We start from the raw sequence: 57,671 nt of genomic DNA, 5'->3' as shown, positions 1-57,671 counted from the left end.
AAAATTAGCCACTTTAAGAACCGTTTTCAAAAAAGATGGAACGGTAACCGCAGGTAATGCATCAGGATTAAATGACGGTGCGGCAGCAATGTTAGTTGTTTCAGAAGATGCATTGAAAAAATACAATCTCACGCCAAAAGCTAGAATAGTAGCTTCAGCCGTAGTGGGTGTAGAACCAAAAATAATGGGTATTGGTCCTGTGTACGCCACTAGAAAAGTTTTGGCAAAAGCAGGCTTGGAATTAAAGGACATGGATGTACTGGAATTCAACGAAGCCTTTTCCGCTCAAGCGCTAGCCTGTACACGAGAGTTAGGTTTAGCAGATGACGACCCAAGAATAAACCCTAACGGCGGGGCGATTGCCATTGGTCATCCTTTAGGAATGTCTGGTACACGAATACTTCAAGCGGCAACGAACGAATTAGTTCGCTCCGGAGGAAAATATGGTTTGGCTACCATGTGTGTGGGTGTTGGTATGGGCTATGCTACTATTATTGAGAATGTTAATCAATACTAGTTTAGACTTTAAAAAATCTTCATTTAAGCCACAAACAATAAAATAGGTAAATCAAAGAAATCAATATCATGAAATATAAAATATCTAATACGACCATAATTCCCGTAATTTTTTCTCTGATTTTGGCAGGTTGTGGCGAAAAATTTACATCCATTGAAAAAGATGGATTTGTCGAAGTGGTAAATCAAGATGGAAGCACTCTAGGATACACTCCTGAATCTGGTGTGAAGTTATTGACCGTAGACCGCTTTGCTTTCAAAGATTTAAATAAAAATGGAACTTTGGACGCCTATGAAGATTGGCGTTTACCAGTGGTTGAACGTGCTAAAGATTTGGCTAGTAAAATGAGTCTTGAAGATATCGCTGGTTTGATGTTGTATAGTTCACACCAATCATTGCCCGGTGCGAGCCGTGGTTGGGGCGCATCAAGTTATGATGGAAAATCTTTTGCAGAAAGTAAGGCCAAAGCTAGTGACCTCTCTGACGAACAAAAGAAATTCTTGACTGACGACCATTTGAGACATGTATTGATTACCTCCGTAGAGAGCCCAGCTGTTGCCGCCCAATGGAACAATAATGCCCAAACTTTTGCAGAAGGCCTAGATTTTGGCATTCCGGTCAATACGAGTTCAGACCCAAGACATGGTAGCGATTCCTATGCAGAATTTAATGCCGGTGCCGGTGGTGACATCTCTATGTGGCCAGGTACTTTAGGTATTGCAGCTTCTTTTGACCCTGCCTTGATGAAACAATTCGGCGAAATCGCCTCTAAGGAATATAGAGCGTTAGGTATTTCAACCGCCTTATCTCCTCAAATAGATTTGGCTACGGAACCTCGCTGGAGCCGTTTTGACGGTACCATGGGTGAAGACCCCGACTTGGCAGCTGATTTAGCCAAAGCCTACGTTGATGGTTTTCAATCTACCGACGGGGGTGATTGGGGCATGCAGAGCGTGAACGCTATGGTAAAACATTGGCCTGGTGGTGGTCCGGAAGAAGGAGGTCGTGATGGCCACTTTGGATATGGCGCATATGCCGTATATCCTGGAAAAAATATAGAAGACCATATGAAGCCCTTTACCGAAGGTGCTTTTAAGTTGGACGGACCGACAAAAATGGCCTCAGCCGTAATGCCGTATTACACCATTTCCACAGGTGAAGGAGAAAATGTCGCCAATGGTTACAACAAATACCTCATTACCGAAGTTTTGCGCGGTGAGTACGGTTATGAGGGTGTATTATGTACAGATTGGGGCATTACCAGAGATATGACCTCTGTGTCCAAATTTGAAGGCAAACCTTATGGCGTAGAAGGCCTTTCCGTAGCAGAACGTCATTATAAGGCCATTGATGCGGGAATGGATCAATTTGGAGGGAACAATGATATGGCTCCGGTTTTGGAAGCCTATAAAATCGGGGTTGCCGAATTGGGCGAAGATGCTATGCGTACCCGTTTTGAAAAATCGGCGGTTCGATTGCTGACCAATATTTTCAGGGTGGGTCTTTTTGAGAATCCCTATTTGGATGTTGCAAAAACAAAGGAGATTGTAGGCAAAAGTGAATTTATGAAAGCCGGTTTCGATGCACAATTAAAATCGATCGTAATGCTAAAGAACAGCAATCAGAGTCTCCCGATGAAAATCAAACAAAAGGTGTATGTTCCACAACGTTACATTGCACCATCAACCAACTGGTGGGGCATTACCACAGAACCAAAAACTATAGATGCCTTTAATATGGAAGTCGTTGCGAAGTATTTCGATGTCGTGGAAACACCAGAAGAAGCAGATTTTGCCCTTGTAGGTATCACGAGTCCTGATGGTGGCGTTGGTTATGATGAGGCTGATTTGGAAAAAGGAGGTAACGGTTACGTGCCGATCAACCTACAATATGGCCCTTACACTGCAGATACCGCTAGAGAAGTAAGTCTGGCCGGTGGTAGTCCGCTAGAAGATTTCACCAACCGAAGCTACAAGGGAAAATCGGTGAAGACGATTAATAATAGCGATATGGAATTGGTAAACGACACTAAGAACAAGATGGGTGAAAAGCCGGTAATCGTTTCCGTAAAAGTGAGCAAACCCATGGTGTTTTCCGAAATTGAAGGTAGTGCTGCTGCCATTCTTGTGCACATGGGCGTTCAAGACCAGGCACTAATGGAAATTATTACCGGAGCGGTAGAGCCTTCTGCTTTGCTACCCTTTCAAATGCCTATAGATATGTTGACCGTTGAAGAACAATTTGAAGATATACCTAGAGACATGAAACCCTATATCGATACGGATGGCAATACGTATGATTTCGCTTTCGGGTTGAATTGGAACGGGAAAATCGAAGACGAAAGAGTCAAAACCTATAAATAGGCATTAACGGGGAAGTTTTTGTTGATACCCTTTATCAGAAAGACACGACTAAGGCAAAGAGTTGAAATTGGTCCATACCTATAATTTTCAATATACCGGTTAATGGGATAGTGCCGTCAACCAATTTTTAACATACTTACCGAATCTATTCTTTGGCTCTCAAGCTCTGGTTATCGCTCGAAATCTCGAATGGCCCGGACTAGAAATTTTCTATGCGTACCTGAACTGTTGAAATGATACGAGCCATTACCATCACTGAATCTTAAAAGCCGAGCTTGGTAATCATCGAATGGAGTTGCGCTCCAATACAATTCATTGGAAAATTTACCCCTGTTATCGGATCCCTGGCCAATAGTATTGTACATAAGTCGTAATTCTTCTAAAGTGGGCAATCGCCATCCCTCACCTAATTGCTCGTGAATAGTCATGGCATTATTCCATGTCATAGGACCTACGTCGACCATAGCAGCTATTTTTCCTGTTTTATTCGATGGGTCAATGGCAAAAATAATACCGTCATTGTAAACATCTCCAACACCTAATTTAAGAATAGCTGCTGCCCTCAAGGAATTCGTTTTAATTTGGTCATCCGTACCTGCATCGGTATCGGAATCAGAATTGGAATTTACCTGTACTTCCTCAATTTCCGATGGTGGAATCGATTGTTTTTCGGACTCTCCTGTAAATACGTAAATCAATATTCCAAAAATAACAAGCCCTACGATTAAAAATTCAGAACGAACTCCTCTTATCTTATGCGTGCTTATTCTATTTCGTATATTCTTTTTCGCTTCTTTAAATAATGGCACGATCATCGAAGTGATCTTAACTTGGTAATTTTGTGCCTCCGCTCTAGTTCTTTGAATAACTTTTTTAAGCGCTTCAACTACTGCCAGTCCTTTCTTCTCCCCTGCTAGTTTAGATTTTACAGCATTTAAAAATTGCTTGGTTGCTTCAGTGCTTTTGACTTGATAATTTCGTAAAACCAAGCTACTTCTCTTCAAGGTTTTTTTCAGTTCCAGAACTAATTCATCCAGTCTTTTCTCTTCTCTTATAACCTTAGCTTTCGTTTCTTCAGTACCACGCCTTTCTTTTTGCTCCCCGTTTTTTGGCTCAATTGCTTCAACGCCTTTAAACTGATAGTTATATCTTGCTAGGCCACCGGCTTTCTTGACCATTTGCTGTGGAGCGACGAATTCACGCTGACGCTTTTCCCGCTCCGTTTCCCTTTGCGATTTTGCTATTACGGCCAATCTTTTCTCCTCTAATGCCTTTAAAACTTTTACCTCTTCATCGCCTCGCCTTTCTTCTTGAACCACTCTTTTGGCATCGATCCTCTCTTCGGTAACAAATTGATAGTTGTATCTTGCTAGAGAATTGTTATTCGCAACTTTTCTTCTTGCTGTAACTATTTCACTCAGGCTTGTCTCCTGTTCGGTCTCTCTTAACGGGTTGGTAGTTTCAGCGCGTCTGTTCTCCTCCACCGCAATTTGGGTACTGGCTACAGTATTACCCCATGATTCTTCTTGAACCATTCTTTTAGCCTGAACCTCTTTTTCAATTCTTTTTTGAATTTCCGCTTTCTGCCTTAGCCTTTTTTCCCTTCTGATCAACTCTTTGGCCTCAGCCTCTTCCTCAAGTCTTTTACTTTCTTCGTCTCTCTTTTTGGCCTCAGCTTCTATTTTATCCTCCCTCTCACTGTCAACTTTAGGGTCAACTTCTCTTTCTGGAAAAAAATCAATTACAATTTGCTCATCCTTTTTTGCCTTCATCAGCTTCTTCCCTTCCCTATTTTCTGATACTTCGAGAACGTTCTTTTTAGTCGATGAAGAAAGTAAACCCCGAACATAATAGGCAACTTGCATGCAAACTTTGTCCGCTGGGCTCCAATCGCCTACGGAATCTTTATCCTTACGGAAGACCTGTAGTTCTTTAAAATTAAAGTCATCAGAGGTAAATTCGATGTCCCACGGGCACTCATCTAAAAGTATTGGTATAACAATGGCGCTGCCCTCTTTATAACGGTCTATAATCCCTTTAAATTCGTCGTGCTCGATAAATTCGGAATTCATAAACGTATTGCTCAGAAAAATCAAAAATACATCTGCACGGTGCAATCGTGATCCATTTTGTGAATTCCATGGCTGCCCACTATCAATGGCATCTTCACTCCAAATAGTTATATTGAATTCCTTTGTCAGAGGTTGAAAATGAGGCAGAAGATACCGCAGCACATCTTTATCTTGGCCGGCATAAATTGCAAGAATATTTTTCGTTGAACTCATTATAAAAAAAATGTAATCGTAAGTAAAATCTTGTGGTAAATTACGGTTAAAGACTACTTAAGATTATTAATTTGACAAACTCTCTTTTTCCGCTGAAACATAAAGAATATAATCATTAAAAGTGTCATTAATAATGAAAAAGTTTTCATTTTAAAAAAGTTATACAATTGAAGCGTAAACAAGCAATTTATGAGGGTTTTAGCCAAGGGATTTTTTTACCTTCTTTACTTCTAATAATATGCTTTCATGTGCATCTTTTTCTTGAGGTCAATCTTCCGTCATTATTTGCTTATTTCAATAAGATTACTGAGTATTAATTGGTAGATACCTGCCAATTACAAATGGGAATGACCACCTTAAAAACAGGAAGTGTATGGAATACCATGCCCGCGCACGTACATGACCGTAGAATGGAAATCTATTTCTACCTAGATGTACCAGAAGAGCAGGCGGTTTGTCATTTTATGGGTCAGCCACAAGAAACCCGCCATATTTGGATGCACAACCACCAAGCTGTAATATCACCGCCATGGTCGATTCACTGTGGTTCAGGAACTTCGAACTACTCATTTATTTGGGGCATGGCCGGTGAAAACCTAGATTACGGCGATATGGATGTTGCCCAAATAACCGATTTGAAATAATAGGTTTTTTTAATACAGAGTATTTTAAAAACATCCGGACACAAAGAAATAAAAGGCGTCCAATTTTAATTCCCCCCTACCCTTTATCTGGGGATGGGGGTACCTATGGCACCTGGGAAAAGATTTGTTTAATGCACCATAAAACGTCAATTCCCTAAATGGTTAACTCGATATTTTTTAGCTTGGTTCTGATAATCGTCAGTACGTTACTTCATATAATTATAAGATATAACGTTGTAGGTCGTGACCATTTCATGCCGTATCATAAAATTTTATAAAAATAAGATTTTTCTTACTTATTTTTAAACTAAAACTTATATTTGAGCGTTTTTTAAAATCAGTTGGTAGAAACGAATTTTTACAATGAAAACTAAGGGGGAAGTTTTAGTTAAATTGAGGGAGTTACAGAACGATTACTATAGTCGTAAGAACGCTGTAGAGGCGTACTCCGTAATTATGGACTTTCGTCGCGAACACGTTCTTAATACCACAGTAGCCTGTGAAAAAATAGACTATCATCTTGATAGGTTAAAGGCATGTGTTTCTCTTGAAGATGATAAACTTTTTACAGAGCAATTCGCACATTCCCTTATCAAAATCATGTTGTGCCTCAAGAAAAATTCTTTTAAAGAAGCATCTTAATTTTATCCGGGCTATTTCACTATTCGAACACCTATCACTATTATCGTATATCAAATATTTATTTAAGACCTGAAGGGTTTGCTATTAATTCTTCGGCAGCACCGATAAGATAATTTTTTAGCGCAATTCGATTAGGTTAAATATATAGTTCTTTGAATTAACCCTTATGATTCTGTTGAGTTACCTTAACTATACTTTAAACTTAAACAGTACATATCATGGAAACGAAAAACAGAAAATTAGTTGATCAATTACAAGAGATTCTTGAAAAGAACAGAGATGCGGAGAAAGGGTATAAGAAAGCTGCTGAAAATGCAAAGAGTACAAATTTAAAGGCTTTTTTTACACGAAAATCAGAAGAGCGAAGAAGCTTTAATGGGGCGTTAAAGAATGAGCTCATAGCTACCTATGATCAAATCAATGACAATGGTAGCTTTCAAGGCACAATTCATAGAGCTTGGATGGATGTTAAAAACCTCTTTTCAGCCGATAGTGACGAATCAATGTTAGAAGAATGTATCAGAGGTGATAAAGCTGCTATCGAAGAGTATGATGAAGTGTTGAAAGATGAGGCTTTACCTTTAAGGGTTTCGACTATTATCAGAGATCAGATGATGAAAATTAGAACAGACCTGAACAAAGTAAAATCTTTAGAAGATCTTAAAGATTAATTTTTCGAGGAATTCTAAATATTTGTGAAAGCATCTCAAATAATTGAAAAGACGACCCCAAATGGGGTCGTCTTTTCAATATATTCATTTACAAAAATACACCTGAAGTTGAGGGCATTGCAATTATACATACATGCCATTCTATCTTCAAAAAGGTTTTGAGTTGGACTAAGTGGTTTCTCTGAGGTTAGCCGAATCATACTTAATTAATCATATGTCAGAAAATTATTTAGACCATATTATAGAGAAGTTCAAATTAATAGTTGTTATTTGATTTCAATACAAAATCGAGTTATGCATTTTGCAATAATTATACTTGCGTCCGTTGTGGGGACAATATTAATGACTGCATTTAGTCAACTGTTAGCGGTCTTGACCGGTCATAAATTTAACGAAGCTCATTTGTTGAATGCACTTTTCGACAATTCACTCGGTAGTAACTTAGATATTTCTAAAAATGATATACGTGGTTGGAGCATACATCTATTAATTGGTCTTATCATGGTATTGGGCTTGTGGGCTTTCTACCATTTTGATATTTGTGGCGAAAATTTACTTATAGGGGCTATTTTAGGTTTTTTCGCTGGCATAATCGGTGTTATAGGTTGGTCTGTATTATTTTATCTTCATAATAATCCGCCTAAAATCAACCTTACTTATTTCTATATACAACTAATTTTTGCCCATGTAGTTTTTGGCATAACTGTATTCACCATATTCCGGCTTTTTTATTGAGAATCAAATTCCATTTCGAGCTCACCAATAGTTTATGTAGTCTACAATACGTTCAATCGAATCTGTCGTCTTTATAGACCAAAATATATTTCAAGTAGCGCTTTACGAGAATTGAGGTTTATACTGTTCCAATAAAGAGCATTTTTCGTGTCCAGTGTAGCAATTTGCCTAGAAACCAATCCGAAAGTTAAAAGCAAAAAATAGGAAAATGTCGTTTCATCTCAGACTAATTTTCAATCATACTTCAAAAACCCAATAATTGTATTCCACATAAAACAAGAATAGATGTTTGGCATCTCTTACTGTGCGAAAGGTCGATTTGTATCAATAATTAAATTGTATTTTTAAGTTCTTTTGATGAAGCAATAATTCTCTAGTAATACCTAAAACAGAACCCGATATGACCTCTACGGAAGCACGCCTGAAAGAACGGGTAAAAGAACTGACCTGTCTTTATGAGGTAACTTCAATTATAGTTAATGCGGATTATGACAAGCTCGAAGAATCGCTGGAAGCTATCGTACTCTGCCTGAAAAAAGCATGGCAGTTCAATGAAGATACTGAGGTGATTTTAGTATATGAAAGTTTTCGTATAAAAACGGATAACTATCGGCCCAGCAAAATATGCTTGTACTCGAACATACAAGTTTTTGACCAAAAAACAGGATTTATTAAAGTAAGTTACCCGGCTGAAAAATACACACTTTCCGACTTTCTGATTGAAGAGCAAGCCTTGTTGGACAATATTAGTTTGGTGATAGGTAATCTTTTTGAACGTAAACATATTAGAGAGCGAGAGGCCGCTATTAAAAGGCAAATGGAGCGAGCCGATCGGCTGCATATTCTCGGGGAGATTACGGCGGGCATCGCTCACGAACTCAATACTCCCTTAGCAAATATTTTGGGGTTTGCCGAACTATTGAAAGACTCCCTTACTGATAAAACAGCGATAAGAGATCTTGAGAAGATTATGGAAAATGCAATTTTCAGTCGAGAAATTGTAAAGAAACTCATGTTCTTCGCTTGTGAAATGCCGCAAGAAATGAATGAAATCGCCATAAACCCCCTAATTGAAAACGTTCTCAATTTATTAAAGCCTTCATTTCGAACTAAAAATATTCAGTTGAAAAAATCTTTTAGCCATGAAACTATCGCGATTAAAGCTGATACGGTACAACTGACCCAAGTGCTTTTCAATTTGATCATGAATGCCATTTACTATTCCCCCATTGGCGGTAAAATAGAACTGAATATTCAACAGAGCCCTAAAAATGTTCAGTTGACTATTTCTGATGAGGGTGAAGGAATTTCAAAAGAAAATGAAGATAAGGTCTTTGAACCCTTCTTTACCACAAAACCTCTTGGTGATGGCTCAGGACTAGGCTTAAGCGTTGTACATGGAATTATAAACAGTCACCAAGGTAAAATACGACACGAACCTAACAAGCCGACCGGTACCATTTTTACGGTTGATTTCCCAAAACTATAAATATGCTGAGAAAAGAAAACATTCTACTGGTCGATGATGACATTAGTATATTAGAATTATTGCAAAGGCATCTGCAATCGATGAACTTTCATTCTTACAAAGCTGTTTCGGTAAAAGAAGCGGTACGAATATTAAGAGATACCCCAATCGACCTACTGATAACCGATATTCAAATGCCAGAAGTCAATGGCATGCAGCTTTTACAATTCGCAAATGAAAATTACCCTGACATACCTAAACTTGTAGTTACCGGTTATCCATCCGTTTCCGGAACTTTAGAAGGTATAAAAACGGGTGCCATTGATTATTTGACAAAACCCTTTACTAAACAAGAACTTAAAGAAAGTATCGACAAGGCATTGGCCCATGGTGAGGCCAAAAGACGTTCAAAAAAATTAAGTCCCAATATTGACGATAATCGATATGATGGCATGATTGGGGCATCCGAGGCTTTTCTAAAAGTCACCGAACTCATAGAAAGAGTAAAAAACAATAAGGCAACCGTACTCATTGAAGGTGAAACCGGAACCGGAAAAGAGCTGGTAGCCAGAGCTATTCATTATTCGGGAAAATATGCACGTTCTCCTTTTGTAGCTGTCAACTGTGGAGCCATACCTGAAAACCTTCAAGAATCTGAACTTTTCGGATATTTAAAAGGTGCCTTTACAGGAGCAAATGAGAATCGAACCGGTTTTTTTCAAGCCGCTGATGGAGGTACTCTTTTTTTAGACGAAATCGGTTCGGCTTCCTTGGCCGTGCAAACCAAATTACTGAGAGCCCTTCAAGAAAAGGAAATTGTAAAGGTGGGGTCACGTAAGGCGGAGAAAGTCGACATTAGAATAATTGCCGCCACCAATTCCGATTTAACCGAAGAAATACGTAAAAAAAGGTTTCGAGAAGATCTCTTCTATAGGCTGACAGTTGTGGAAATTAGCGTTCCCCCATTGAGAGAGCGTAAAAGTGACATCAATTTATTGGTCTCAAAGTTTCTTCAAAAATATGGGCATGAATATAAAGACCGCCCCCTAACAATAGCCCCTGATGCGCTAGATGTCTTGACCCGTTACAATTGGCCCGGAAATATTCGAGAATTAGAAAATGTGGTGCAGAGAGCAATTATTATGTCCGATAGAAAGGTGGATATAGAACACTTGCCAAATCGATTAAAATTTCAAATCGAGTTTGAAGATGATGCTTTTGCCTCCCTAAAAAAAATGGAACAAAAATACATTGAGCGTGTACTACAATATACCAGAGGTAACAAAACTAAAGCTGCCGAAATTCTTGAAATTGACAGGAAAACTTTGCGAAGTAAATTAAAATAGGTTTTGATGATAAATTACCCACCGAGTAAATATTACCCGGTGTGTTATTATTAAAACACAGCTAAATAAAATTTTAATTAACTGATATTAAATATATTACAACAAACACTTGATTACTTTCTTTAAATAGGCATGCTGATTGTATAGATAGGGTATCTATTAAAATAATAGGACTTTAATCTTAAAACACACAATTATGACAAAGTATGTAATAGCCTTATTGTTTTCAGGCGTAATGTTCGCTCAAGAGGAAGTAAAAGTAGGTGACGTTTTTGAAATCGGTCAACCCGAAACTAGAACCTACAAACATATCGAATTTCCAAGAGCCAATTTTATTATCAAAAGAGGTGGCATTGCCAACTATAAGAATCTCAAAGGGCAGAAGGTAGTAGTAACATCAGTTGAAGATAAAAATGATGGTACTGTTCAAATCAAATTAAAGCGTGAGAATGGAAATCGCTTCTTCGGAAGCCATGCCGTTGTGGCTGCCAACTTCGAAAAAGCACTGGACAACGGGGAGCTAGTGGCGAATTAGATATAGTTGGTTAGTTCATTTCAGCTGTTCGGTTAGGTATTTGTAATGTCTGCCTACCGAACAGCTTTTTATCTTTTAGCCAAAATTATAAACCGATAACTTTCATATTATTTCTATTTCTCGCATCCACCGAATCTGAATATAAAATTTAACTTTATATCTTTACTGTAGTCCGCTTTTAACGCAGCTTCAAAATCAGATTTCAGTGTATAGAGGCTTCCTCCTACTATTCTTATTATCCTCCCTTTCCGTTTGGAGTCAAAACTCCTATTCACGAACATTAAAACTTATGGGCAGCCGTTTTGATATAACGGTCGTAGCTAGCGATTCGGTTTCCGGTCATGAGTATATTGACATGGCCGTAACGGAAATTTCAAGAATTGAAAACCTAATTTCTTCTTGGAATTACAAATCACAAACCTCTTCGATAAATAAAAATGCGGGCGTGTCACCTGTTCAAGTCGACCCTGAGCTTTTCGGCCTTATTAAAAGATGTAACCAAATTTCAAACTTGACCGATGGTGCTTTTGACATCAGTTACGCTTCTATGGACAAGATTTGGAAGTTTGATGGAAGCATGCAACAAATGCCCGATCCATCTCTAATAAAAGCCTCCGTAGAAAAAGTCGGATACCACAATATTGTTCTAGACTCAGCAACCAGTTCAATCTTTCTAAAATTGGAGGGGATGAAAATTGGTTTTGGTGCCATCGGCAAAGGTTATGCGGCCGATAAAGCAAAGGCTTTACTCATGTCTAAGGGCGTAAGTGCCGGTATAATAAATGCCTCTGGCGACATGAATTCTTGGGGCGTACAGCCTAATGGCCAACCTTGGCAAGTCGCTATTACCAACCCGTTGAACAAAAACAAGACTTTCGCCCTATTACCGTTAAACAATAATGCCGTCGTAACTTCAGGGAACTACGAGAAGTACCTCATCTTGAACGGTAAGCGTTATTGCCATATTATTGATCCTAGAACTGGCTACCCCTCTTTCGGAATCTCAAGTGTAACCATTTTCGCCCCTAGCGGCGAATTGGCCGATGCGCTTGCAACGGCAGTCTTTGTTATGGGGAAAGATGTCGGAATTGACAGAATCAACCAAATACCAAAAGTGGAATGCATAATAATTGACGAAAAGGGACAAATTTCTACATCGAAACACATTGAAATAGAAAATTTATGATAAATCGATTTTTATTAATTCTGGCCGTAGGCTACTCTTTGATGAGCTGCGTAACCGTTAAAGAATATCAAAAAGTGAACATAAATGATCCAGATATGTCGCTAACGCAAAAAAAACTAGACCGAAATGTTAATACTATGTATTCGTACCGAGAGGCGGCCGTGGGCGCAAACGGAGGAAAAACCGGAGGAGGCTGCGGTTGCAATTGATCACGACTAAAACGATATCCCCTGATTATGAAAAAAACTACTGTTTTATGGGTGCCTACACTGTTGTTCATGGTCTTGACCACCTATGCACAAGACACAAATCAAGATTACAAACAACGTGTACTGGAAAGTTCAGAAATCGATTTTCTTTCTAGTTACTATTCACAAGAGGGTGATAATGCCGCCGTCACAGGTGGCCGGGGCACCGAAGAATTAACTGATGCCACGGCTACGGTAATTGTTTCAATTCCCCTGAACGATGACGATATTTTGACCGTTGATGCAGGAATATCGGCGTACACGTCTGCCTCTTCGAGTAATGTAAACCCTTTTGATAGCAACACCGACGGAAACCCCTTTATCGCTACCACGGGAGCTTCAAGATCCGATACTTGGGTTAACTTTACAGGAACCTATACCCACAATTCAGACGATAGAAATAATATATGGTCTGCCCGCCTATCGGTTTCAAATGAATACGATTATTTCTCTTTTGGTTTTGGGGGAAGTTATGCGAAGCTTTTTAATGAAAAAAACACTGAGTTAAACTTGAACGCAAATGTTTATTTAGATAAATGGAAAATTATTTACCCCATCGAACTGAGGCCCTTTACCAAAAATGGTAACGGTGAGTTCAGAAGTAGCGAAATTACCGGAAATACGGCCTATGCCCCTAATTTCACCGAACTTGATAATAGCAACAGAAACTCTTATTCCGTTGGTTTGGGACTATCACAAATTCTGCATAAAAATCTTCAAGGCCTTATTTCTGTAGATGTTATTCAACAGCAGGGACTATTGTCCACTCCCTTTCAGCGGGTCTATTTTCAAGATATTTCAGATGCTTTCGTTGAAAATTTTCAGTTGGCCGATGACGTTGAACGATTACCAGATAGTCGATTCAAAATCGCCTTAGGTGGCCGCCTAAATTATTTTCTGAGTTCCACCATTTCGGTACGCTCTTATTATCGCTATTATGTTGATGATTGGGGAATATCTTCCCATACGGCCAGTGTTGAGATACCCATAAAACTATCCGATAAATTTACACTTTACCCCTCTTATCGCTACTATAGGCAAACCGACTCTGATTATTTCGCCGGCCATGAACAACATTTTTCATCTTCAATTTTTTACACTTCTGATTATGACCTTTCCCGATACAAGGCCAATCAATATGGGCTGGGAATTTCTTACACTGATATTTTTACCAAACTCCGGGTGTCAAAAATCGGATTAAAAAGTATCGACTTTAAATTTTACAACTATGACCGTGACACCACGTTCAGTTCGATAATCGCAACCGGAGGGCTTAAGTTCATTGTGGAATAAGGGTTTACTATAGGTCTTGAACACCTTTCCAAGTCCTCCTAATTACCTTTTTCACTGTACCCTGTACGGAAAGAGCTCCTTGATAACCAGGGGCAGGTTCAAAAGAAGTCATAGACCATTGTTCTTTTTCGTCTGAATCCCAGTCTGTAGAAAGTAAGTGAGCATTTTTATCCAATGAAACAGAAAAAGAGGATAAAGGAAACGAGAGCCCACTACCCTTAGCTTTTATGAAAGATTCCTTTCTCGTCCATAATCGGTAAAAGGCAATGAATAGTTGATTTTTCGAAACATTATGAAGCTGTTCGATTTCTGAAGGCGAAAAGAAATTATCGGCAATTTCGAGCACATCGAAATCATTCTTTATCCGTTCGATGTCAACTCCACATGTATAATACTTAACGAAGGCTAAAGCTACGTACTGACCTGAATGTGAGACATTAAACTTAAAATCTGGGTAATCTATAAGATATGGCTTATCGAATTCTTCGTAAGCAATTTTTATCTTTTCTGGCTCACAGCCTAAATACTGACCAGATAATATTCTCAGCGAACTTCTGGCAAGAACATTTAGTATCCTATCTTTTTCGAATTTGAACCGCTGTGATCTTAAAAGTTCTTGTGTCGAAAGATAATTATTATAAAAATCTAAGTCTTTTTCAAATTCCTCTACATCAAAATACCAAATATGCACCTCGTTTTCGGGAAGTTTCATTGGAAAAAGTTATAGTTTCTTTTCAAACTTGGCCATAATACTATCAACATTCTTTGCGGTTTCATTTACGGTAGACTGCAAAAACAAACTATTATGATGCCCCTTAGTCTGGTGCACCTCTACTCCACTATCAGATAAATTTTGCCAAGAATCGACAATGCTATCATTGAATTCAATATTCTTTTTTGATGTCAATAATAGATTTATGGTACTCTTTACAGGCTGCCAGTTGTAAGATCGATAAACTTTGATGTGATTATGATGCAGAAGCTGAACCTTTTTCTTGCTACCGGAAGCTCCCAAATTTTTAAGCTTCTCTTTGATTGGTGTAACAACTTTACCTCTAAGTAAACCCGAAACCGTCTTAATCGGACTCGATTTAAATCTATCTAGAAAAGCCGCTGCCCTAACTGGGGTTCTTGAAGCGGCGAACAAACTTAAATAATCGGCCATGGTATCTGCTATAATTAAATTCGCAGATTCCGACTCTTTCTCCAAAAGCCTCACGACTTCAAGGCCAATAGCCGTGTTATAACAATAAGAGATAAAATGATATGGTCCTTTAGGGTAAACCTCCTTGATTTCGGAAATAAAATCTTCAGCCATCTGAGTAACACTTTCATGTAATACAAGATTACCTTCATGCGGTGAGGCCTGTAGCGCGTATACCGGCCTATTCTCTTGTAAATACTTTGCGAAAAGATTATAAAAGAAAAAATGGGTACCCCCGCTATGAAGACAAAATATGGGAGGCTTGTTTCCTTTTGTGCGTATCGCAACCAAGTGCTTAAAACTAGAATTAGCCATAACATCCTGAGACCTGTCAGTTTCTGACGTTACAAAACGGGCGAGTTCTGAGATATTCTGATATTCAAATAGCTGTTTTGGGGTCAAGGGCATACCAGAAGCCCTAGCCTTCGCAATCACCTGTATACTTAAAATGGAGTCACCTCCTATTTCAAAGAAATTATCTGTTGTACTAATCTCATCGATACCAAGAATATCTTTCCAAATTGTAAGCAGTTCATTTTCAACTTCGTTCTTTGGAAGTTGTATGTCTTTAGAATCTCGTTTTTCTTCTTCACTAAAATAGTTTCCATTTTGAAGGGCCCGCTTATCAATTTTTCCATTGGGAAGCCTAGGAAAACTGTCTACCTTGATCATATGTGAGGGAACCATATATTCGGGCATTTTTTTGCGTAATGATTGCTTTAGCGCAACTATATCAACAGTATTATAGGCAGTGATATAAGCAATCAACCTTTTTGAGTCGCTTGGCTTTGCCGCTTCCGATTTTTCAGCAATTCGCTGCTCAGCTTTGTACATGAGTAGTTTACGCTCCTCTTCAGAAAGCCTTCGGATTCGATTTTCTATATTATTTTCGACTAACATTTTTCTTCTCTCTTCTATACGGCCTTTAAACGTATTTAAGCTTCAACATTTAGTTTTTCAACACTTGCCAATAACTCGTTCAATTCTTTCTTTGTAAGTGATTTTTTTAAAAAATTTGAAAACGCCTCTGGATCATTATAATCAACTGTATTTTTCACTTTTTCAGAAGCTTTAACTTCCTCCACAAAGGCAACCACTCCGGTTATACCATTATTTAAAGATATTGCCTTCTCCACCTCTTCCAATTCTATTCTATACCCCCTAAGTTTGATTTGTTGGTCTACCCTGCCCAAAAACTCTATACAACCATCTGAACGATACCTTCCTAGATCACCTGTTTTATAAAGTTTCGAACTACCATTGGTTTCAAAGGGATTATCGATAAAAGCTTCTTTAGAAAGTTCTGGTCGGTTGATATAGCCTTTGGCCAATCCCGGGCCTGAGACATATATTTCACCGACAGCACCAAACGGAACGAGATTCAAATTCTTATCTACCAAATAGATTGCTGCACTTGCCACAGGTTTCCCAATAGGTATCACTGTCGAAATAGTATCTGACTTTACTTCAAAGGCCGTGCACCAAACAGTGGCCTCTGTAGGGCCATACTCATTATATAATTTGGTATTAATCTCTGCAGTAATCGTGAAATGTCTATTGCACATGCTTGCATTGCAGGCTTCACCAGCCACTATGACCGTATTTAAACTTGCAATTTTGCTAGGTGTAGCATGTTGTAATACCAAGTCGTATAACGTGGGCAACATCAAGGTGTGGGTCACCCCGTTTGTTTCGATAATATTCTCAATTTGAGAAATATCTTGCTCGATTCGATTTTCAGTGACGATAAGATTTCCTCCGGTGCATAAGGTCCAAAATATTCCTGCTTTAGAACTATCGAACGAAATGGAAGACATCAATAAAAATGCTTCTGGATTTTCAGGGTAAAAACTTAACCTACCCGCCGTAGAGTTTATAATATTATCATGTGAAATTGGCACGCCCTTAGGTTGACCACTACTGCCCGAGGTATAGATAACATAGGCCAAATCATCTCTTGATACTTCTGGAAGATCAACATCGGATATTTTCGAATCTTCACCTAAAAGTTCATCTAAATAAATCAATATCTTTTCTTGCCCTTCGAAGACCGGACTAAGGGAAGAATCTGAAACCAAACAATTACATTGTGCATCTTCAAGTACAAAATTCAAACGCTCTAAAGGATAATTGGGGTCTATAGGCAGGTAAGCACAGCCTGCTTTTAAAATACCCAAAAGACCTACAATCATATCTATCGAGCGATCAAGGCAGAGACCAATTATTTCATTTTTCCTAGATGTTGAGTTAAATATTATTTGAGCGATTTTATCGGCCCTATGATTCAGTTCTTCATAGGTTATCGATTCATTTTTATAGGTTACCGCAATTTTTGATGGAAACCTTTTGCCTATATCATCTATGATACGATGAACGGCCCGATAAGAAGAAAATATGTTCTCACCACCGTAGGTAGTATCATAAAAAATCGACTTTTCAATATCGGTCAACATGGGCAGTTCTTTAACCGTACTATTCGAATCGTTTAGAACACCTCTTAAAAGCAATTCGTAATGTTCAAGCATTCTAACGATTGTCGTTTCAAAGTAGAGATCCGAATCATACTCAAATGTCAAGGACAATTGGCCATCTTTCTCAGAAACCGACAATGTCAAATCAAACTTGGCCACCTTGGTATCAAATTCCGTTTCATCAGATATAAGAACCTCATCACCAAAGGTGGGAACTTCTTCTTGTGGATGGTATAGAAACATAATCTGAAAAAAAGGGTTTATGCTCAAAGACCGGTCGACTTTTAATTCTTTGACCAAAACATCAAAAGGCACATTTTTATGCGCAAAGGCCTCTAAAGTATTTTTTTTAATATGCTGAACAAGCTGTTTTATAGATAGTGAACTATCAATATGATTGCGCAGAACTATGGTGTCGATAAAAAACCCAAAGATATTTTCTAAAGATTTTGTACTTCTGTTCGATATCGGTGTGCCAATTAAAATATCATCTTGCCCCGTGTAACGTTTTAACAGAATATAGTACACCGATAATAAAAAAATGAAGGGCGTAGTTTCCATTTTTTTTGCCAGCCCAAGTACATCAGAAGATAATTCAGAAGAAAGTTTTCTAGTAATCTGGCCCCCGTTAAAAAGAGGACTTGCCTTTCTCTTTTGGTCCGTCTGCATATCTAGAACAGGTAGCTCACCAGAAAGTGTATTTTTCCAATAGGCGAGTTCATCTGACTTGATCGATTGCTTACTCTGCCAATAAGCATAATCTCGATATTGAGTTTCGGCATTAGAGACCTGCAACTCATTGCCTTTTGAAAGCGTTTTATAGTGAGAAGCCAAATGTTGCTTTAGAATACCTATTGACCATTCATCAACAATAATATGGTGCATGGTAAAGAATAGAACATATTTATCAGCATTTGTTCTAATCAATGAAATTTTTAAAAGCCCTGGTGACGACAAATCGAAAACAGTACGTGATTGCTTCGTCAATAATTGATCGAGCTTCGACTGTGCAGACTCTTCTTCGAAACCTGACAAATCAGTGTCCTGTATTTCAGGCAGCTTATGTGAAATTCGAAGAACCGGATTACCATTTACCATTGGATAGAAAGACCGCAGAATTTCGTGATCTTGAAAAATTCTGTTCAATGACGCTTTAAGGTATTCTACATTCAGGTTTCCTTCAAAACAGATTAGCTCAGAATAGTTGTAAAAAGGATTATCAGGATATAATTGCTGTAAAAACCATATTCGTTGCTGACCTCTCGATAAGGGTATATCAACATCTTCAGGTGCTTTTGGAATAACAGAAATTAAGTTCTTATCCTTATCTCTATTCTTCCACCTGTTTAAAAGGGAACTATTTCCTGCTTTATTTTCCAAAAGGATATCTGGTTAAAACTTAATTTACAACAAACCAATGAACCTCGCAATTGGGTAGAGGTTACGATTCACAATTTCATCTAACGGCAAATCGATATCGAAGGCTCTTTCTATAAACCAATAGATTGAAATAAATATCAATAATGCCGATAACCCGACCAGTAATTTCGGATACAACTTACGATTTCGAATCAAATACAAAATCGGAAATATCAGAGCTATAATTACTACTTGACCTATTTCAACCCCTACGTTAAAACCCACCAAAGACAACGATAGATACTCCCCTTTAAAGCCTAACTCGCCTAATACGCTAGCGAATCCGAAGCCATGAAACAATCCGAATACAAAGGCTATAATCCAATCTTTTCCTTTAAAGATGGGTCTAATGTTGTGAAAAGCGGCCAAGCCAACCGAAAATGCGATAATAGACTCAACTACTCTCGACGGCAAGTTAATTATGTTCAAAGACGCCAAGCTTAACGTAATGGTATGGGCCAAAGTAAAGAAAGTCACTATTTTCAAAATATACATAAAGGCCGGTTTGAACTTCTGCACGGGCTCCCAACCTAGAATACTAAAACCTGTATCGGCCACCTCTGCACCATCACCTCTGATTTTGGTTGTTTTTCTTCGAACAACCGATGGTAAAATCAAGGCTAGCAAGAATAGAATGTGATCCATACCGATCCAGATATGCCAAATTCCTTGCTTCACCATAGCTACAAAACCTTTCCATAATGAAGTTTCAGTAAGTGATATAGTACCTTTAGGTTCGTCTTTACTTAAATATAGAGCAACTATCGATTCATTGTTTATTAAACCGGCTTTCCAATTATACTCCATTGCAATTAAACAGCGGTGAGATGGATCTTCTTGAGTAAAGGCAGTGTATTCGACAATTAGATTATCGGGTAGGTTTTCAGACGGTTCTAGCTTAAAGTGAAAATTAATGAAGTCTCCAAACCCAGTATTTAGTTTGGTTATTTCACCGGTAAATACAATTTGAAAATTTCCGTTTTCGGAAGAAAATTCAGCATTCTCCAATAAATAGGCTTGAATTCGATTTTGATGGGGCCGTACTTCATCTATCGACGGATTCAATCCATAATCTAACCCAAAAACACTTATCAATTCATTGGCGTTGACCTCAAATCTACCTTCTATCCCAGTTTCCTCATATATTCTAAGGTATATTAGACTTTGTTTGGGCTGGTGACTAAAAGTGAGTAATGGTAATAAGAGTAATGGTAATAAGAGTAATAATTTTTTCATAGCGTTTGAAAAGGTACAGAATTTTGAAATAAATCTTTTATGCCCTGGCAATCACATTTCTTTAGAGTTAAAAAAATATCTTGAACAGCTCGCGCGACGAAATTTGAAGCTATTTTTTTGATGTTAGAAGAATTATGTCAGGCCAATAAAGACTATTTTCAACGAGTTCTGGTTGGTTATTATTCGATAAATATTAACAATTATTAGGTCAAATTCAGTCTAATGAGTGGTTTTCTCGATTATCGACAAGTTTAATCGGATTATGTCACCACTGCACATTTGAAAACAAAAAAACCAAAACCTACCTTTACCAATGCTATGAAATTAAGACAACACCTTTCCGGTAGGGTATTGTTTTTATTTACACCAATAATTAAAAACCTTACCTTCTGATTTGATTTATACCTTGCAACAAATAATAGAGAAAGCCGCTTCGGATACACCGAACAAGCAGGCTTTTCGGTGTTTCAATGATTCAATTACCTATCGAGAGCTTGACAATAAATCAAACCGTCTAGCAGCTTACCTAATTAATGATGGTGTTAAGAAAGGTGACCGTATAGGTATATATATGAATCGCTGTCTTGAAACCACAATTGCAGTTTACGGCATTTTAAAATCGGGCGCCGCATACGTTCCAATCGACCCTTTCGCCCCTATTTCGAGAGTATCCAAAATTTTAAACGACTGCGGGGTCTCCCATCTGGTCACAACGCCTTTACAAAATAGAAGAATAAATAAGGTTTTGGAGACAGAGACTACGGTCATATCGATAATAGGTAGTGACATTTCGTTTGAGACGAAAACTGTCTCTTGGCAGTTCGTTTATTCCCACTCTGCTACATTACCGAACAAAAAAAATGTCTTAGGCAGTGACCTGGCATTTATTCTTTACACTTCAGGTTCTACGGGAGTACCTAAAGGCATAATGCATACACATTCTAGTGCATTGAGTCTGGCAAAAATTATGGCAGACACCTTTGATTTAACCAGCGAAGATATATTCGGTAACCCAGCACCACTTCATTTTGACCCCTCTACATTCGGCTATTTTGTTGCTCCTTTAGTAAAAGCAACGACCGTAATCGTTTCTGATGCTCATCTGAAAATGCCGACAAGCCTCGCTGCTATGATAGTCGATGAAAAAATTAGTATTTGGTACTCAGTGCCTCTTATGTTAATTCAATTGTTGAACAGTGGCCGTATCGAGAAGCATGATTTTAGGGCTTTAAGGTGGATTTTCTTTGCAGGTGAGGTATTTGTACCCAAGCATTTACGAGCATTGATGCAACTTTGGCCAGAGACCAGATTCACCAATCTTTATGGGCCAGCAGAACTTATTTTATGCACCTATTATAACATTGAGCTGCTACCTACGGCTGAATCCAATGTTCCTATCGGTAACGTCTGGGCAGATACTGAGTTTAAAATTTTAGACAATCGACAAGAAGAAGTGAAAAAAGGTGAAATAGGCGAATTAGCCGTTCGGTCAGCCACCTTAATGCAAGGGTATTGGAATAATGAACAACTTACCGATAAGGCTTTTAAAAGAGTTAAAATTGCTCAAGGCTATGAGCATATTTATTATCGAACGGGTGATCTGGTCAAAGAAAACCAAGACGGTGAACTGTTGTTTTTAGGTCGGAATGATAGACAGATAAAACTGCGAGGCCATAGAGTCGAATTGGATGAAGTGGAATATACATTTTTAAAACATGAAGACGTAGAAGAAGTCGCTGTGGTCGTTTTAGATAAAGAAAAAGAAGCACAAGAATTAGCAGCTGTCATCAAATTACAAGAGGGTGCTGAGACCTACAATCATCAACTTCGTGATTTTTGTAAAGAACACCTACCACTTTATGCCATACCCACAATAATAGAAGTTTTCGCAGATCTGCCCAGAACCAGTTCCGGAAAAATCAATAGAAAAGAAATTAATAATCTTCTAGACCAAACCACTAAATGAAAGATAAGATAGAATCATATATCATCAATAATCTAGCTAGCGAACCCCTAGATAAAATTTATGATGATGAAGATTTGTTAGGTAGCGGAATCGTAGACTCTATGGGCATGATGAACCTCATCAATTTCATTGAAACCGAAGCTGATATAAAGATTCCTTCAGAAGATATGACTATAGAAAACTTCATGACCATAAAAAATATCATGCAATACCTTTCGAGATAACCAAACCACAAGCATGCCCCCTATGAAAACGCAATTTGAAAATTTCTTACCCCTAACTCAAAGTCAATTGACCTTGTGGACAGGGCAGCAAATGCATCCCAATGTTCCGTTGCACGATGTCGTTTACACATTTGATATAAATGGCACTATAAACGAATTAACTTTTGAGAAAGCATTTCAAATACTTGTAAATGAGAATGATATTTTCAAAATTATTTTTATAGATAGAAAAGGTACGCCCCACCAAAGTATCAACGAAAATTCCATTATAAATTTTAAGATTCTAGATTTTGGGCATCGAACAAAAGATGAGATTCATTCTTACATCAAAGAGAAAACCCTTAAACCTTTAAACGTCTCAAAGCAAGTCTATGAAAGTAGTCTTTTGAAAACAAGTGAAAACAGGTATATATGGTATTTCAAACTACATCATTTGGTAACGGATGCAGTGACCTTTTCTATTTTGTACAATCGAATGGCTACGCTATATGGCGACTTACTTCAAGAAAAAAACAGCATTCCAGCGGAATCTGCCTCTTTTAGCGATTACGTGCAGTATGAACAAGAGGTACAGCACAGCAAAATAAACGAATCCTATAAAAAATACTGGGCCAACAAAGTCTCAAAAGACATTCAAAATTTTAGATTCTACGGAGAAAAAAATGACGCTTTGTCCACCGAAGCTGAGCGTATCGAATTATCAATCGGTACTTTACGCACCAAAAAACTAAAAGAATTAGCAAATAAACCGGAAGTAAGAGGTTGGACACAAGATTTAACTCTCTTTAATATTTTCACCACTCTCTACTTGAGTTTTCTTTATCGTACCAGTGGCCAAAAAAGCTTAGTCATTGGTTCTCCGGCTCACAATCGAAGTGAGCGCAGGTTCCACAGAACAGCGGGTCTTTTTATAGAAGTTCTCCCCTACTCCATAGAAATTGAAGATAACGATACTTTTAATACACTTCTGCAGCGCATAAAAGTGGAAAGTAATTCTTTTTTGAAAAACGCGGGGCCTGGAATGACCGGTGCGGTCAAGGAAAGAAATATCTCTGCCCTACTCAATTTCATTACTGCTGATTTCCCCGATTTCAACGGCCACCCTACTAGAATCGATTGGGTACATAACGAACATATAGACAGTGCCCATAGCATTAGATGTCATGTTTATGATTTTCAAAAGAATGGAGACTATCGCTTGGCTTTCGATATCAAAAAAACTTTCTTGAAGGGTAGAAAATCTGTAGACATAGCCAATCATTTTTTTAAGCTTCTCGATGCATTTTTAAATAATATTGATAAGCCCATAGAGGAGATTGAACTTGTAAGTGCCGATGAAAAGCAGAATCTTATCGGTTCTCATCAAGAAATTATCAAACCCGAGAAAACCGTTTTAGAACGGTTTGAAAAATGGGCCTCTGAAAAACCAAACGGTATAGCGATACAGTTTGAAGAACAAACACTCACCTATTCCAACCTTAATAAAAAAGCGAATAGGTTAGCACGATATTTAAAGGCTAAAAACATTGATCATAAGTCGACAGTAGCCATACATATGAATCGTAGTCCAGAATACATAATTGCTATTCTGGCAGTTCTGAAAACCGGGGCCGCTTTTGTGCCCATAGCTTCGGATCAACCTAGAGCAAGACTTGAATACATCTATTCAAACTCGAACAGCTCATTAATGGTAACTGACAGAAATTTTCAGTCAAAAGTTAGTATCGACACGAACGAAATTATTAACATACATGAAATAGCACCTAGTCTCGATACTGAATCATCAAAAAATTTAGACCTCGATATCAATAAAGATGATCTCTCTTATATTCTTTATACTTCCGGTAGTACAGGCAAACCTAAAGGTGTCAAGATTGCTAATAAGAGCCTGGCAAACTATCTGAACTGGGCTCAAAATTATTACCAAGTAGATGAAAGTTCAGTTTTTGCGCTGTTCACTTCTATCGGATTCGACCTTACGATTACCTCTACGTTTCTACCCATTATAAATGGTGGTAGAATGATTATCTACAAGGAGGGTGGTTTAGGGCCTGACACCACTCTTCTTCGAGTTGTAGAAGATAATCAAGTCAACACTATTAAGTTAACTCCCTCTCATTTATCATTATTGAAAGGAAAAACTTTTGATGACTCAAGCATACATACTATGATTTTGGGTGGTGAAGACCTTAAGGTTTCTCTTGCCCAAGAAATTAGTGCATCCTTTTCAAAAAGACTTAGAATATTCAATGAATATGGCCCTACAGAAGCAACTGTAGGTTGTATTGCTTCTGAGTTCGATCCAGCTAAGCATATAGAAAGTTCGGTACCTATTGGTCATCCTATTGAGAATATACAATCCTATATTTTTGACGATTATATGAATTTAGTACCTAGTGGGGTTTCTGGTGAACTCTATTTAGGTGGCATCGGATTGGCCAAAGGTTATATCGGGGCTTCAGAAATGACATTGGAAAAATTCATAGATAACCCTTATAATCCTGGTTCAAAACTATACAAATCGGGAGACTCGGTACGCTTGAATAAAGATGGGGAATTTGAGTACTTAGGCAGAATAGATGATCAGATCAAGCTCCGTGGGCATAGAATCGAGCTATCGGAAATAGAAGCTACTTTAAATCAACTTGATGGTATCGATAACTGTGCAGTTGTTTTGGTAGAAAACGAACAACCGATTCACGAGGAAGAAGTAGTAAACTGCACCAAATGTGGCCTGCCTTCAAACTACCCCAGTACAGACTTTGATGACCAAGGCGTTTGTCATCTATGCCGAGCTTTCGAAACCTATAAGGATAAGGCACATCGGTATTTCAAAAATGACGAACAATTGATAAGCCTATTATCCTCGAAACGAGACAAGAGTGTAAACTATGACTGCATATCGTTATTGAGCGGCGGTAAAGATAGCACCTATGTACTGGCTCGTCTGATAAATATGGGGTTAAAGGTATTGGCCTTCACTATGGATAATGGCTATATTTCCGAACAAGCTAAAGCAAATATCGACAGAATCGTCACTCGCTTAGGGGTCGACCATGTGTATGGCAAAACACCCCATATGAATGAAATTTTTGTCGATAGCCTTCACAGACATAAAAATGTTTGTAACGGATGCTTTAAAACTATTTATACCCTGAGTACTAAAATTGCTTTAGAGAAGAACATTCCGTTTATAGTCACAGGGCTTTCAAGAGGGCAATTTTTCGAAACTAGATTGACCGAAGAGCTTTTTTGGAATGATGATTTGGACACAACCGAAATAGACCAAACTATTTTAGAAGCCAGAAAGTTGTACCATCAAGAATCGGATGCCGTCAAAAAACTTCTCGACACTTCGATGTTCGATGATGATGAAACGTTTGAAAAGGTTCAATTCGTCGACTTTTATAGATTCAGTGATGTAAGTTTGGAAGAAATGCTCGTATTTCTCAAAGAGAGAGCAGGATGGGTACGCCCTACAGATACTGGGCGTTCGACAAATTGCTTAATCAACCAAGTCGGTATTTATGTTCATAAAAAAGAATTGGGTTATAGCAATTATTCATTTCCGTATAGCTGGGATGTTCGCCTAGGGCACAAAACCCGTAACGAAAGTCTTGAAGAAATCAATGAAGTAATAGATGAAATCGAAGTCAAAAGAATTATTCAAGAAATTGGTTACAATGAAATCGATGAAGAAGAAATCAACTCAAATAAGCTTGTCGCCTATTACACGGGCAACCCAGATTTATCTATAAACGAAATTCAAATAGCACTGGCCAAAGAACTGCCCTCATATATGGTTCCTTCGGTGTTCAAGCATTTAACTGAAATTCCTCTGACGAAAAATGGAAAAATGGACAAGGCAGGGTTAAAAAATCTGTCGAGTGCCCAATTAGAAATGGATACGCCTTACGTCGCCCCTAGAAACGAAATTGAGGAGCTAATTGAAGGTATTTGGAAAGAAGTGTTACAGCTGAAAAAAGTAGGGGTTCACGACGATTTTATAGCCCTAGGAGGGCATTCTTTGGCAGCCATTCGAGTTACCGCAAGAATTAATGAAGAGATAGAAATGAATTTTCCATTGAACAAAGTTTTTGAACATACGACCATTGCGTCATATGCATCTTACATCGAACAAACTTTGACTGCTTTATTAGAAAAATAAAACCTTTTTATAAAAATTACGTAGGTACCAATAACCAAACCGAACGATACAATCAATTAAATAGCTTGAAGTCACTTCTCATAAAATACAGTGCGCTTTTTATAAGCATTTGCTACCTGGCAGCTCCATTACACAATGAGATAGGCAATCTATTTCATGATGTTTCACATTTTTTTGAAGCTCCAATAACCGTATTAAATCACAAGGGTTACAGTTCACATAGTCATGTTGTGCACTCTCATCATGAGCATACCCATGCAAGTACCGAGCACAAACATTCGATTATAGATTTCGTCAACTCACTTTTTGATGCCGACAGCACTAATGAAGAAGCTCCGATTTCAAAATTTGTAAAGCTTGATAAACATTTGACATTTGATGAAATTGTTTTTCATAATTCTTTCATTCCCGCACCTGTAATTTGTTTTGCCATCGTGGAGGAAAAAATTAAAAAAGGCTATTTCATTATTCTACTCGAGCCTCCTAAACCCTCATTTATCTCCTAATTGACTTTAAAAATTGATTTCTGCCACAGGCGGTTCTAAAAATCAATACTACTACATAACTTTTTAGAGATGAAGACAAGCACCCAACTGAATTGGAGGATGCTATGCAATTCATTTTTTACCAAAAAAAAATAAAATGAAAAAATTATACTTTTTATTATTTCTAATCTTATCGTGCGCTACTGCCGAGGCACATGATCTTTACGGTACTGTTCTTTCACAAAAGGAAGTGGCAATCGAAGGGGTCGGGGTTTACAATAAAACCACTGGCGGTTATACCTATACAAACGTCTCTGGCTATTTCGAACTCGATGATGTTTCAGTAGGCGATGTCATATACTTTTATAGCCTTGGTTTTAAGAATCATCAACTGACAATAACCGAAGATTTACTCGATAGCACCGTGAAAATTTTGCTAGAGGATTCTGTCGTTTCTTTAGACCAGGTCGTTTTGGTCTCAAAAGTAAATGCCTTGAGTAATTTCGTAAACGTAGATGTTAAAGCCAACCCGGTAAAATCTTCGCAAGAGATTCTCCGCAAAGTTCCTGGTTTAATAATCGGGCAACATGCTGGCGGTGGTAAGGCCGAACAAATATTCTTGAGAGGTTTTGATATTGATCACGGTACCGACATTGCCATTAATGTTGATGGTTTACCGGTAAACATGGTATCACACGCACATGGTCAAGGTTATGCAGATATGCATTTTATAATTCCTGAAACCATAGATAATCTAGATTTCGGAAAAGGACCTTATTATGCCAATAAAGGAAATTTCAATACCGCTGGATATATCGATTTAAAAACAAAAAAGAAAATCGACAACAATTTAGTTTCACTTGAAGCAGGTCAGTTTAATACGTTGAGAACACTTGGTATGTTCAAGATTACAGAGGGTGATTATAGCAACGCCTATGTAGCCTCAGAACTTGTTCTTACCGATGGGCCATTTGATTCACCTCAAAACTTCAACCGTATCAACCTTATGGGCCGCTATAATTTCAGCAATTATGACGACCAAGATCTTACTTTAACCCTATCACACTTTCAAAGCAAGTGGGATGCTTCTGGGCAAATTCCACAGCGAGCTATTGAACAAGGTTTAATTGGACGTTTCGGAGCCATTGATGATACAGAAGGCGGAAATACCAGCAGAACGAATTTCTTGGTCAATCACACCAACCAAATCGATGAACATTCAAGTGTAAAATCAAAGGCATATATTTCAAAATACGATTTTGAACTTTTTTCGAATTTCACCTTCTTTTTAGAAGACCCTGTCAATGCCGATCAAATTCGTCAAAAAGAAGACCGAACTATTATTGGTGCAGAAACTAGTTACCAACGTACTATTCATACTGGTGGTCATGATTCTCAGCTCAAATATGAATCAGGTATGGGTTTCAGATATGATGATGTGAACGATGTTCAATTATCTCGAACAAAAGATAGAAAAACATTATTGGAGAGATTGGCCTACGGAAATGTAGATGAGTTGAACGCTTACGGTTTTTTTGATTTAACTTATAAAAAGAACAAATGGACCATAAATCCAGGCCTACGTCTTGACTACTTCAAATTCGACTATGAAAATCTGTTGAGCGAAGCTTATGATAATAAAAGTGAAACCAAACTCTTTATAGGGCCAAAATTGAACTTAATTTATGCAGCTTCACCAAATGTTCAATTGTTTTCAAAATCGGGAATCGGTTTTCACTCCAACGACAGCCGTGTGGTCACCGCAAATCAAGGTGAAGAAATTTTACCCCTTGCCTTCGGCTCTGATTTAGGTACGATTATCAAACCTACCGATAGATTTGTGGTAAACGCCGCATTATGGTATCTTTTTCTTCAGCAAGAATTCGTTTATGTTGGTGATGCCGGTATTGTTGAACCCAGTGGAAAAACACGTAGGCTAGGTGCTGATCTTGGTTTACGATATCAAATAACCGATTGGCTTTATGCCAATGGTGATGTTAATTATACTCACGCTAGAAGTATTGAAGACCCAGACGGTGAAAATTACATTCCATTAGCCCCTGATTTTACCTCTTCCGCTGGATTATCCTTTAGAGATTTAAGTAACTTTTCTGGTGGCATTAACTATCGATATGTTAATGATAGGCCGGCCAACGAAGACAACTCAATTGTAGCCGAAGGATATTTCGTAACCGATATGAACTTAAATTACTCAATCAAAAATTGGACTTTAGGTCTTATAGTGGAGAATCTGTTCGATACCGAATGGAATGAAACCCAATTTGCGACTGAAAGTAGATTGTTCAATGAAGCTCAATCTTTCGAAGAGATTCATTTTACACCAGGAACGCCATTTTATATTCGTGGCAAAATCTCGGTCAATTTCTAAAATATAGAACAATTTTGAAATAAAGAGTAGTGGAAACAACCTCCACTACTCTTTCTTTTTTTATATAGTTTATCTCTAAGTTTTAGCATCTACCATTTGTTAGCTTCAAACATTCTTCTACCTTATCTTTACCAAATACGGTCAAATTCTTTTCATATCATAAAGGTCAATTTTTGCCGTTAAATTAAAAGCCAAACATACTTTATACTATATGTTCAATTTTTTTAGCAAGAAAAAATTTTTAGTCGATTATTTAGATGGATTTGTAGATATTCACAATCATATCCTTCCAGGAATAGATGATGGCTCTAAATCTGTTGAAGAATCTATAGCTCTTATAAAAGGTTTTAAAGAATTTGGTGTGAATCGCTTTGTTGCGACCCCTCACATTATGAACAACTATTACCCTAACACTGGTAGTACAATTAACGATTCTCTAAATAAATTGAGAAATAGTCTGAAAGAGGCGGACTTACATAATGTTCACATCGAAGCGTCAGCGGAACACATGATAGACGACAACTTTGAAAATTTACTGGATAATGATTCTGTCATGCCGATGAAAGACAACTATTTGCTCATTGAAATGTCTTATTTACAGCCTCCAATAAACTTTGATGAAGCCCTCGTCAAAACAGTAGAAAAACACTTCTTTCCTATTTTGGCACACCCTGAACGTTATGGATTTCTACATTTTAGAAAACGCAGGTATTCTGAATATAAAGAACAGGGTATAATGTTTCAAATGAATCTTTTATCACTAGGTGATTATTATGGCAAAGATGTAACTAAAGTTGCCCATGAACTGTTGGACCAAGGCCAGATCGATTTTATTGGATCTGATGTGCACAATATAAATCAACTTAGCTCATTGAAAAACCTGACTATCTCTGAAAAAACAGCTGAAAAACTTTTACCGATTATCAATAATACTATTGCCAATTTTTACTAGAAAATTTTATTCAATTGACTTGAAATAAAAAGGGGATGCATTTTGCATCCCCTTTTTTAATTGATTGACCCTTAGTTCAGTCGTTAGTTATTAATTAAAAGTTTTAACGTAACAACGTCACCCTGACTCATTAAAATTCTAATAAAATACAAACCATCGGGCAAAGAGTCAACTGAGATTTGATACGAATCACCCACGGTTACAATATCTTCGGTACTATAAGAACTTATCATTTTACCTTGCTGATCATGTAAGTTGATACCTGTCATAATCATATCTTCTGGCTGGTTTATCAATCTAAATACAGCTGTACCGCTGGTCACCGGATTTCTCTCTACTACAATACCCATTTTTTGGCCCTCGCCAACATCTAGCACTAAAATGGTTACTGAAGAAGTGTGTTGGTTACCTCCGTTATCGGTTACAGTTAATTCAACTTCATAAGTCCCTGTATTAATAAAAGTGTGTACAGGATCTATTTCAGTGGAAGTTGTTCCATCTTTAAAGTCCCAAATCTGAGAGGTTATATCCCCAAATGAATTACTTCCTGTAAAAGTCACTTCAAGAGGAACTTCACCTTGTGCAGGAACTGCCTCAGACACCGCCAATAATCCATTCTCAGGTATAACGACAACACGTACTTTATCAGAGTTGGTTTCCCCTTCATCGTCCGTTACCGTTAATTGAAATTCATAGACTCCGGCCACCATATTATCAATAGTTAACTGAGAGGTATTTTCTCCAGTTATACTTGCATTCGGGCCACTAATTTGTGTCCAGCTAAAAGTTACGTTACCTCCGTCAGGGTCTGACCCTGAGCCGTTGAGCGTTATACTGTTTTGTGGTAAATTAATTACTGTATCTTCACCAGCATTAACGATAGGAGCTTTAGTGTTACCTGTACCTGTGGCCTCATTCACGGTTATAGTAACTTCATCAGAAGCTATATAGCCTTCTTCATCAGTTACGGACAACCTAAATATATATGAACCTTCAACCAAATTTTCAAGAACTAGAGTAGACGTTGTTTCGCCATTCATTGTGATTCCGTCAGGACCATTTTCCTTTGTCCATATATATGACTGTATTTCACCATTCGGGTCATTTCCAGAACCATTAATAGTGACGCTGTTATCCGGTAGCGTAATTATTTGATCGGCACCGGCATTTGCTACTGGTCGGTAGCTACTAGGAAGAGCCGTTGTGTTCTCATAAATTCTTGGGATAAAGTCAACAGTCCAACCATTAGATACCACATCTAAATCGCCATCATTATCGATATCAACTACACGTGCTCCGTCATGATGTTCGTAACCTAGCCCACCATCATCGAGAACATGTTGAACGAACTCTCCAGAATTGCATAAATCATTTTCGAAAGCCAAGAGACGTTTGGCTCCTTTCCATTCTCCTACTACAATATCTTTATCTCCATCAAAATCTATATCAATTGCAAAAACGCTCAAACTCCCCCTAACATTAGTACTTATAACATTTCTTATCCAGGGGTCAGTAGGGTCGGAAGGGGCATCAAACCACGAGAGCTCTAAACTACCTGCTGATCCTAATTGGCCAACAACCGCATCAAGATCTCCGTCTCTATCAAAATCCGCTAATTGGGATCTATCGACCGTTGTTGGATAGGTTATACCTGTGTTAAAAGTTTCCCAATCTCCGTTTCCATTATTTCGCAACCAGTTGATACCTTGAAAGAGGTCTAAATCTCCATCACCGTCAATATCACCAGCCTGAATATCCTCACCAGAACTATCATCACTAATATCAACCAAACTCCACGTTTCTGTTGTGATGTTGTTTTTGGCGGGTGGCGTTAACATTTGTACGGGCGAACCTGTAGATTCACCCCCGTTCCAATTGATTGCCATTTGATATGGACCATTTACATCAAAAATACCCCCAGCAAGTCCAGCAACGAAAGGCTCATGATAGGTAGAATCTCCTGCAGGAATGTTGTTGAACACAGTGAAATTACCTTTACCATCATTTTGTGCCCAAACTAACTGTACACTCTCGTATACATCGGGAGATGGACCTAATGTTGTTCCTAGCAAATCCATATCGCCATCATTATCAAAATCATAAACATGGGCCACATTACCAAAACCTTCACCAATTATATTCTTTTGCCAATCTCCTGAGGCCGAACCAGGGTTTTTGTACCACCATCCGCCTGTTACAATATCTCTCAAACCATCACCATCTAAATCGTAATTTGCAAATGTATATACTGCAACATACTCATTTTCTTCAAGTTCATGAACCGTCCAAGATTCTGGAAAATCAGTTTCGTTACAGCTCAATTCTTCTATTACATTTACAGTGATTTCATCAAAAACTCCGGTACCAGTGTGATCAGGATTAAATAGCTCTATTTTAATGGTATGACTTCCTAAACTTAAATCTTCAATAGTTATTGGATTATAACTATAGTAAGGTCCAATCATTACATCATCTACATAATAATGTACATGGGTATTATCTCGACCTATTTCCCAGTCGCTAATGGCAAAAGCCACATTAAAAGTGGAGTTGACTTCTGAATTCTGTGCGGGCGAAACAATATGAATTGACGGAATCGCATCAAAACTACTTGAATCCAGTATTTCTATAGCGGAGATTTTAGCATCGCCTTCCAATGATTCAAAAGATATTGACACGCTACCATCCGATACCTTTACATCATTTATATCCTTTATTAAAACTGTTGCTACACCGGCTTCGCCAGCAATATCAAAATTTGAAAGGACTTGAGCACCTTCAATCTGCACATTAAAAATTCGATTTCCTACACCTCCAGGTGTACTTCCCACACCATGATATAACTCTGCAAAATGTAATCTTACATCAAATGTTCCATTTCCTTGTACCGGTATTTCGTAAGACATATCTCCGAATCTCTCTGTAATATATAACTCGTCATTTTCTGTTCCATCTATTTCAACATTTCTTGAGTAGGTGGTACCCCCTAAAAAATGTTGATCCTCTTCATAAATCTCTCCATTTATTATAAGTTGAGGACCCCCAGCATTAACCCTTATTGGATTAATAGTGCCCAACTGATAACTGTCCGGAACGATAATCAAACCGGACTCGTTCTGAACATTGCTTACATTCAATTCATAAATGGTACCGCCTGACATTGGCGAAACCGTTAATAAAACCGTTCTTTTGTTCGGTTGAAGCACCGCGGCTGATATGGTGATACCATCCGTAAGTGAATAGTTTGAAGTCTCGTGTGCGCTAGCTTCAGTAACGTATTCTGAAAATTCTACACTAATTTGAGTTGATGAGTTAGAGATGACCTCATTGACTAGTGGGGGGGAATTATCCACTGACACACCATTACCCAAAAACTCAACAAAATTAAGGTCAAATATATCTGATTGTCCAGTATTGCTTTTAAAAACAAAGTATAAATCATTTTTACCCCCCGGATCAGTAAAAGTAGACTCGACATCAGTCCACATATTACTACCACCAGTTGATGGAATGTCGGTTGTTACTATTACAGCTCCAGTAGCAGAACCCTTTCTAAGCTCAATTGAACCTCCGGTCGCAGTTGAGGAAACTCTATATTTTACCCCAGTAATGTTTTCAAGATTACGTCCCTCAAAAACGATAAAGCCATTATTGTCTACCCTAATAACACCTGTACCGCCCCCTGCAGAATCGTTGTTCTCAATTACTTCTGTACCACTTTGACTGTCAAAGAACTCCGCCTCTTTCTTTTTTGGATGTAATAAAATTTGATCAAAAGAAGTCAGGTTCCCGGAATCTGTGTAGTTTGACCCCAAAACATAATAAATATCCATACCACCATAAATATCGTGCCCATCATAAAAAAGTGTCGTTGATTGAGGGCACCCATTCAATGTTAAATCATCATGAAAGTGATTCAAGTGCCCCAAAGAAGGTACTATCTTAACATCATTACAATTTATGCTACCATTAGTAGTACTACCATCTTGCGCATCTGAAACCTCTAAATCAATTTCAATGTCGTCTCCCCAACCGACTAACCCTCCATCCGGTGGAGAATTAAATGAAAAAGTCGCAGGGTTATTGCCAGCGTATATCGTTACCACCTTAACACCAAGACCACCATTACCGTCTCTGACCCTAAGTCTCGCTTGGTAAGTACCCTCGACCGTAAATGTGTGGCTGGTATTTTCTTGATTTGAATCGACTACATCGTCTGATTCAAAATCCCACTCATAAATCAAAGGAGAATCACCATCAGCGTCAGTTGTTCCTTCTGAAGAAAAATTAACAGTAAGTGGTACAGCCCCGCTGGTCACATTAGTACTTATGGAAACTACAGGTGAGGAATTTGAAACTACACCAGTATAGTCAACACGTATCAACTTGCCAGTACCCACATTACCAGGACAACACCCTGCTCCATATTGTAAAAGATACATATGACCATCAGGGCCAAACTCCATATCAATAAACCCATCTTTGGATTGGGCAAATACCGAAGGGGCCAATTGTTCATTAGACTGAACAACCCCATTAGAATCCATTTCGACCGCCCAAATCTTGCTGGTATTAAAATCGTAATAAAACAACAACTTATCAAACTCAGCTGGCATACGTTGTTGATCTGTTAAAGTTTCATCATAAAAATAACGAGGTCCGGAAAAAATTGACCACGTATCTCCATTTTCTCTTTTGAACTCAAGCCATGATGGCTTGGCTACCGGCAAGTTTTCAACTCCCGTATTCCATGTCGAAATATTCTTAGGGGAGTTTGGGCTATTATAATAAGTCGGTGAAGCATAATTTATTTGGTAGGCCTCATTATCACCTAAGAAATAAGGCCAACCATAATTACCTGGAGCCTTAGTTAAATTCATTTCATCCATACCTATGGGTCCTTCCGGCCCAGAATTATTAGCATCAGGTCCTACATCACCCCAAAAGACCCAGTCGGTATCTTCTTTATCAACATAGATTCTATATGGGTTACGGGCGCCCATAACATAAATTTCAGGACGAGTGTTAGCTGTTCCTGCTGGGAATAAATTGCCTGTAGGAATAGTATACGACCCGTCAGGCTGAGGAGTTATTCTCAATATTTTCCCTCTTAAATCATTTGTGTTTGAAGATGACTTTTCAGCACTCCAATAAATATTGTTTTCATATAATGCAGAATAGTCAGTGTGTTGCGAATTGTCACCTGTTGCGATGTATAAATTTCCTTGAGAATCAAAGGCCATATCGCCCCCACTGTGGCAACAAGTTGCTCGTTGGCTAGGCCAATCTAAAACGATAACTTCCGAGCCTATATCCAACACATCACCATTCATTGTAAATCTTGAAACTCGATTGACCGAAGATGATTCGGGAGAATAATGCAGGTAAATATGATTATTAACTAAGAAATTAGGGTCGAAAGCAATACCCAACAAACCATCTTCAAGTTCATGAAAAACAGGTATATTACCCGCTGATACTAAGCTCTGATTTGAAGTATTGTAAATTAATATTTCACCGTATCTATCCAACAAAAAAATTCTACCATCAGGTGCGATTGACATTGTTGTAGTATTTGCCAAACCAGATGCTAACTCTACACGTTGAAAATCATCAGGCAATTGCGCCAAAATATTTTTCGGTGATATAATAAAAGATAATAACAAAAATAAGAAAAGAGGCTTGAAACTTTTTATAAACTCTGCGCAATACCCGAAGTTTTCTGGTAATTTAATGTGCTTTGTATTTTGAAAAAAGTAGAATAGCAACTTATAAGTTTTTTTCATAACGTAATTAATCAAATTAACTTTGATTTAGTGTTCTCTAAGATAGTTTATAAACAATTCTACAAATTAATACCCTACCATTTTTCGTTAAAAACAATTTCAACATCGACCAAATGCCCTAACATCTAATCACGCTACCCTTAAAATCAGGTAGAGATACCGGCAATTAATGAAGGGGCTTTTTTAAGGGGGGGGGGAAGACTATTCTAATTCAAAAATAAATTCAATTTATATTGGAATAATTTAGAAATTACCAAATTAAATTTACTCAACAAACTGAGAGAAATCTTTTTATAAAATTCCGAATTAAAACTTCCACCATTTTTTTTGAGTCTTGCCATAACCATAACCATATTTACCACCGTAACCAAGATTAGATGTTTCAACATCGTTCACAACAAAAGACAATCCTTTTATCTTACCTTCTTGTTGAAGTTTAATTGGGTAATCTATAGCTCGTGTTTCTGTTACTCCAGCTCTTGTAACATAGATTAATAAGTTAGCATACTCACTAATAAGAAGTGTGTCAGTAACTACCATTAAAGGAGCGGTATCAACTATAATATAATCATAATTGTCAGCAACCTCATTAAAAAGGTCTTTCATTCTTGGACTCATAAGTAGCTCTGCTGGATTTGGAGGAATTCTACCAGAATATATGACGTCTATTGTATTTTGATGTACCAACATTGGATTTATAATGTCTTTGACTTCAAGAGTATTATCGTATAAATATTCTGTAAGACCAGCATCTTTGTTTCTACTAGGCTTTGACATTTTATCTACATTACTACCAGTAAAAAATGTGTACAGTTTGGGATTTCGAATATCAGCTCCTATTAATAACACTTTTTTATTAGTACTAGCTGCAATCATCGATAAATTAGTAGAAAGAAAGGTTTTTCCTTCGCCAGGAACGCTTGATGTCACGAATATAATATTTCCTCTGCCATCAGCAGATTTTTTAGTTTTAATAATATAATCTAAGTTAGTTCTAATAATACGCAAAGATTCTGCTAAAATTGAACGGTCTTCTTTAACAACTACCATATCATCTTTTTTAGATAATTTTGGCAATTCCCCTAATATAGGTATATCCCTAACTAAATTTTCAAGGGTATTCATATTATGAACTTTGTTATCCATTAAGTCTTTAATATAAATAATAGAAAAGGGAATTGAAAGGCCCAATATAAATGAAGCCAAGTAAATAAGAGTTTTTTTTGGTGAGACTGGCAACGGGCTTAAGCTATATGCTCTATCAATGACCTTAGACTTAGGAGAGCTTGATGCCGCGGTAATCTGTGCTTCTTCTCTCTTTTGAAGTAAATAAAGATATAAAGATTCTGTAGTTTGCTGTTGTCGGGTTATATCTCGAAGAGCTCTTTCATTTGCGGGAGAAGAATATATTTTTGAATTAAATCTCGCTTGTTGCCCACTTAGTGAGTTTACAGTCAAGCCTAGATTACTTACAGTGCTACTCAAACTAGACTGCATACTCCTTTTCAACCCCTCTATCTGTTGATCAAGGTTAACAATAACTGGATTCTTTTCGTTTGAGCTTTTCAGTAACCGCCGTCTTTCTAAAACGAGCTGATTATACCTATCCGTTGTACTAGAAATAGTGGGGTCAGAAAGACCTAAATTAGTGGGCAAAACCTCAAAACTACCTTGTTGCTGCACAATCTCTTGCATAGATGCAGCCATGTTCAACTGATTTCTCGCATTTGCCAATTCTTGTTGATTAGCTACACCTACATTTAAATTTACGTTAGCTTCTGCTTGAATGTCGGTAACTCCTTTTTCCGTTTTGAAATCTTGAGCCGACTGATCAACACTGGATAAGTCTGAAGCTATATTTGAAATTCTTTCATCTATAAAATTAGAAGTTCTATCTGCAATTATTTGCTTGTCCTGAATGGCATTCAGATTATAAACCCGAACTAAAGCATCTAAAATATTGGTTGCCTTTTCCCTTATAGGATCCTCTAAACTTAAATTAACAATATTTGAGAACTCTCCAGGATTCGTGACCAATATTTTTGTTCTATATTCTTGAGCTACCTCTTCAATGGGTCTTACGGAAACTCTTAATTTTTCCTCTTTATACTTTTCAAAAACCCCTACGTTGGGAGTAATAACAACATCTCCTAAGGGAGTGGGTATATTTTTACCAAAAGCATAAACTTCCATAGGCTTATCCTCTTCTTCCGAGTACCCAAAAGTTGTAGAAGATGAAATAGTTATGAAAAATTCAAAATTGGATTTGTTAACCGTAGAGTCTGCAGCTATAAAACTTAAATTGACAGGAGGGTTTTGGTATAATTCAGTCTCTTTAATATTACCTTGAACCAAAATTCTAGTATTAAGGTTTAGTTCTCTAACTACAGCTATAAAATTAGAGCGAGAATTCACTATACGAAGCTCATCTTCAACTTTATTCTTTCCCCCTCCCAAAATAGAGATATCTTGAAAGACATCAAGCTCTGAACCAGAGGTCTTATCCTCTAGAATTTGTATTTGAGTTTGCACAGCATATTTCGGTGTTGCATATCTAATGTATACAAATGCCAATAAATAAGCTAAGAATATAGAAAAAGCAAACCATTTCCAATGTTTTGTGTAGGCATTAATGGAATCCTTTAAATTGTCTCCATTCAATGCTACTCCTTGAGAATTTTCACTCATATCAATTTCTTGTAATTAATAGTACTGTTGAAGTGATAAGTAATGAAGCTACTGAAACATAAATAGATGCTCTATTGTCAAGGGCCGAAGTTTTTATTGCAGAGTTATTTGGCTCAACATACACTACATCATTTTGAGTCAAATAGTAAACTGGTGAGCTCAAGGCATCTTTATTGGTTAAATTCACTCGGGTATAAACTTTTGTGCCATCAAAGTCACGTATGACCATTACATTTTCACGAATTCCCTTAATGGTCAAATCACCAGCCAGACCTAAAGCCTCTAATACTGTAATTCTCTCTCCGTTTACTGGGTATGTACCAGGTCTATTGACCTCTCCCAATACGGTTACACTAAAGTTTCTTAATCGAATATTGATTATTGGTTCTTTAAGGTAGTCGGACAACTTGTCTCTTAAAAGCACCCTTACTTCCTCTGATGATAAACCGGCAATCTTCAATTTTCCTATCACAGGAAAATCTATTTCCCCGTCCTTATCTATCAAATAATCTACTTGTTCTGGCCTTAATCCTCCTTCGGATCCACCTCTAAATAAATTAAATGGTGCACTTGCCTCACTATCTAGAGTAGAGACATAAATACTCACTAAATCATCTACTTTAAATTTTGGTGTAAAACTATTTTTATCAACTAGAGTTTCAAAATCTCCAGTATTCTGAAAGTACACGACTTCCTTTCTTGATGCGCAAGAGGTCAAAACAAGTACGGCCAAGCATAATATTGTATAAAAGTGATTTCGAGATGTATTCAATTTGAACATAGTTAAAATTTTTGATGCAATGATAGTGAAAAAATTAGAGTACTTTTTTCAATTGAGCGGTTTTGACTTTTTTACCTTCTTTTTTATCTAGAACACATAGTTCAGAGTTACTTGAAATAAACTCAGGTACAATTTTTTTCATCAACTCTATTGTACTACCATTAAAGAACATATTAGAAACACATAGTTCGTCAATTTTAGACCTCACCATTGTATAATCTAATTCTCGGGTCTTACTAATCATGATTTTTTTATGATAAGTGGGCATTGTATTTTCACCATTGGCCAGCAGCTCTTCATATAACTTTTCTCCGGGTCGCAATCCAGTAATTTTAATGTCAATATCCTCTGGATATTTTAAACCTGATAGCTTAATCATATTTTTGGCCAAATCATATATTTTAACTGACTCACCCATGTCAAATATAAATATCTCACCCCCATCGCCCATAGCCCCGGCTTCCAATACTAATTGGGAAGCTTCTGGTATAGTCATGAAAAACCTAGTTACATCGGCATGCGTAACGGTTAAGGGTCCTCCTTTATCAATTTGTTTCTTAAATAGAGGAATTACCGAACCATTAGAACCTAATACATTACCAAATCTAGTGGTTATGAACTTTGTTTTTCCATGTTGCTGCATACAACTCACATACATCTCTGCGATGCGTTTTGTCGCTCCCATAACATTGGTCGGGTTCACCGCCTTATCGGTCGAGATAAGGATAAATTTCTCAACACCATGACTCATTGAAAGATCAGCGACCACCTTAGTACCTGCAATATTTATCTTAATGGCCTCATAAGAGTTGTACTCCATCAAAGGTACATGTTTATAAGCGGCTGCATGAAACACAATATCTGGACGATGTTCTTGAAACAAATTGTTAAGACGGTTTTTGTCACGTACATCACCCACAATAGGAATGAAATTATGAAAACCATTTTGCTTAAGTTCCTGCTGTAAATCGTATAAGGCAGATTCTGCTTGATCTATTATAATTAAAGATTTATAATTGTACGTACATACTTGACGAACAATTTCACTACCAATTGAACCGGCACCACCAGTAACCAAAACAACCTTATTCTTAACTTGATCAGAAATCTTAGAATTCTTAATACTGATAGGGGCCCTATCTAAAAGGTCTTCAATCTGGATTTGTTTAATTTGTGAGACTTTTAATTCTCCATTAATCCATTGTTCTACGGGAGGAACAATTTTAACTTGTACCGGAAAATCAACCAACCCTTCTACTAAAATTTTTAAATCTTTGGGATCTATATTTTGAATGGAAAAAATTACTTCAGAAATACTATTTTTTACAAAAAAATCTTTTGTCAGAATATCCTTATGAAATACTTTAACCCCATTTATCTGCTTACCTACCTTCTTAACATCTTCATCGACATAACCCACTACACGAACCTTACTTTTAGTATGGTTTACCAATGCGTTCTGAGTTAAAATCCCCGATTCACCCGCCCCATATATCAAAACATTCTTGTTAATCTTGAAGTCACGAGCCATGAAATTCGTGTATAGCGACTTAAAAACATACCGTGAACTGGTTAGCGCTACAAAACTCAATAGGCTATGAATTATTATGATGCCGAGCGGAACAGTAAAATTTTCGAACATGCCCAACTCTCTGTTGAAAAGCACCATGGAAATGAGAAGAATACTCGAAAGGCAAATAGCATTGAAAATATTATATACGTCTCTTACCCCTGTATGCCTAACCACCCCCTTATGAGAGCCGGTAAAGACAAAAGAAGCCATTGCGATTAGAGCGATTATTGGTAGCTGAATAAATAATTTATCTAATTCAAAATCTAAGGTGAGATTAAACCTAATAATATATGACAACACAAAGGAAACAGTTATCATACATACATCAATAAACAAAACAAGCCATTTTGAAGCGTATCGATGCGCATTATTTACCAAGAAATCTTTGATCATGATTTTAAATTTTGGTTCTAATAATTTCAATTATTCTAACTAAATCTTCTGTTCTAAGGTTTGACCCACTAGGCAGACAAAGACCTCGTTCAAACAAGTTTTCAGAGGTGCCATTGGAAAAATTAGGGTAACCCTCAAACAGCGGTTGCAAATGCATAGGCTTCCACAATGGCCTAGATTCTATGTCTTGTTCTAGAAGAGCAAGACGTATTTCCTCTCTTTTTTCAAAGGACGAAGTGAGAACGCATGTTAACCATCGATTTGAATAATAACCATCAGGTTCTTGCAAAAATTCAATCTTGTTTGAACCTCCCAAATTTTTAAAGTAAAAATCGTAATTGGCCCTTCTTGCCTTTACTCTATCGTTTAAAACTTCCATTTGTCCTCTACCAATACCAGCAAGTACATTGCTCAAGCGATAGTTGTAACCTACATAAGAATGTTGATAATGCGGTGCATCATCACGGGCCTGGGTAGCTAAAAAAACTGCCCTCTTTTTCAATTCTTCGTTTCGGGTAACCAAAGCACCGCCTCCTGAAGTAGTAATGATTTTATTCCCGTTGAAAGAATAAACACCGATATCACCAAAAGCTCCACATTTGTTTTCACGAAAGGAGCTTCCCAAAGCTTCTGCGCTATCTTCAACAATCGGAATATTATATTTATTTGAAATCTCAGATAGTTCGTTGACTTTGTAGGGCATTCCATAAAGGTGAACCGCTATAATTGCCTTTGGTTTTTTTCCGTTTTTAAGTCGATTTTCAATTGCCTCCTCAAGTAATTCCGGCGACATGTTCCAAGTATCTTTCTCGCTATCAACAAAAATAGGAGTAGCGCCTAAATAGAGTATAGGGTTAGCCGATGCAGAAAAAGTAAAACTCTGACAGATAACTTCATCACCTTTTGACACTTCCAAAAGTTCTAAAGCTAGATGTATAGCCGCCGTACCAGAACTCAGGGCTGCCACATAAACATCGTCATCAATATATTCCGCTATTGCCTTTTCGAAATTATTAACATTGGGGCCAAGAGGAGCTACCCAATTGGTATCAAATGCCTCTTGAACATATTTTTCTTCAGTACCACCCATATGAGGAGAGGATAACCAAATTTTGCTCGATGTAATACTCTTCACCTTTTTTCGGTTTTAGTCATTTTTTTGGGGATTCAATGCTCAAATACAATTTTACCTTATTCTAATACATTGAGTTTGTAAAACTAAGTTTAAAACATTCTCAAAACTACATATTTAGCTAAATCACGTGAAAAATCGGTCAACCGCATTTGAATAATTTATCATATGTGACACTATAAGTACGTTCTACAAAACCATTAAGATGTAACAAACATTTTAATTTAACATCTCCAAAATATAACAAGACTCCCATCTCAATTCCTAATCAACATCTTACCACAAAATTAAAATTTCCGAAATAAAGAAATTTAACATTTAATAAACTCTCTACACTCTATTGTATTCGGTAAAATCTTTATGCTCTTTTTTATAAAGCTCCTCTTCCGGTAGAGATTTAAAGTATTCGTAAGTTTTTCTCATTCCCTCTTCTCTTGACACCTTAGGTTCCCACCCTAAAATTTCTTTTGCCTTGGAAATATCCGGTTGTCTTTGCATTGGATCATCTTTGGGAAGTGGTTTATAAATAATCTTTTGATCCGTGCCTGTTAGTTTCACAATTTCCTCAGCAAAGTCTTTAATAGTAATTTCATGAGGGTTACCTATATTAACAGGCATATCATAATCACTAAGTAAAAGTCGATAAATGCCTTCTACTTCATCATCCACATAGCAAAAAGACCGCGTTTGACTACCATCGCCAAATACAGTTAAATCTTCGCCTCGAAGCGCTTGACCAATAAAAGCTGGTATAACACGACCATCATTCAAGCGCATTCGAGGGCCATAGGTATTAAAAATTCTCACAATTCGGGTTTCCAGTCCATGAAATCTATTATATGCCATAGTAATAGACTCCATGAACCTTTTAGCTTCATCATACACTCCACGAGGCCCAATAGTATTTACATTACCATAGTATTCCTCAGTCTGAGGATGCACCAAAGGATCCCCATAAATCTCAGATGTAGAAGCTATTAGTATTCGCGCTTTTTTTACTTTTGCCAACCCTAACAAATTGTGCGTTCCTAGAGCACCCACCTTCAATGTTTGAATAGGTATTTTCAAATAATCGATTGGGCTTGCAGGTGATGCAAAATGAAGAATATAATCCAGTTCTTTTGGCACGCTTACGAATTTTGTGACATCGTGATTGTAAAACTCAAAATTTTCAAGCTTGAACAAATGCTCTATATTCTTAAGATCTCCCGTTATCAGATTGTCCATCCCGATAACATGAAAATTCTCCCTGATAAAGCGATCGCACAAATGAGAGCCCAAAAAGCCCGCAGCACCTGTAATAAGTATTTTCTTCATCTGGTAATTAAAATTGGGTTATTATTATATTGATAATTTACTTGAATCTTCATATACTGAAAACCTACTATAAAGGCGAAGATAATTACTATCGTTTAATCTGATGTCACACTCATACCAAAAATACTACCAAGCACACAGAATATTAGATAAATGGCGAAAAGTTGATCAGTCGTAATTAACACTTAATAGATGTTATGTACTTACAATACGAAAAAGCACCTCTATAAAAGTAGCCAAAGTAGTCAAGGTTATTAAGTCTTCAATTTTCGCTTAATCCGAATTAATTCTTTTTAATCGAAAAAAAGTAGGTTTTTTTTGAGTTAATTGGTAATCTTTGCAGCCAAACGAAATGCCTTTTATCATGAAAAAAGTTAATAAAATTTGCTGTATAGGTGCGGGATACGTGGGTGGACCAACCATGTCGGTCATTGCTAGTCAATGTCCTGAAATCACCGTTACCGTCGTAGACATCAATCAAAATAGGATCGACCAATGGAACGATAGCAACCTAGATAACCTTCCTGTATATGAGCCAGGTCTTAGTGAAATTGTAGAAAAGACCAGAGGAAAAAATCTTTTTTTCACTACCGAAGTTGATAAAGCTATCGATGAGGCCGAGATAATTTTCATTTCAGTTAACACCCCTACAAAAACTTATGGAAAAGGTAAGGGTCAAGCTGCTGACCTCAAATTTGTAGAGCTCTGCGCTAGAAACATTGCGAAAGTCGCCAAAACGGATAAAATCGTTGTTGAAAAATCTACACTACCAGTTAGAACTGCCAGTGCGATTAAAAGTATCTTGGAAAATACGGGGAATGGTGTGAATTTTGAAATTCTATCCAACCCAGAATTTTTGGCAGAAGGCACAGCAATAGAAGATCTTTTAAAAGCTGACCGAGTTTTAATAGGTGGTGATGAAACAGCCTCAGGTCAAGAAGCAAAAGACACGCTGAGTTCAATTTATGAACACTGGTTGCCCAAAGAGCGTATTCTTCAAACAAACGTATGGTCTTCAGAACTTTCGAAGCTCGTAGCCAATGCTTTTTTAGCACAAAGAGTGTCTTCTATAAATGCAATTTCCGCACTTTGTGAAAGAACTGATGCGAATGTGGCCGAGGTTTCAAGGGCTATTGGTACCGATAGTCGAATCGGCGCTAAATTCTTAAATGCCTCGGTAGGTTTCGGTGGTTCTTGTTTTCAAAAAGATATTTTAAACTTGGTATATATATCTCGAAGTTTTGGTTTAACAGAAGTAGCCGACTATTGGGAGCAAGTAATCATCATGAACGATTATCAAAAGAGAAGGTTTGCCGAAAATATAATTTCTACGCTTTACAATACCGTTTCAGGAAAAAAAATAGTTTTCTACGGATGGGCCTTTAAAAAAGACACCAATGACACTAGAGAATCGGCAGCCATTAACATCGCCGATGCTCTATTAGAAGAAAAGGCAGAGATTGTCGTATATGATCCTAAAGTCTCTGAGAAACAAATTTATGCCGACCTAGATAATTTAGGCACACGCTCTCCCGAAGAAAACAGAACTCTTCTCAAAGTGGTAAACGACCCCATGGATGCAGCAGTTGATGCTCACGCCATAGCTATTCTTACAGAGTGGGATGAATTCAAGGGCTATTCTTGGAAAGAGATTTTCAACAAAATGTTGAAGCCGGCCTTTGTATTTGACGGAAGACGTTTATTACAAAAAGAAGATATGGAAAAGATAGGTTTCCAATATTATAAAATAGGTCAATCATGAAAATTTTAGTCACTGGGGCTGCTGGATTTATCGGCTACCATCTTTGTGAAAAATTGGTCAAAGAAGGCCATGAGGTGGTTGGCTTGGATAATATTAATGATTACTACGATGTTAATCTTAAATTCAGCCGACTAGAACAATTGGGAATCTCGCGAGAAAACGCTGAAATTTTCAAAGAAACATTTCACAGCTCAATTCATAAACAAAAATTTTCGTTTGTTCGTATGAATTTAGAAGATAGAGATGCCCTACCCCAACTGTTTAAAAAAGAAAAAATTTCTAAAGTTTGCAATCTTGCTGCTCAAGCAGGGGTCCGTTACAGTATAGAAAATCCTGAAACCTATATCGACAGTAATATTGTAGGGTATTTGAACCTTCTGGAATGTTGTAGGCATAATAAGGTCGAGCATTTGGTATATGCCTCGAGTTCTAGTGTTTATGGGCTGAACGAAAAAATACCATTTTCGACCCATGATAGTGTTGACCATCCTATTAGTCTTTACGCCGCAAGTAAAAAGAGTAATGAGCTAATGGCGCACACCTATAGCCATCTTTTTAATATCACCACTACCGGATTACGTTTTTTCACGGTTTATGGGCCATGGGGAAGACCCGACATGGCCTTATTTCTTTTTACCGACGCCATAGCGAACGGCAAACCCATCAAGGTGTTTAATCACGGTAAAATGGAAAGAGATTTCACCTATATTGATGACATAGTAGAGGGTGTTTATAGAATCATTACAAGTTCCCCAGATAAAAGAGATAAATATAAAGTCTATAATATCGGTAACAACAATTCGGTTAAATTGATGGACTTTATTGAAGCCATTGAAAACAGTATGGGAAAAAGAGCCGAGAAAAATATGATGCCCATGCAGCCCGGAGATGTGGAAAGAACCTGGGCGGATGTTACAGATTTAATCAAAGATTATAATTATAGACCGAATACCCAAGTCAACAAAGGTGTTCAAAAGTTTGTGGATTGGTACAATTCCTATTACACCAAGTAATAAACATAAACTATTTTCAAGAACTGAAGGCCTTAAATATAAAGGTTTATAAATCAAATCTAATTACAAATGGCACTTGCTAACATCAACTTCCCTTCAAATTATAAAATTTTAGTAACTGGAGGTGCGGGCTTTATCGGCTCCAACATTAGCGAATTTTTACTTAAAAATGGTAATAAAGTTACCTGTTTAGATAATTTTGCTACCGGAAAAAGAGAAAATATACAACCATTTCTGGAAAACGAAAATTACACTCTTATTGAGGGAGACATTCGAAACTTGGAAACGTGTATAAAAGCATGTGAAAATGTAGATTATATCCTCCACCAGGCTGCTCTAGGATCAGTTCCTCGTTCAATAAACGACCCAATTACCAGTAATGAAGTAAATGTTTCAGGATTTCTAAATATGTTGGTAGCTGCTAGAGATGCTCACGTCAGACGTTTTGTCTATGCCGCCAGCTCTTCCACCTACGGAGATTCTATATCTATGCCCAAGAAAGAGGAAATAATCGGAAAACCCTTATCCCCCTATGCTATAACCAAATATGTTAACGAACTATATGCCGAAGTCTTCTCCAAAACGTATGGTTTGGAAACCGTTGGCCTCCGTTATTTTAATGTCTTTGGCAGAAGACAAGACCCGAACGGTGCATACGCAGCAGTAATCCCGAAATTCACCATTCAATTAATGAATCATGAATCTCCAATCATCAATGGAGATGGGAGTTTTTCTAGAGATTTCACATATATTGATAATGTCATTGAAATGAATTTAAGAGCACTAATGACAGACAATAAGGAAGCCATTAACACCGTTTACAATGTGGCATATGGAGAACGCACCAATCTAAAGGAGCTGGTGACCTTATTAAAGGAATATTTGAGGGCTTATGATTCCAAAATAATGGAGGTAGATGCTGTGTATGGTCCAGAACGGAAAGGAGATGTTCCACATTCACTGGCATCAATAGAGAAAGCCCGTGAAAAATTAGCATATAATCCCCAATACGACATCAAGACTGGCTTAAAGTCAGCAATGGACTGGTATTGGCATAATTTAAATTAAGTAAGTATGAATTCACCTAAAATAGCAATAATTGGCTTAGGATATGTAGGTTTGCCACTCGCTAGGCTTTTTGCCACAAAATATTCCGTAGTTGGCTTTGACATTAATCAAAGTAGAATAAACGAACTACAATCTGGAACCGACACCACATTAGAAGTAAGTGATGAAATACTTCATAAAGTTTTAGTCGACAGCCCCACAGATAAAAAGGGACTATTTTGTACAAGTCAATCAAAAAATCTCGAGGACTGTACTTATTATATCATTACTGTACCAACTCCTGTTGACAGTACTAATCGACCTATCTTAGCGCCTCTCTACAAAGCCAGTCAAACTGTAGGTGCTGTATTAAAAAAGGGGGACGTTGTAGTTTATGAATCTACAGTTTACCCAGGGGCCACGGAAGACGAATGTGTACCCGTTCTTGAAAATGTTAGCAATCTAAAATTCAATCAAGATTTTTTTGTTGGTTATTCTCCAGAGCGAATTAATCCTGGAGATAAAGAGCACACGGTAGAAAAGATTTTAAAGGTCACTTCTGGATCAACCCCAATTATAGGAAAAAAAATAGACCAGCTATATGCTTCCGTTATTACAGCAGGAACATATTTAGCCCCAAGTATTAAAGTTGCGGAAGCCGCTAAAGTTATAGAAAATTCCCAAAGAGATATTAATATCGCCTTCGTAAATGAGCTGGCTAAAATTTTTAATCTCATGGGGGTCGACACAGACGAAGTTCTAAAAGCTGCAGGTACGAAATGGAATTTTTTACCCTTCAAGCCAGGACTAGTTGGTGGACACTGTATAGGTGTAGACCCATATTATTTAGCACAGAAAGCTCAAGAATATGGTTACCACCCGGAAATTATCTTAGCCGGAAGACGAATGAATGACGGAATGGGAAAATACGTTGCTTCTGAAGTTATAAAGTTGATGGTTCAAAGAGATATTAAAATTAAGAAGGCTAAAATTCTTATTTTAGGAATTACTTTCAAAGAGAACTGTCCTGATGTTCGAAATACCAAAGCGGTAGATGTCATAAATAATTTGAAGTCATATGGAACGGAAATCACGATTCTAGACCCTTGGGCTTCAAGTTCTGAAGTTATGAGGGAGTATCAAATAGAGACTACCAAAAATTTACCAAATGAGACTTATGATGCGGTAGTTTTAACTGTAGCCCATAAAGAATTTTTGGAGATGGATATTAAATCTTGTCTGAATGAAAATGGAGTATTATATGATGTTAAGAGTATACTTAAAATTCCTGTTGATGGGAGACTATAAGTATACTAATCGAGATTAATTTTAATAAAACAAAGTTGAAATCTTAAAACATAACATTACACCTACGGAGCTAGCTCCGTAGGTTTTTTTTTACCAAATTGGATGTTTATAATTTATCACTATAAAATTCTTCCTTTCGTCATTGTTTCTATCGAATCAATAATTAGATAATTGAATTATTTCCTGTGTTTATAAAATTAAATCATACTAATATGTAGTCCATTATTATAGTAAGTGTATGACTATCGACTATTCCGTCTAATTTTTTTATAGATTTTCAAACCATATAGTAAGCACCTATCGTAATGGTTGATACGCTGATTATTAATTCCACCCTTCCAACATTAATTTCATAACCCTTACAATGTTTTCTATACTCAAATATTAACTAAGTGATGCCACTATTAAATATAAAAAGCAATAAATAAAGACTTTACTTCCTGTAAAGAATGTGATAGTGTAGACCTTTTAGATTTCTAGCATTATCGTCCCTTAAGCTTTGAAATTTTAAACTCCGAGTAAGTTTCGAAGCCTTATTGAAAATTCTTCTCCACTCTAACCTACATGCATTAGCTTTATAATATATTCCGTAGACAAAAAATGCTTAAAAGCTTCAGTCAAAATATATTACAACATCAAAATACTAATCAAAAAAATATTTTATTTAATAAAATAAATCTTACAATAATTGTAAGTATTTAGTATTTCATCGATTATTTTATCAATTGGCATGCATTTCATCTATAAAATCTACCGTTAAACAACATTTCGTACTACTATCAGTTATAAAATTGTAGAATCGACCTCTTAGATTATTATCATGGTACTCTAAGCTATTTCAAGTTATAAACTTGATAGTGTTTTTCAGTAATATAATACTTAAACTAACAATAGTCCATAGTGTTTTCCCAAAGGCTCTAACGACTTTAATTACGGCGTCCCAAAGCTAAAGCTCAAAAATTTAACCTACTTATGAAAAGTTCTAATTTAAATGTCATCAAGTTGATGGTACCTTTGTTTACCCTTATTTTAAGTATCTCTTGTAGTAAGGATACAGACTTATTAACTGATTTGGTTGTATCTGACAGTCTAGAAAATCAAATGCAGATTACCATATTGAAAGACGACTACTACTCTTCGAATAATTCGGACGAATTAATTCTTGATGTATTGTCTAATGACATAATTGCCAACCCCGATGATGTCAAAATTATTGAAATTACCGACCCGAAAAACGGAATAGTAGTAATTAATGAAGATGACACCTTAACTTATATACCAACAACTAAAGAAACTAACGCTGATAATAATAACGATTCCAATAGCGAAGAAGTCGTGCAAGAAGAAATCAGTGAAGAGGTCAATGAAGAGGTTACTCAAAATCAAGATACTCCTGAAGTACAAGATAATGAAGTAAACGGGTCAGAAGACTCTTTCACCTACACAACTGAAACTGAAGCAGAAGATGGTTCAACTACAAAACAGGAAGCCACAGTAGTTATTACTCAAATGAACGATGATGTTCTACATTGGAAAAAACTATTTGATTTGAAATGGAAAGAGGACGATGCCTCAAATGCCGAAGCCAGATCAAAAAGTCGGAATAAAAGACAAGAATATTATTTTTTAGCACATTTAATTAACGGTCAAATTGCAATGTGGCAGGCGACAGGAGATAACGAATATCTCGACACTACCATAGAGCTTATAGATAACACTATAGAAGATGCCGTTTCAGTAGGAAATGGGTTTCTCGGCTGGCCCACAGATGATGGCACCGAATACAATCTTTGGGATACCTTTTATTGGAGACACGTAGCCACTTTAGTGCGAATCATGCACGAATCTCCAAATTTACGAGCCTCAGGATATCAATCTAAGTATGAAGAACTATTAGCTTTTTCAGAAAAACACATATGGGATAGATATGAATCTTATGGAAGAAGTAACCTTTATCGATCCAGAACGCATATGGCTTCCCATTGGGCAAGGCTAGGAATGGAATTGTATATTGTAACGGGAAAAAAGAAATATAAAGAAGTTTTTGATAATATATCTCACGGAAAAATGGAGGGTTATCCTTCCAACCTAAGAGATCAACTATTTCCGAATCCAAAAAACGCTGCAGCTTACGCTTTCGATAAGTCTTGGGGAGTTTCAAAAGGTTCAGATATGCAAGACATCTCTCATGCAGGAGCAATAGTTCACTTCTGGGTTCTGGCCGAGGAAAATGGCATGTACTGGAATAGAGCTGATATGGATGCACTTAGAAAATCCATGGATATCTTTTGGACCGAATCTGATCCTTCAAGAATTAAAAATAATGTCGATGGCTCTGGTGGATACACAAATCCAGGTAGATTGCATGAGTGGTTTTATTTGGCCCGATATGACGCTAAACTTCAAAAAAGACTTAGAGAAACGTATAACGGTAAACATCTTAACTTTTTCGGATCTCAGGTTTTAGGTATTGGGGCACTAAATGCTAAAATACTTACAGATGGAAGACCTGTATATCCCGAAAATTAACCCAATATACTTGATAGCATGTAAAGGTCACTCTTAGTAAAGAGTGGCTTTTCCATTATTTAGAAATTTTATTAAAATAGCTAGATAGTTTAATATGCCAGACTTTTCAATAGTATTTAATTTATTACCCGAACGTTTTTTTAAGTAAATACTTATAGCAACAACCGATTACACATATCTATATTAAAAGTTATTTTCTACAACTGGACCAAGATATCTTAAAAAAAAGTTAATTTTTAGTTTATAGAAGACCAAAGTCTATTTTTGCCTCGTATTTAGTCGATGAATATCGCTTTTGAACGATTTTTCATTGTGATACCTTTATCTAAACCCCACAATTTGCAAAAAGGTCTACTATAAAATGAAATTAAACCCCACAACCAATGCAAAGAATTTTCTTTGCTCGTATTTCTTATTTATTTTTTTGTGTCTTTCCTGTAATAAAGACGAAGATTCATTTTATGATGCTATTAAAAACTCTCCTGTTTTAATTTCTGAGGAGTCTATCATAGAAAATGATGACTCTGAAGAAGCTTCAGAAGATGAGAAATTTGATTCTGATGAAGTAGTCGTGAACGATGAAGAGGCAAAAGAAGATAGTGTTTCTATTGAGAGCCGTACGGCTGCTTTTTCACCTTTAGAAGATGCATACATAGAGAACGGAAGCGGTTTTAACCATGAAATAATACGGTTACAAGAAAATAAAAGAACGAGCTATTTATTATATGACCTCAGTGCCGTAGATAGTATAAAGGGAAAAATAGTAGAGGCTCATTTTCAATTTACCGTTCAGAAAGATTCAGGTGATGGCTTGATTGAAGTACATACAGGTGATTCTGATTCTTGGACAGAGGAACATATCAATGCTGATATTGCACCAGAACCCTTAAATATAGTCGGAACAGTCGACAAAGATTATAAGGTTGGGCAAACGGAAACAGTAGTTTTGAATCCTAAGGAAATATCACCTAGAAGTACCACCTTAATTTTAGTACATGCTCAAGGAGATGATTTAGCCATCGCCTCTAAAGAACATCCGTCTGTAGAGCCTCCATTATTAATAGTCACATATGAGGCACCAGTTGATGCAGGTAAAATTGACCAGTATGTTTTAGATTCATCTTCAATAGTTGAACACACTCCTTCTACTACAGAAGAAAATCTCAGTGTGGAAGAAGAGGAGACCACACAGGAAGAGGAGACCACACTGGAAGAGGAGACCACACTGGAAGAGACCACACAGGAAGAGACCACACAGGAAGAGACCACACAGGAAGAGACCACACAGGAAGAGACCACACAGGAAGAGACCACACAGGAAGAGACCACACAGGAAGAGGAGACCATAATAGAACCTGTAAATGAAAAGCCCGTTGCCAGAATTGAAGCTAATAAAACAGAGGGAGAAGCCCCTTTAGAAATTAAATTTGATTCAAACAACGCTAGCGATGACAAAAATATAGTCCGTCATACGTGGAATTTTGACGATGATTCAACTTCTAGTTCAAAACATCCTACACATACATTTGATAAAGCCGGAGTTTACAAAGTTACATTGACGGTACAGGACGAAGAAGGTCTTAAGGATACTGCAAGTATATCTATTACGGTGGAAGAGCCTAAAAATGAAGCGCCAATTGCAAAAGCTTCGGCTAATGTTACAGCTGGTGAATTACCGTTAGAAATCTCATTCAAAGCTAGTAGCTCAACTGATGATAAATCAATTAAAAGTTATAAATGGAATTTCAAGGATGGAACATCTTCGTCCACAAAGAATCCGAAACACACATATAAGAAATCCGGAACTTTTGAAGTTGAGCTTACCGTAAAAGATGAAGAAGGTTTAGAGGATAACACAACATTGACAATTGTTGTTTCAGAGCCCGCTAACCAATCTCCAATTGCTGTAGCCAAGGCTAATGTCAGTAAGGGCGAAGTTCCCTTAGAAGTTAAGTTTTCAGGAAGAAATTCTTCCGATGATAAGGCCATAGTTTCATATTCTTGGAATTTTGGAGTTTATGGTACATCCAATCAAGAAAACCCGGAGCTAACATTCGAAGAGCCCGGAACCTATAAGGTTAATCTAACCGTTAAAGATGAAGAGGGATTAAAACATACCAATTCAATAACTATTACTGCTGAACCAAAACCAATCCCTGAAACCCCTTCAACGAGTTCCGATGTTAGATATTGGCAGAACCTGTTTGATTCGAAATGGTCTTCGGAGAGATCTAAAGCTTATTCCATGGCCAATAGTAGAGGTAAAAATCAAGAGTACTATTATTTGGGACTTTATATTGATGGACTATCCTCTATGTGGCAAGCAACTGGTGATAATTCATATTTAGATACAGCCTTGGATATTGTCGGCATAACAGTTGACAAAACGACATCTGTAGGAGGTGGTTACTTGGGATGGCCTGCTCATGATGGGGACGAATATGCCTTGTGGGATACCCACTACTGGAGAGTTGTAGCTACTCTTTTAAGGATAATGCATCAATCTTCAAATATTAAATCAAGTTCCAAATATAAAAATCAGTTTAATGATTTATTGGCTTTTTCTGAAAAGCACATCTGGGAAAGATATGATGTCCAGCATTCGTCTAAGATTTATAGATCCAACACTCATATGTCTTCTCATTGGGCCCGAATAGGTATGGAATTGTATCTAATTACCAAAAAGAACAAGTATAAGCAGGTATTTGAGAATATGTCTTTTGGCACTATGCCTGGTGAGCCATCAAATTTCCGAAATCAAATCTATCCAAACCCTAAAAACTCCTCGGCTTACGCTTGGGATAAAACATGGGGGCGCCATGGTTCTGATATACAGGATACTTCTCATGGCGGTGCAATTGTTAGCTTTTGGTTGCTAGCATATGAAAATGGCATGTATTGGAATAAAAGCGATATGAACGCGCTAATTAAAACAGTAGATATTATATGGTCAGATTCGAATACTGACCATATCAAAAGAAATATTGACGGTACGGGAGGTAATGGTTCTCAAGGTAAAATTCATGAATGGCTAAATTTAGCACGTTATAGTCAAAAACTTCAAAATAAGATTAAAGCTCATTATGATAAGTCTCACTTGAATTTCTTCGGCCCTCAAGCTATAGGTATTGCGGCATTAAACGCAAAAATTTTAGCCGATGGTCGCGCTGTTTATCCGTAAAATCAGAAATTATTGCTTTATTCATTGCTCTAATTATCGCCATGCGTTATTTGTTTGATATTCATTGTACACAAGGATCGTTTGCCAGTGTGTACGGAATCGAAACAAACGATTGACCCTTCACGATTCCATCGAGGGTGAAGATCACAAGAAAGTCGAGCATTTAATTCTGTGGATTGACTATATCTTTTATAGTGCTTGAGAAGAGCTAGTTCTTCAACCTGATTGCTTTTTGTATTAAATAAAAGTAGTTTTTGCCTCCTAAATCTATCTGGATAGGTGTCGGTTATCATCCACTTGTCCGATTTGTCAAACGAAGGGTGACCATCTGAAGTAAAATGGTCTTTTCCTATAAATTCATAATTAGTAATATTTTGGTCTTCAAACAATACATACCCCTCCATTTCATTCTTTAAGCGGCAATAAGCCAAGAGTTTTCCATCGTTTTTCCAAGCCATATGCGAAACCATTTCATGAGTGGGAAAGAGATATAGATTGCCACCATCTTTATCACAAGTAAACATTCGTGACCAACGATGTCTCAAATCGTTTTTCACCCATCTATGCAAAAACATGACGCGTTTACTATTTGGAGATATTATGGCATGAGAAATGAAGTGTTTACCACCCTTCATCATTTCTATATTCGGTTCAAAACTCGCAACTTGAGATATGCTTACTATCAAAGAAGACTTCCCTGTTTCCATATCTACAGAATAGAGTCCGTCCGTCTCCGGAGCCACATTATCAATATCATTTCTATGGCCATGGGGGTATCCATATCCTGGCATATACCTATGTATTCTTTCAAAACTATACCCAGCTGCCCATGAACCGTCAGAACTCACTGTAGAAATTGCTCGAGATAAATCTCTAACCTCAGATGTATTTATGTTATAAACTTTGCCATGATTTATTTTACCATTAAAATCATTAAATACTAACTCGTTTGAAGAACCCCTCCATTGCAACTGACAACCTTGATGCCAGTTCCATGAACGCGTTTCATAAAACTTGTTGAAGCTAGAATAATTATCACCACTGAAATACCCTATAGTAAGCTTATCATCTGAACGCGGCATTCTCAAAGGTATGCTAAACATACAACCAAGAAGCATTGTATCATCTGCTGAGAACGGGCATTTATCATGAAAACCAAAAAAGAAACCTTCCCTGACTTCTATCGGAAAACGTGAAATTTCATTTTTAACGGGAATGAAATCACATAGGGTCTGATATGTATTGCGCAAAAAGAATTTAATTCTTGGTTTTTTTTTCACTAAATCATATACAATTTTCTCTACTCTATTCATCTTTTTAGAAAGCTTTTTTCCAATAATCAATTAATAATGGTTGTACCCTTTCTGAAAACGCCTGTCTTGAAAACCTTTCTTTAGCAAATTCTTGTCCATCAAGTGCTATTTTTTTGACGTAAGTAGGATTATCAATTAAATGGGAAATTATTTGAATCATGTGCTCATCCGATTTTGCAACACAATAATGTTTACCTGGAATACCGTCCAGTCCAAGGGCACCGTTTTCAGTTGTAACTAATACTTTACCGGCAGCCATTGCAATTATACTCTTCAATTTTAGCCCTGAACCAGCAACTTGAGGATTTATGAATATAGCACCTTTGCCTAAAAAAGTAATTTCATCATTAATAAAACCAACACCAGAAACCCTTATTTTTTGGTTATGAAATATTTCTGTTTGCCTACCTCCTAATGTTAATTCAATTCGATTTGAATACCGGTCCAAAAGTTGAGGCCATACATTTTTTATAAACATTTTTATTCCATGACCCTTTCTACTATCAGCGGAACCCAAATAAATTATATTATTTAATTTACCTGTTCGAATGTTTTCATACCTGCTTAAATCTATATCTGAATCAAAGACACCATCAAAATTGGTTTCATAGCATTTTTCACTCAAAATCAAATCATCTTTAGTTATTGCCCATTTTACATCTGCTGTTTTTATCAAAGCATACTCAAATTGATAAATCTTACCAATTTCATGCCACCATGCTAAACGAAAAAATGGATTTCCGGTAGATTTAAACATTGAAAAAGCCTTATGCAAAACATCATGGCTCTTAAAGGCCCATAACATATTAGGGTATCTTTCTTTTAATTTTATTAAATGAATACCTGGAACATTATCTTCAACAATTCCAACATATTTATATAAATTTCCTTTAGTTAAATAAGTGCTTAAAATTCCTACAATACTATAAAAAACTGAATTTGCGCCCATGCTCAAAGTAATGGCAGGTCTATTAAAAAATATTGATCTAAGAAAACGATTTGTCAGACTTTTTTTGTGAACGTGGATAAAATGAAAATGGACAGTGGGAAAGGTTTCAGCAGCATTTTGTGATATTTCATCCTTCCCAAGACATATGAATACAACATCATCAAAAAACTTACAATATTGACGTAAAGAGGCCGTAATCGCAATTGAACCGCCATAGGGCATACAGGGCCAAGATTGGGCTACTATAAAAACTCCCTTATTATTTTCGAATACATATTTGCCCAGCACAGCATTAAAGTATGAAAATATCGTCTTGAGTTTAGAAAATTTTTATAAATGGTAAATAAAACTGTACAACTAACACGAAATCAATCACACCTAATAATTATTTCAAAGGTTGACCGATTATTTTGTGTAAATACTAAAAATGAAAATTCAAACAATTTATGCTG

At 37.1% G+C, this 57,671-nt stretch carries 36 protein-coding genes and 1 pseudogene (1 of these 37 running past the window's edge); 24 read left to right on the top strand and 13 right to left on the bottom strand.

Features of this window, described 5'->3' with window-relative positions:
* Together pcaF and IV512_RS00875 are read left to right on the top strand one after the other, a co-directional pair.
* Positions 1-517, top strand: partial view of a 3-oxoadipyl-CoA thiolase gene (pcaF, locus tag IV512_RS00880; RefSeq protein ID WP_209399767.1) — the final stretch only. It extends 698 nt beyond the left edge of the window; only the last 517 of its 1,215 coding nucleotides appear in the window; its start codon lies off the left edge, out of view; its stop codon occupies positions 515-517.
* Positions 518-585: 68 nt separating this feature from the next.
* Positions 586-2,880 (top strand): glycoside hydrolase family 3 N-terminal domain-containing protein, encoded by a 2,295-nt coding sequence (locus IV512_RS00875; protein ID WP_209399766.1) that lies wholly within the window; start codon positions 586-588, stop codon positions 2,878-2,880.
* A gap of 170 nt (positions 2,881-3,050) precedes the next feature.
* Here IV512_RS00875 and IV512_RS00870 read toward each other — a convergent pair whose 3' ends face one another.
* A complete protein-coding gene (locus tag IV512_RS00870; RefSeq protein ID WP_209399765.1) occupies positions 3,051-5,165 on the bottom strand; it encodes a TIR domain-containing protein in 2,115 nt (704 codons plus the stop codon).
* Positions 5,166-5,482: 317 nt separating this feature from the next.
* Here IV512_RS00870 and IV512_RS00865 point away from each other — a divergent pair.
* The 10 genes and pseudogenes from IV512_RS00865 to IV512_RS00820 form a co-directional block, all read left to right on the top strand.
* Positions 5,483-5,809 (top strand): annotated as a pseudogene (locus IV512_RS00865) (5-deoxy-glucuronate isomerase); the annotation flags it as partial.
* 363 nt (positions 5,810-6,172) lie between these two features.
* The gene (locus IV512_RS00860) at positions 6,173-6,451 is read left to right on the top strand and encodes a hypothetical protein (protein ID WP_209399764.1); all 279 of its coding nucleotides are present in this window, start codon (positions 6,173-6,175) and stop codon (positions 6,449-6,451) included.
* A gap of 218 nt (positions 6,452-6,669) precedes the next feature.
* Complete coding sequence (locus tag IV512_RS00855) at positions 6,670-7,122, top strand: PA2169 family four-helix-bundle protein (RefSeq protein WP_100868944.1); 453 nt, start codon at positions 6,670-6,672, stop codon at positions 7,120-7,122.
* Between the two features lie 294 nt (positions 7,123-7,416).
* Entirely contained in the window at positions 7,417-7,857 is a 441-nt protein-coding gene (locus IV512_RS00850) for a hypothetical protein (RefSeq protein WP_209399763.1), read from the top strand.
* 400 nt (positions 7,858-8,257) lie between these two features.
* On the top strand, positions 8,258-9,346 hold the full coding sequence (locus tag IV512_RS00845; RefSeq protein WP_209399762.1) for a sensor histidine kinase: 1,089 nt from the start codon (positions 8,258-8,260) through the stop codon (positions 9,344-9,346).
* Between the two features lie 2 nt (positions 9,347-9,348).
* A complete protein-coding gene (locus IV512_RS00840) occupies positions 9,349-10,671 on the top strand; it encodes a sigma-54 dependent transcriptional regulator (RefSeq protein WP_209399761.1) in 1,323 nt (440 codons plus the stop codon).
* A 196-nt stretch (positions 10,672-10,867) separates the two neighbouring features.
* On the top strand, positions 10,868-11,206 hold the full coding sequence (locus IV512_RS00835; RefSeq protein WP_209399759.1) for a hypothetical protein: 339 nt from the start codon (positions 10,868-10,870) through the stop codon (positions 11,204-11,206).
* Positions 11,207-11,495: 289 nt separating this feature from the next.
* Positions 11,496-12,392, top strand: a complete 897-nt coding sequence (locus IV512_RS00830; RefSeq protein ID WP_209399757.1) for an FAD:protein FMN transferase — start codon at positions 11,496-11,498, stop codon at positions 12,390-12,392.
* Complete coding sequence (locus tag IV512_RS00825) at positions 12,389-12,601, top strand: DUF4266 domain-containing protein (RefSeq protein ID WP_209399755.1); 213 nt, start codon at positions 12,389-12,391, stop codon at positions 12,599-12,601. The genes IV512_RS00830 and IV512_RS00825 overlap by 4 nt, the downstream gene beginning before the upstream one ends.
* A gap of 27 nt (positions 12,602-12,628) precedes the next feature.
* Entirely contained in the window at positions 12,629-13,933 is a 1,305-nt protein-coding gene (locus IV512_RS00820; RefSeq protein WP_209399753.1) for a DUF3570 domain-containing protein, read from the top strand.
* Between the two features lie 7 nt (positions 13,934-13,940).
* Here the strand turns inward: IV512_RS00820 and IV512_RS00815 are convergent, their stop codons facing one another.
* The 4 genes from IV512_RS00815 to IV512_RS00800 are packed head-to-tail and all read right to left on the bottom strand — an operon-like array spanning position 13,941 to position 20,263.
* A complete protein-coding gene (locus IV512_RS00815; protein ID WP_209399751.1) occupies positions 13,941-14,645 on the bottom strand; it encodes a 4'-phosphopantetheinyl transferase superfamily protein in 705 nt (234 codons plus the stop codon).
* A 9-nt stretch (positions 14,646-14,654) separates the two neighbouring features.
* Positions 14,655-16,037 (bottom strand): phosphopantetheine-binding protein, encoded by a 1,383-nt coding sequence (locus tag IV512_RS00810; RefSeq protein WP_209399749.1) that lies wholly within the window; start codon positions 16,035-16,037, stop codon positions 14,655-14,657.
* 35 nt (positions 16,038-16,072) lie between these two features.
* On the bottom strand, positions 16,073-18,988 hold the full coding sequence (locus tag IV512_RS00805; RefSeq protein WP_209399748.1) for an amino acid adenylation domain-containing protein: 2,916 nt from the start codon (positions 18,986-18,988) through the stop codon (positions 16,073-16,075).
* 24 nt (positions 18,989-19,012) lie between these two features.
* A complete protein-coding gene (locus IV512_RS00800; RefSeq protein WP_209399747.1) occupies positions 19,013-20,263 on the bottom strand; it encodes a HupE/UreJ family protein in 1,251 nt (416 codons plus the stop codon).
* Between the two features lie 394 nt (positions 20,264-20,657).
* On the opposite strand from IV512_RS00800, the gene IV512_RS00795 reads away from it, so the two are divergent.
* From IV512_RS00795 to IV512_RS00770, 6 genes are all read left to right on the top strand, one after another.
* A complete protein-coding gene (locus IV512_RS00795; RefSeq protein WP_209399746.1) occupies positions 20,658-22,229 on the top strand; it encodes an amino acid adenylation domain-containing protein in 1,572 nt (523 codons plus the stop codon).
* Entirely contained in the window at positions 22,226-22,453 is a 228-nt protein-coding gene (locus IV512_RS00790) for an acyl carrier protein (RefSeq protein WP_209399745.1), read from the top strand. The genes IV512_RS00795 and IV512_RS00790 overlap by 4 nt, the downstream gene beginning before the upstream one ends.
* Positions 22,454-22,475: 22 nt before the next feature.
* A complete protein-coding gene (locus IV512_RS00785; protein WP_209399744.1) occupies positions 22,476-26,621 on the top strand; it encodes a non-ribosomal peptide synthetase in 4,146 nt (1,381 codons plus the stop codon).
* Positions 26,622-26,686: 65 nt separating this feature from the next.
* Complete coding sequence (locus tag IV512_RS00780; RefSeq protein ID WP_209399743.1) at positions 26,687-27,127, top strand: hypothetical protein; 441 nt, start codon at positions 26,687-26,689, stop codon at positions 27,125-27,127.
* Between the two features lie 136 nt (positions 27,128-27,263).
* The gene (locus tag IV512_RS00775) at positions 27,264-29,495 is read left to right on the top strand and encodes a TonB-dependent receptor domain-containing protein (protein WP_209399742.1); all 2,232 of its coding nucleotides are present in this window, start codon (positions 27,264-27,266) and stop codon (positions 29,493-29,495) included.
* 211 nt (positions 29,496-29,706) lie between these two features.
* Positions 29,707-30,447: a tyrosine-protein phosphatase gene (locus tag IV512_RS00770; protein ID WP_209399740.1), complete on the top strand. Its 741-nt coding sequence runs from the start codon at positions 29,707-29,709 to the stop codon at positions 30,445-30,447.
* Between the two features lie 83 nt (positions 30,448-30,530).
* Here IV512_RS00770 and IV512_RS00765 read toward each other — a convergent pair whose 3' ends face one another.
* From IV512_RS00765 to IV512_RS00740, 6 genes are all read right to left on the bottom strand, one after another.
* On the bottom strand, positions 30,531-36,011 hold the full coding sequence (locus IV512_RS00765) for a PKD domain-containing protein (RefSeq protein WP_209399739.1): 5,481 nt from the start codon (positions 36,009-36,011) through the stop codon (positions 30,531-30,533).
* A gap of 528 nt (positions 36,012-36,539) precedes the next feature.
* On the bottom strand, positions 36,540-38,921 hold the full coding sequence (locus IV512_RS00760) for a polysaccharide biosynthesis tyrosine autokinase (protein WP_209399737.1): 2,382 nt from the start codon (positions 38,919-38,921) through the stop codon (positions 36,540-36,542).
* 1 nt (position 38,922) lies between these two features.
* Entirely contained in the window at positions 38,923-39,702 is a 780-nt protein-coding gene (locus tag IV512_RS00755; protein WP_209399735.1) for a polysaccharide biosynthesis/export family protein, read from the bottom strand.
* A gap of 34 nt (positions 39,703-39,736) precedes the next feature.
* Entirely contained in the window at positions 39,737-41,668 is a 1,932-nt protein-coding gene (locus tag IV512_RS00750; RefSeq protein WP_209399733.1) for a nucleoside-diphosphate sugar epimerase/dehydratase, read from the bottom strand.
* A 4-nt stretch (positions 41,669-41,672) separates the two neighbouring features.
* Positions 41,673-42,803 carry a DegT/DnrJ/EryC1/StrS family aminotransferase gene (locus tag IV512_RS00745; RefSeq protein WP_371743240.1) on the bottom strand — a complete coding sequence of 377 codons (1,131 nt, stop codon included), beginning with the start codon at positions 42,801-42,803 and terminating at the stop codon, positions 41,673-41,675.
* Positions 42,804-43,130: 327 nt separating this feature from the next.
* The gene (locus IV512_RS00740; RefSeq protein WP_209399730.1) at positions 43,131-44,117 is read right to left on the bottom strand and encodes a UDP-glucuronic acid decarboxylase family protein; all 987 of its coding nucleotides are present in this window, start codon (positions 44,115-44,117) and stop codon (positions 43,131-43,133) included.
* Positions 44,118-44,481: 364 nt separating this feature from the next.
* Between IV512_RS00740 and IV512_RS00735 the strand changes: the two genes are divergently transcribed.
* The 6 genes from IV512_RS00735 (at position 44,482) to IV512_RS00710 (ending at position 54,957) form a co-directional block, all read left to right on the top strand.
* Positions 44,482-45,879 carry a nucleotide sugar dehydrogenase gene (locus IV512_RS00735; RefSeq protein WP_209399728.1) on the top strand — a complete coding sequence of 466 codons (1,398 nt, stop codon included), beginning with the start codon at positions 44,482-44,484 and terminating at the stop codon, positions 45,877-45,879.
* Positions 45,876-46,892 (top strand): NAD-dependent epimerase, encoded by a 1,017-nt coding sequence (locus IV512_RS00730; RefSeq protein ID WP_209399726.1) that lies wholly within the window; start codon positions 45,876-45,878, stop codon positions 46,890-46,892. Before IV512_RS00735 ends, IV512_RS00730 begins: the two co-directional genes overlap by 4 nt.
* 69 nt (positions 46,893-46,961) lie before the next feature.
* On the top strand, positions 46,962-47,960 hold the full coding sequence (locus tag IV512_RS00725; protein ID WP_209399723.1) for an SDR family oxidoreductase: 999 nt from the start codon (positions 46,962-46,964) through the stop codon (positions 47,958-47,960).
* Between the two features lie 6 nt (positions 47,961-47,966).
* On the top strand, positions 47,967-49,247 hold the full coding sequence (locus IV512_RS00720) for a nucleotide sugar dehydrogenase (protein ID WP_209399721.1): 1,281 nt from the start codon (positions 47,967-47,969) through the stop codon (positions 49,245-49,247).
* A 972-nt stretch (positions 49,248-50,219) separates the two neighbouring features.
* A complete protein-coding gene (locus tag IV512_RS00715; protein ID WP_209399719.1) occupies positions 50,220-51,776 on the top strand; it encodes a hypothetical protein in 1,557 nt (518 codons plus the stop codon).
* Between the two features lie 361 nt (positions 51,777-52,137).
* The gene (locus IV512_RS00710; RefSeq protein ID WP_209399716.1) at positions 52,138-54,957 is read left to right on the top strand and encodes a PKD domain-containing protein; all 2,820 of its coding nucleotides are present in this window, start codon (positions 52,138-52,140) and stop codon (positions 54,955-54,957) included.
* Positions 54,958-54,986: 29 nt separating this feature from the next.
* Here IV512_RS00710 and IV512_RS00705 read toward each other — a convergent pair whose 3' ends face one another.
* Both IV512_RS00705 and IV512_RS00700 read right to left on the bottom strand, forming a co-directional pair.
* Positions 54,987-56,270: a hypothetical protein gene (locus IV512_RS00705; RefSeq protein WP_209399714.1), complete on the bottom strand. Its 1,284-nt coding sequence runs from the start codon at positions 56,268-56,270 to the stop codon at positions 54,987-54,989.
* Between the two features lie 4 nt (positions 56,271-56,274).
* Complete coding sequence (locus IV512_RS00700; RefSeq protein WP_209399712.1) at positions 56,275-57,507, bottom strand: glycosyltransferase; 1,233 nt, start codon at positions 57,505-57,507, stop codon at positions 56,275-56,277.
* Positions 57,508-57,671 lie beyond the last annotated feature (164 nt).

This window comes from Pseudozobellia sp. WGM2 (assembly GCF_017810075.1).
Taxonomy (GTDB): domain Bacteria; phylum Bacteroidota; class Bacteroidia; order Flavobacteriales; family Flavobacteriaceae; genus JADNYK01.
The sequence above is the reverse complement of the archived record's forward strand: the minus strand, read 5'-3'. Positions and strand labels throughout refer to the sequence as shown.

Coding starts and splice junctions, on each gene's coding strand:
- IV512_RS00770 (WP_209399740.1), top strand. CDS start 29,707: ATGTTCAATTTTTTTAGCAAGAAAAAATTTTTAGTCGATTATTTAGAT.
- IV512_RS00765 (WP_209399739.1), bottom strand. CDS start 36,011: ATGTCAATCGCACCTGATGGTAGAATTTTTTTGTTGGATAGATACGGT.
- IV512_RS00855 (WP_100868944.1), top strand. CDS start 6,670: ATGGAAACGAAAAACAGAAAATTAGTTGATCAATTACAAGAGATTCTT.
- IV512_RS00750 (WP_209399733.1), bottom strand. CDS start 41,668: ATGATCAAAGATTTCTTGGTAAATAATGCGCATCGATACGCTTCAAAA.
- IV512_RS00715 (WP_209399719.1), top strand. CDS start 50,220: ATGAAAAGTTCTAATTTAAATGTCATCAAGTTGATGGTACCTTTGTTT.
- IV512_RS00800 (WP_209399747.1), bottom strand. CDS start 20,263: ATGAAAAAATTATTACTCTTATTACCATTACTCTTATTACCATTACTC.
- IV512_RS00755 (WP_209399735.1), bottom strand. CDS start 39,702: ATGTTCAAATTGAATACATCTCGAAATCACTTTTATACAATATTATGC.
- IV512_RS00815 (WP_209399751.1), bottom strand. CDS start 14,645: ATGAAACTTCCCGAAAACGAGGTGCATATTTGGTATTTTGATGTAGAG.
- IV512_RS00705 (WP_209399714.1), bottom strand. CDS start 56,270: ATGAATAGAGTAGAGAAAATTGTATATGATTTAGTGAAAAAAAAACCA.
- IV512_RS00720 (WP_209399721.1), top strand. CDS start 47,967: ATGAATTCACCTAAAATAGCAATAATTGGCTTAGGATATGTAGGTTTG.
- IV512_RS00870 (WP_209399765.1), bottom strand. CDS start 5,165: ATGAGTTCAACGAAAAATATTCTTGCAATTTATGCCGGCCAAGATAAA.
- IV512_RS00850 (WP_209399763.1), top strand. CDS start 7,417: ATGCATTTTGCAATAATTATACTTGCGTCCGTTGTGGGGACAATATTA.
- IV512_RS00820 (WP_209399753.1), top strand. CDS start 12,629: ATGAAAAAAACTACTGTTTTATGGGTGCCTACACTGTTGTTCATGGTC.
- IV512_RS00845 (WP_209399762.1), top strand. CDS start 8,258: ATGACCTCTACGGAAGCACGCCTGAAAGAACGGGTAAAAGAACTGACC.
- IV512_RS00785 (WP_209399744.1), top strand. CDS start 22,476: ATGAAAACGCAATTTGAAAATTTCTTACCCCTAACTCAAAGTCAATTG.
- IV512_RS00825 (WP_209399755.1), top strand. CDS start 12,389: ATGATAAATCGATTTTTATTAATTCTGGCCGTAGGCTACTCTTTGATG.
- IV512_RS00860 (WP_209399764.1), top strand. CDS start 6,173: ATGAAAACTAAGGGGGAAGTTTTAGTTAAATTGAGGGAGTTACAGAAC.
- IV512_RS00740 (WP_209399730.1), bottom strand. CDS start 44,117: ATGAAGAAAATACTTATTACAGGTGCTGCGGGCTTTTTGGGCTCTCAT.
- IV512_RS00725 (WP_209399723.1), top strand. CDS start 46,962: ATGGCACTTGCTAACATCAACTTCCCTTCAAATTATAAAATTTTAGTA.
- IV512_RS00835 (WP_209399759.1), top strand. CDS start 10,868: ATGACAAAGTATGTAATAGCCTTATTGTTTTCAGGCGTAATGTTCGCT.
- IV512_RS00840 (WP_209399761.1), top strand. CDS start 9,349: ATGCTGAGAAAAGAAAACATTCTACTGGTCGATGATGACATTAGTATA.
- IV512_RS00775 (WP_209399742.1), top strand. CDS start 27,264: ATGAAAAAATTATACTTTTTATTATTTCTAATCTTATCGTGCGCTACT.
- IV512_RS00875 (WP_209399766.1), top strand. CDS start 586: ATGAAATATAAAATATCTAATACGACCATAATTCCCGTAATTTTTTCT.
- IV512_RS00790 (WP_209399745.1), top strand. CDS start 22,226: ATGAAAGATAAGATAGAATCATATATCATCAATAATCTAGCTAGCGAA.
- IV512_RS00760 (WP_209399737.1), bottom strand. CDS start 38,921: ATGAGTGAAAATTCTCAAGGAGTAGCATTGAATGGAGACAATTTAAAG.
- IV512_RS00830 (WP_209399757.1), top strand. CDS start 11,496: ATGGGCAGCCGTTTTGATATAACGGTCGTAGCTAGCGATTCGGTTTCC.
- IV512_RS00710 (WP_209399716.1), top strand. CDS start 52,138: ATGAAATTAAACCCCACAACCAATGCAAAGAATTTTCTTTGCTCGTAT.
- IV512_RS00735 (WP_209399728.1), top strand. CDS start 44,482: ATGAAAAAAGTTAATAAAATTTGCTGTATAGGTGCGGGATACGTGGGT.
- IV512_RS00730 (WP_209399726.1), top strand. CDS start 45,876: ATGAAAATTTTAGTCACTGGGGCTGCTGGATTTATCGGCTACCATCTT.
- IV512_RS00810 (WP_209399749.1), bottom strand. CDS start 16,037: ATGTTAGTCGAAAATAATATAGAAAATCGAATCCGAAGGCTTTCTGAA.